The organism is Pseudomonas sp. GW822-FHT01E03 (assembly GCF_058802985.1).
In genome coordinates, this window is record NZ_JBXAOQ010000010.1 from 169,709 (window position 1) to 227,379 (window position 57,671).

General features: G+C 60.5%; 51 protein-coding genes and 1 pseudogene (2 of these 52 running past the window's edge). 15 read left to right on the top strand and 37 right to left on the bottom strand.

The annotated features are described in order from the left end of the window. The 7 genes and pseudogenes from AC1RP7_RS20655 to mtnA all read right to left on the bottom strand — a co-directional run. Positions 1-982, bottom strand: the 5' end (the start) of a protein-coding gene (locus AC1RP7_RS20655; protein ID WP_493181316.1) for a bifunctional prephenate dehydrogenase/3-phosphoshikimate 1-carboxyvinyltransferase. 1,226 nt of this gene lie to the left of the window's left edge; the window shows 982 of its 2,208 coding nt (coding positions 1-982); its start codon is at positions 980-982; its stop codon lies off the left edge, out of view. 28 nt (positions 983-1,010) lie between these two features. Then, positions 1,011-2,123: a histidinol-phosphate transaminase gene (gene hisC, locus AC1RP7_RS20660; protein WP_090457149.1), complete on the bottom strand. Its 1,113-nt coding sequence runs from the start codon at positions 2,121-2,123 to the stop codon at positions 1,011-1,013. Between the two features lie 13 nt (positions 2,124-2,136). Then, positions 2,137-3,231, bottom strand: coding sequence for a prephenate dehydratase (gene pheA, locus AC1RP7_RS20665; protein WP_007939916.1), 1,095 nt, complete (start codon positions 3,229-3,231; stop codon positions 2,137-2,139). Then, entirely contained in the window at positions 3,231-4,316 is a 1,086-nt protein-coding gene (gene serC / locus AC1RP7_RS20670; RefSeq protein WP_057713770.1) for a 3-phosphoserine/phosphohydroxythreonine transaminase, read from the bottom strand. Before serC ends, pheA begins: the two co-directional genes overlap by 1 nt. A gap of 28 nt (positions 4,317-4,344) precedes the next feature. After that, positions 4,345-4,458 (bottom strand): annotated as a pseudogene (locus tag AC1RP7_RS20675) (outer membrane lipoprotein carrier protein LolA); the annotation flags it as partial. Positions 4,459-4,517: 59 nt separating this feature from the next. Continuing rightward, positions 4,518-7,172 carry a DNA gyrase subunit A gene (gyrA, locus tag AC1RP7_RS20680; RefSeq protein ID WP_057713769.1) on the bottom strand — a complete coding sequence of 885 codons (2,655 nt, stop codon included), beginning with the start codon at positions 7,170-7,172 and terminating at the stop codon, positions 4,518-4,520. 425 nt (positions 7,173-7,597) lie between these two features. Continuing rightward, positions 7,598-8,674 carry an S-methyl-5-thioribose-1-phosphate isomerase gene (gene mtnA, locus AC1RP7_RS20685; protein WP_493181057.1) on the bottom strand — a complete coding sequence of 359 codons (1,077 nt, stop codon included), beginning with the start codon at positions 8,672-8,674 and terminating at the stop codon, positions 7,598-7,600. Positions 8,675-8,782: 108 nt separating this feature from the next. Here mtnA and AC1RP7_RS20690 point away from each other — a divergent pair, with 108 nt between their 5' ends. The 5 genes from AC1RP7_RS20690 (at position 8,783) to AC1RP7_RS20710 (ending at position 13,765) form a co-directional block, all read left to right on the top strand. Beyond that, positions 8,783-10,117 carry a TRZ/ATZ family hydrolase gene (locus tag AC1RP7_RS20690; RefSeq protein ID WP_090457151.1) on the top strand — a complete coding sequence of 445 codons (1,335 nt, stop codon included), beginning with the start codon at positions 8,783-8,785 and terminating at the stop codon, positions 10,115-10,117. A gap of 58 nt (positions 10,118-10,175) precedes the next feature. Beyond that, positions 10,176-10,874: a bifunctional 2-polyprenyl-6-hydroxyphenol methylase/3-demethylubiquinol 3-O-methyltransferase UbiG gene (gene ubiG / locus AC1RP7_RS20695; RefSeq protein ID WP_057713766.1), complete on the top strand. Its 699-nt coding sequence runs from the start codon at positions 10,176-10,178 to the stop codon at positions 10,872-10,874. A gap of 4 nt (positions 10,875-10,878) precedes the next feature. Continuing rightward, positions 10,879-11,550: an N-acetylmuramic acid 6-phosphate phosphatase MupP gene (mupP, locus tag AC1RP7_RS20700; RefSeq protein ID WP_057713765.1), complete on the top strand. Its 672-nt coding sequence runs from the start codon at positions 10,879-10,881 to the stop codon at positions 11,548-11,550. A 170-nt stretch (positions 11,551-11,720) separates the two neighbouring features. After that, on the top strand, positions 11,721-12,461 hold the full coding sequence (locus AC1RP7_RS20705; protein ID WP_007999919.1) for a YciK family oxidoreductase: 741 nt from the start codon (positions 11,721-11,723) through the stop codon (positions 12,459-12,461). A 377-nt stretch (positions 12,462-12,838) separates the two neighbouring features. After that, positions 12,839-13,765, top strand: a complete 927-nt coding sequence (locus AC1RP7_RS20710) for a GGDEF domain-containing protein (protein WP_057713764.1) — start codon at positions 12,839-12,841, stop codon at positions 13,763-13,765. A gap of 138 nt (positions 13,766-13,903) precedes the next feature. On the opposite strand, the gene AC1RP7_RS20715 is transcribed toward AC1RP7_RS20710, so the two are convergent. The 7 genes from AC1RP7_RS20715 to AC1RP7_RS20745 all read right to left on the bottom strand — a co-directional run bounded on the left by AC1RP7_RS20715 (position 13,904) and on the right by AC1RP7_RS20745 (position 21,718). Next, the gene (locus tag AC1RP7_RS20715) at positions 13,904-14,665 is read right to left on the bottom strand and encodes an iron-containing redox enzyme family protein (protein WP_219733187.1); all 762 of its coding nucleotides are present in this window, start codon (positions 14,663-14,665) and stop codon (positions 13,904-13,906) included. 76 nt (positions 14,666-14,741) lie between these two features. Further along, positions 14,742-17,201, bottom strand: a complete 2,460-nt coding sequence (locus tag AC1RP7_RS20720) for an EAL domain-containing protein (RefSeq protein WP_090457153.1) — start codon at positions 17,199-17,201, stop codon at positions 14,742-14,744. A 187-nt stretch (positions 17,202-17,388) separates the two neighbouring features. After that, positions 17,389-19,206, bottom strand: a complete 1,818-nt coding sequence (locus tag AC1RP7_RS20725; RefSeq protein WP_493181058.1) for an ABC transporter ATP-binding protein — start codon at positions 19,204-19,206, stop codon at positions 17,389-17,391. Further along, the gene (locus AC1RP7_RS20730) at positions 19,199-19,834 is read right to left on the bottom strand and encodes a DsbA family protein (protein WP_057713760.1); all 636 of its coding nucleotides are present in this window, start codon (positions 19,832-19,834) and stop codon (positions 19,199-19,201) included. Before AC1RP7_RS20730 ends, AC1RP7_RS20725 begins: the two co-directional genes overlap by 8 nt. Before the next feature lie 3 nt (positions 19,835-19,837). Then, complete coding sequence (gene trhO, locus AC1RP7_RS20735; protein WP_223502423.1) at positions 19,838-20,779, bottom strand: oxygen-dependent tRNA uridine(34) hydroxylase TrhO; 942 nt, start codon at positions 20,777-20,779, stop codon at positions 19,838-19,840. Between the two features lie 102 nt (positions 20,780-20,881). Beyond that, positions 20,882-21,181 (bottom strand): BolA family protein, encoded by a 300-nt coding sequence (locus AC1RP7_RS20740; RefSeq protein WP_102702334.1) that lies wholly within the window; start codon positions 21,179-21,181, stop codon positions 20,882-20,884. A gap of 12 nt (positions 21,182-21,193) precedes the next feature. After that, positions 21,194-21,718, bottom strand: coding sequence for a DUF2059 domain-containing protein (locus AC1RP7_RS20745; protein WP_007997268.1), 525 nt, complete (start codon positions 21,716-21,718; stop codon positions 21,194-21,196). Between the two features lie 191 nt (positions 21,719-21,909). On the opposite strand from AC1RP7_RS20745, the gene AC1RP7_RS20750 reads away from it, so the two are divergent. Next, on the top strand, positions 21,910-23,304 hold the full coding sequence (locus AC1RP7_RS20750; RefSeq protein WP_057713757.1) for a class II fumarate hydratase: 1,395 nt from the start codon (positions 21,910-21,912) through the stop codon (positions 23,302-23,304). A 130-nt stretch (positions 23,305-23,434) separates the two neighbouring features. On the opposite strand, the gene AC1RP7_RS20755 is transcribed toward AC1RP7_RS20750, so the two are convergent. From AC1RP7_RS20755 to pap, 3 genes are all read right to left on the bottom strand, one after another. Next, positions 23,435-24,394 (bottom strand): DMT family transporter, encoded by a 960-nt coding sequence (locus tag AC1RP7_RS20755; RefSeq protein ID WP_057713756.1) that lies wholly within the window; start codon positions 24,392-24,394, stop codon positions 23,435-23,437. 262 nt (positions 24,395-24,656) lie between these two features. Further along, positions 24,657-25,841 (bottom strand): thiolase family protein, encoded by a 1,185-nt coding sequence (locus AC1RP7_RS20760; protein WP_493181059.1) that lies wholly within the window; start codon positions 25,839-25,841, stop codon positions 24,657-24,659. A 102-nt stretch (positions 25,842-25,943) separates the two neighbouring features. Then, entirely contained in the window at positions 25,944-27,464 is a 1,521-nt protein-coding gene (gene pap / locus AC1RP7_RS20765; RefSeq protein WP_154863392.1) for a polyphosphate:AMP phosphotransferase, read from the bottom strand. 329 nt (positions 27,465-27,793) lie between these two features. Between pap and mnmC the strand changes: the two genes are divergently transcribed. The 5 genes from mnmC to AC1RP7_RS20790 all read left to right on the top strand — a co-directional run bounded on the left by mnmC (position 27,794) and on the right by AC1RP7_RS20790 (position 35,243). Continuing rightward, positions 27,794-29,773, top strand: coding sequence for a bifunctional tRNA (5-methylaminomethyl-2-thiouridine)(34)-methyltransferase MnmC2/FAD-dependent 5-carboxymethylaminomethyl-2-thiouridine(34) oxidoreductase MnmC1 (gene mnmC, locus AC1RP7_RS20770; RefSeq protein WP_493181060.1), 1,980 nt, complete (start codon positions 27,794-27,796; stop codon positions 29,771-29,773). A gap of 170 nt (positions 29,774-29,943) precedes the next feature. After that, a complete protein-coding gene (locus AC1RP7_RS20775) occupies positions 29,944-31,716 on the top strand; it encodes an N-acetylglutaminylglutamine amidotransferase (protein ID WP_493181061.1) in 1,773 nt (590 codons plus the stop codon). A gap of 3 nt (positions 31,717-31,719) precedes the next feature. Beyond that, on the top strand, positions 31,720-33,468 hold the full coding sequence (gene ngg, locus AC1RP7_RS20780) for an N-acetylglutaminylglutamine synthetase (protein WP_429520563.1): 1,749 nt from the start codon (positions 31,720-31,722) through the stop codon (positions 33,466-33,468). Positions 33,469-33,624: 156 nt separating this feature from the next. After that, positions 33,625-34,815, top strand: coding sequence for an osmoprotectant NAGGN system M42 family peptidase (locus AC1RP7_RS20785; RefSeq protein WP_057713750.1), 1,191 nt, complete (start codon positions 33,625-33,627; stop codon positions 34,813-34,815). Between the two features lie 200 nt (positions 34,816-35,015). Further along, a complete protein-coding gene (locus tag AC1RP7_RS20790; protein ID WP_056727184.1) occupies positions 35,016-35,243 on the top strand; it encodes a YheU family protein in 228 nt (75 codons plus the stop codon). A 5-nt stretch (positions 35,244-35,248) separates the two neighbouring features. Here the strand turns inward: AC1RP7_RS20790 and csrA are convergent, their stop codons facing one another. From csrA to AC1RP7_RS20805, 3 genes are all read right to left on the bottom strand, one after another. Next, the gene (csrA, locus tag AC1RP7_RS20795) at positions 35,249-35,434 is read right to left on the bottom strand and encodes a carbon storage regulator CsrA (protein ID WP_057713749.1); all 186 of its coding nucleotides are present in this window, start codon (positions 35,432-35,434) and stop codon (positions 35,249-35,251) included. 154 nt (positions 35,435-35,588) lie between these two features. Beyond that, on the bottom strand, positions 35,589-35,921 hold the full coding sequence (locus tag AC1RP7_RS20800) for a YnfA family protein (RefSeq protein ID WP_057713748.1): 333 nt from the start codon (positions 35,919-35,921) through the stop codon (positions 35,589-35,591). A gap of 64 nt (positions 35,922-35,985) precedes the next feature. Continuing rightward, positions 35,986-36,801, bottom strand: coding sequence for an SDR family oxidoreductase (locus AC1RP7_RS20805; protein WP_057713747.1), 816 nt, complete (start codon positions 36,799-36,801; stop codon positions 35,986-35,988). Between the two features lie 277 nt (positions 36,802-37,078). Between AC1RP7_RS20805 and AC1RP7_RS20810 the strand changes: the two genes are divergently transcribed. Continuing rightward, positions 37,079-37,237 (top strand): DUF3309 family protein, encoded by a 159-nt coding sequence (locus AC1RP7_RS20810; protein WP_172435350.1) that lies wholly within the window; start codon positions 37,079-37,081, stop codon positions 37,235-37,237. Positions 37,238-37,294: 57 nt separating this feature from the next. Here AC1RP7_RS20810 and AC1RP7_RS20815 read toward each other — a convergent pair whose 3' ends face one another. From AC1RP7_RS20815 to AC1RP7_RS20860, 10 genes are all read right to left on the bottom strand, one after another. Further along, positions 37,295-39,388, bottom strand: coding sequence for an LTA synthase family protein (locus AC1RP7_RS20815; RefSeq protein ID WP_150812229.1), 2,094 nt, complete (start codon positions 39,386-39,388; stop codon positions 37,295-37,297). A gap of 337 nt (positions 39,389-39,725) precedes the next feature. Then, entirely contained in the window at positions 39,726-40,331 is a 606-nt protein-coding gene (locus AC1RP7_RS20820; RefSeq protein ID WP_057713745.1) for an START domain-containing protein, read from the bottom strand. Between the two features lie 41 nt (positions 40,332-40,372). After that, positions 40,373-40,627: a YkgJ family cysteine cluster protein gene (locus AC1RP7_RS20825; protein WP_046037440.1), complete on the bottom strand. Its 255-nt coding sequence runs from the start codon at positions 40,625-40,627 to the stop codon at positions 40,373-40,375. Positions 40,628-40,793: 166 nt separating this feature from the next. Further along, complete coding sequence (locus AC1RP7_RS20830) at positions 40,794-41,273, bottom strand: translation initiation factor 2 (RefSeq protein ID WP_150812227.1); 480 nt, start codon at positions 41,271-41,273, stop codon at positions 40,794-40,796. 80 nt (positions 41,274-41,353) lie between these two features. Continuing rightward, entirely contained in the window at positions 41,354-42,793 is a 1,440-nt protein-coding gene (locus tag AC1RP7_RS20835) for an aminotransferase-like domain-containing protein (protein ID WP_007973699.1), read from the bottom strand. A gap of 201 nt (positions 42,794-42,994) precedes the next feature. Further along, positions 42,995-43,807, bottom strand: coding sequence for an OmpA family protein (locus AC1RP7_RS20840; protein ID WP_057713742.1), 813 nt, complete (start codon positions 43,805-43,807; stop codon positions 42,995-42,997). Next, positions 43,804-44,160: a DUF4398 domain-containing protein gene (locus AC1RP7_RS20845; RefSeq protein WP_056727192.1), complete on the bottom strand. Its 357-nt coding sequence runs from the start codon at positions 44,158-44,160 to the stop codon at positions 43,804-43,806. The genes AC1RP7_RS20840 and AC1RP7_RS20845 overlap by 4 nt, the downstream gene beginning before the upstream one ends. A gap of 9 nt (positions 44,161-44,169) precedes the next feature. Continuing rightward, the gene (locus AC1RP7_RS20850) at positions 44,170-45,009 is read right to left on the bottom strand and encodes a substrate-binding periplasmic protein (protein ID WP_057713741.1); all 840 of its coding nucleotides are present in this window, start codon (positions 45,007-45,009) and stop codon (positions 44,170-44,172) included. A 201-nt stretch (positions 45,010-45,210) separates the two neighbouring features. Further along, positions 45,211-46,140: an electron transfer flavoprotein subunit alpha/FixB family protein gene (locus AC1RP7_RS20855; protein ID WP_057713740.1), complete on the bottom strand. Its 930-nt coding sequence runs from the start codon at positions 46,138-46,140 to the stop codon at positions 45,211-45,213. A 2-nt stretch (positions 46,141-46,142) separates the two neighbouring features. Next, positions 46,143-46,892 carry an electron transfer flavoprotein subunit beta/FixA family protein gene (locus AC1RP7_RS20860; RefSeq protein ID WP_493181062.1) on the bottom strand — a complete coding sequence of 250 codons (750 nt, stop codon included), beginning with the start codon at positions 46,890-46,892 and terminating at the stop codon, positions 46,143-46,145. 548 nt (positions 46,893-47,440) lie between these two features. Between AC1RP7_RS20860 and AC1RP7_RS20865 the strand changes: the two genes are divergently transcribed. After that, positions 47,441-49,105: an electron transfer flavoprotein-ubiquinone oxidoreductase gene (locus AC1RP7_RS20865; protein WP_493181063.1), complete on the top strand. Its 1,665-nt coding sequence runs from the start codon at positions 47,441-47,443 to the stop codon at positions 49,103-49,105. Between the two features lie 97 nt (positions 49,106-49,202). Here the strand turns inward: AC1RP7_RS20865 and AC1RP7_RS20870 are convergent, their stop codons facing one another. Continuing rightward, entirely contained in the window at positions 49,203-50,093 is an 891-nt protein-coding gene (locus AC1RP7_RS20870; protein WP_057713738.1) for an AraC family transcriptional regulator, read from the bottom strand. Between the two features lie 191 nt (positions 50,094-50,284). Here AC1RP7_RS20870 and AC1RP7_RS20875 point away from each other — a divergent pair, with 191 nt between their 5' ends. Further along, positions 50,285-51,337 carry an NAD(P)-dependent alcohol dehydrogenase gene (locus AC1RP7_RS20875; RefSeq protein WP_057713737.1) on the top strand — a complete coding sequence of 351 codons (1,053 nt, stop codon included), beginning with the start codon at positions 50,285-50,287 and terminating at the stop codon, positions 51,335-51,337. Here the strand turns inward: AC1RP7_RS20875 and AC1RP7_RS20880 are convergent. The 6 genes from AC1RP7_RS20880 to AC1RP7_RS20905 form a co-directional block, all read right to left on the bottom strand. Beyond that, a complete protein-coding gene (locus AC1RP7_RS20880; protein ID WP_150812222.1) occupies positions 51,334-52,137 on the bottom strand; it encodes an IclR family transcriptional regulator in 804 nt (267 codons plus the stop codon). The genes AC1RP7_RS20875 and AC1RP7_RS20880 overlap by 4 nt on opposite strands. Positions 52,138-52,197: 60 nt before the next feature. After that, entirely contained in the window at positions 52,198-53,508 is a 1,311-nt protein-coding gene (locus tag AC1RP7_RS20885) for an MFS transporter (protein WP_493181065.1), read from the bottom strand. 171 nt (positions 53,509-53,679) lie between these two features. Then, positions 53,680-54,828, bottom strand: a complete 1,149-nt coding sequence (gene dgoD / locus AC1RP7_RS20890) for a galactonate dehydratase (RefSeq protein WP_008047041.1) — start codon at positions 54,826-54,828, stop codon at positions 53,680-53,682. Positions 54,829-54,876: 48 nt separating this feature from the next. Beyond that, the gene (locus AC1RP7_RS20895) at positions 54,877-55,497 is read right to left on the bottom strand and encodes a 2-dehydro-3-deoxy-6-phosphogalactonate aldolase (RefSeq protein WP_057713734.1); all 621 of its coding nucleotides are present in this window, start codon (positions 55,495-55,497) and stop codon (positions 54,877-54,879) included. Positions 55,498-55,516: 19 nt separating this feature from the next. Continuing rightward, on the bottom strand, positions 55,517-56,509 hold the full coding sequence (locus tag AC1RP7_RS20900) for a 2-dehydro-3-deoxygalactonokinase (RefSeq protein WP_493181067.1): 993 nt from the start codon (positions 56,507-56,509) through the stop codon (positions 55,517-55,519). A gap of 145 nt (positions 56,510-56,654) precedes the next feature. Beyond that, positions 56,655-57,137 (bottom strand): GNAT family N-acetyltransferase, encoded by a 483-nt coding sequence (locus AC1RP7_RS20905; protein WP_057713732.1) that lies wholly within the window; start codon positions 57,135-57,137, stop codon positions 56,655-56,657. A gap of 289 nt (positions 57,138-57,426) precedes the next feature. Here AC1RP7_RS20905 and AC1RP7_RS20910 point away from each other — a divergent pair, with 289 nt between their 5' ends. Beyond that, positions 57,427-57,671: the 5' end (the start) of an MFS transporter gene (locus AC1RP7_RS20910; RefSeq protein ID WP_493181068.1), read on the top strand. The gene runs 961 nt beyond the window's last position; only the first 245 of its 1,206 coding nucleotides appear in the window; its start codon is at positions 57,427-57,429; its stop codon lies beyond the right edge, outside the window.

Sequence of the window (57,671 nt, forward strand, 5' to 3'; positions counted from 1 at the left end):
TCGAACGGTGGGAAATCGATTTGTCACCCGGTACGCGAATCCGACCGGACAGGCGGCCACCAGGTTGAGCCAGGAAAATCAGATCGTTGGAATTCATAGCGTCCACATAGGCCCTGCGGGCCAGGATTTTACTGAAATGCTCGCGGGCAACCCGGGCGCGAGTGAAAACGCCCAACAATTGGTGCCCATCCCCTGCATCGACCGCGTCGCGCAAGGCGTCGAGATCGCTGCGAAATGTATCGAGTGTGCGCAGGACAGCTTCGCGGTTGGCGAGGAAGATGTCGTGCCACATGACCGGGTCGCTTCCGGCGATTCTTGTGAAATCGCGGAAACCGCCCGCAGCGTAACGGAAGATCTCAAGATTTTCATTGCGCTTGGCCAACGAATCGACCAGGCCGAACGCCAACAAGTGCGGCAGATGGCTGGTCGCGGCCAGTACTTCGTCGTGACGCTCGACCTGCATGTGCTCGACATCGGCGCCCAACTCGCGCCACAAACGGTCGACTACCGCCAGGGCTGCCGGATCGGTTTGCTCCAGCGGCGTCAGGATCACCTTGTGGCGACGGAACAGTTCAGCGTTGGAGGCTTCCACCCCACTCTGCTCTGAACCGGCAATCGGGTGCCCCGGCACAAAGCATGACGGCATCTTGCCAAATGCTTCGGTGGCCGCGCGCACCACATTGCCCTTGGCACTGCCGACATCGGTCAGGATCGCCAGCCCCAGATCCATGCCCGCCAGACGCGCAAGCACTTTCTCCATGGCCAGGATCGGCACCGCCAGCTGGATGACGTCGGCGCCCTGACAAGCAACGCCCAGGTCTTCCTCGCAGCGATCCACCACACCCAACTCGACCGCGAGCTTGCGCGATTGCGGATCGAGATCGACTCCGACCACTTCGCGGCACAGACCGCTTTCACGCAAGCCCTTGGCAAACGAACCGCCGATCAACCCGAGACCGACCACCACCAGGCGACCGATCATAGGCTCAGCAGATTGCAGCGCAGTGACATCAACCACGAGCCAGAACCTTGGTCAGCGCCTCAAGGAAGCGGCTGTTCTCTGCCGGCAGGCCAATGGTGATGCGCAGGTGGTTTGGCATGCCGTAGTTGGCCACCGGACGCACGATCACGCCTTCACGAAGCAAGCCCTGGAACACCGGGGCCGCAACCTGACCGAGATCGACGCAAATGAAATTGCCTTTGGATGGTATCCAGCTCAGCCCCAGCTCACGGAAACCGGCCTCCAGCTGCTGCATGCCGGACTCGTTCAACTGACGGCTTTGCGCCAGATACTCTTCGTCCTTCAACGCTGCACAGGCCGCGGCCAGGGCCAGGCTGTTGACGTTGAACGGCTGGCGTACACGGTTCAGCACGTCTGCGACCACCGCCGTGGACAAGCCATAACCCACGCGCAGCGCCGCCAGGCCATAGGCCTTGGAGAAGGTGCGGGAAACCAGCAGGTTCGGATAAGCCGCCAGGAAGTCCAGGCCATCCGGCAGATCGCTGCCTTCGGCGTATTCGATGTAAGCCTCGTCCAGTACGACCAGCACATGCTCCGGCACATCCTGCAGGAATTCGTCCAGCGCCTCGGCGTCGAACCAGGTCCCGGTCGGGTTGTTCGGGTTGGCGATGAACACCACGCGGGTGTTGGCATCGATCGCCGCCAGCATGGCAGGCAGGTCATGCCCCCAATCCTTGGCCGGAACCACTTTGGCCTGTGCGCCGACCGCCTGGGTGGCAATCGGGTAGACAGCGAACGCATGCTCGCTGAACACGGCGTTCAGGCCCGGCGCCAGATAAGCACGCGCAACCAGTTCCAGGATGTCGTTGGAACCGTTACCCAACGTGACCTGGTCGAGTTCGACGCGGCACTGCTCGGCCAGCAGGCTCTTGAGGGCAAAACCGTTGCCGTCCGGATAACGGGTCAGCTCGGCCAGCGCATCGCGGATCGCCGCCAGCGCCTTGGGGCCAGCGCCCAGCGGGTTTTCGTTGCTCGCCAGCTTGACGATACTGGCTGGATCGAGGTCCAGCTCACGCGCCAGTTCGTCCACGGGTTTGCCCGGAACGTAAGGCGAAAGTTGTTGCACGCCCGGCTGTGCCAGAGCGAGGAAATTGCCACTCATTTGCTACCGCCCCTTAGAGAACTGCTTTCGGGTAGGAACCCAGCACCTTGAGTGCCACTGCTTCCTGACTGATCTTTTCCAGCACACCTTTGACCAAGGGGTCGCGGTGGTGGCCGACGAAGTCGATGAAGAACACATAGGTCCATTTACCGCTGCGCGACGGACGAGTCTCGATTCGCGTCAGGTCGATGCCATTGTCGTGGAACGGCACCAGCAACTCGTGAAGCGCACCCGGCTTGTTGCTCATCGAAACGATGATCGATGTCTTGTCGTCGCCGGTCGGTGGCACTTCCTGGTTGCCGATCATGAGGAAGCGCGTGGAGTTATCCGGACGGTCCTCGATTTTTTCGGCCAAACGGGTCAAGCCGTACAGCCCGGCCGCCATATCGCCGGCAATCGCCGCCGAGTTCCACTCACCCTTGACCCGCTTGGCCGCTTCGGCGTTGCTGGACACCGCCACGCGCTCGACATTCGGGTAATGGGCGTCCAGCCACTTGCGGCACTGGGCCAGTGACTGGGCGTGGGAGTAGATGCGGCTGATGCTGTCGGTCTTGGTGTTTTCACCGACCAACAGGTGATGGTGGATACGCAGCTCGACTTCACCGCAGATCACCATGTCATGTTCGAGGAAGCTGTCGAGGGTGTGGTTGACCGCGCCTTCGGTGGAGTTCTCCACCGGCACCACACCAAAATTCACCGCCCCCGCCGCCACTTCACGGAACACTTCGTCGATCGCCGCCATCGGCTTGCTGATCACGGCGTGGCCGAAGTGCTTCATGGCCGCCGCCTGAGTGAAGGTGCCTTCAGGGCCGAGATAAGCCACTTTCAGCGGCTGTTCGAGCGCCAGGCACGAAGACATGATTTCACGGAACAACCGCGCCATCTCTTCGTTGCCCAGCGGCCCCTGGTTGCGCTCCATGACACGCTTGAGCACCTGAGCTTCGCGCTCAGGACGATAGAACACCGGCACTTCGCCTTCGGCCAGCGAGGCCATCTTTACTCGCGCGACTTCCTGGGCGCAGCGCGCGCGCTCACTGATCAGCTCCAGGACCTTTTCGTCCAGGGCATCAATGCGCAGGCGCAGTGCCTTGAGTTCTTGCTCAGACATTAGCCGTGTTCCTTCTCGAACTCTGCCATGTACGAAATCAGCGCATTGACGGCGTTGATGTCGACGGCGTTATAGATGGAGGCGCGCATGCCACCCACGGAACGGTGGCCCTTGAGGTTCAACAGGCCACGCTCGTCGGCACCGGCCAGGAACGGCTTGTCCAGGCGATCATCAGCCAGGCGGAACGGCACGTTCATCCACGAGCGGTCCGACTTGTTGATCGGGTTGCTATACAGGCCGCTGGCATCGATGAAGCTGTACAGCGTGCGCTGCTTGACTTCGTTGAGCTTGCCGATGGCCTCGACGCCCCCCTGCTCCTTGAGCCACTCGAACACCAGGCCGGACAGGTACCAGGCCAGCGTCGGCGGGGTGTTGTACATCGAACCGTTATCGGCCGCGACCTTGTAGTCGAGCATGGTCGGACACAGGGAACGGGCCTTGCCCAGCAGGTCTTCGCGTACGATGTTGACGACGATACCGCTCGGGCCGATGTTTTTCTGGGCACCGGCGTAGATCATGCCGAAACGCGACACATCCACCGGGCGCGACAGGATGTCCGAGGACATGTCGGCCACCAGCGGAACATCGCCGGTTTCCGGGATCCACTGAAACTCCAGGCCGCCGATGGTTTCGTTCGGCGCGTAGTGAACGTAGGCCGCGTCTTTCGACAGCTTCCACTCGTTCTGGCCGGGAATGGCGAAATAATCGTAAGGCTTGGCGGTGGCGGCAACGTTGACGTGGCCGAAGCGCGAAGCTTCTTCGATGGCCTTCTGCGACCAGATACCGGTGTCGATATAGTCGGCCGAGCCGTTTTCCGGCAACAGGTTCAGAGGAATCTGAGCAAATTGCTGGCTGGCGCCGCCTTGCAGAAACAGCACTTTATAGTTCGAGGGGATATTCAGCAGATCACGCAGATCCTGCTCGGCCTTGGTGGCGATGGACACGAACTCATCACTGCGATGGCTCATTTCCATGACCGACAGACCCTTGCCGTGCCAGTCGAGGAGTTCACCCTGGGCGCGCTGCAGGACAGCTTCGGGAAGCGCCGCAGGACCGGCACAGAAGTTATAGGCTCTCTTGCTCACATCCAATCTCGCTCTGATTTGGTGGTATCACTGTAGGAGCGAGCTTGCTCGCGAAAAACCTGAGAGCGCAAGGGTGCACCAGACGCCCTGCGTTATCGTTGACGACCATCGCGAGCAAGCTCGCTCCTACAGGGGATTTCATTATTTCAAAAGGGACAAACAACAAGGGGGCGAATTTTCATCCGCCCCCTGCTTGCCCACTTATTCCTGTGGTTCTTCGTCAGCGGCGGCGTCGAGTTGCTGGTCTTCGGCAACGTCGTCGATCACGACTTCACCGACAAACCCTTCACCCTCTTCACCTTCCAGCTCTTCACCCTCGACTTCCGACGGCTCTTGAACCCGCTCCAGCCCGACCAGTGTTTCGTCGTTGGCCAGCTTGATCAGGGTCACGCCCTGAGTGTTACGACCCAGGCTGGACACTTCGTCGACACGGGTACGCACCAGGGTGCCCTGGTCGGAAATCAGCATGATTTCCTCGCCGTCGAGTACCTGGACCGCACCGACCAGACGGCCGTTACGTTCGTTGCTGACCATGGCGATAACGCCCTGACCGCCACGCTTGTATTCAGGGAACTCGGTGATCGCCGTGCGCTTGCCGTAGCCACGCGCCGAAGCGGTGAGGATCTGGCTGCCTTCTTCCGGAATCAGCATGGAAATCAGCTTCTGACCTTCCGGTAGACGCATGCCGCGCACACCGCGGGCGGTACGACCCATGGCGCGAACGTCGGATTCCTTGAAGCGCGTCACTTTGCCGCCGTCGGAGAACAGCATGACTTCACGCTCGCCATCGGTGATGGCAGCAGAAATCAGCACGTCGCCTTCGTCCAGTTCCAGTGCGATCAGGCCGACGCTACGTTGACGGCTGAAGGATTCCAGCGGGGTCTTCTTCACGGTGCCGTTGGCGGTGGCCATGAAGATGTAGTGACCTTCGGTGTATTCCTCGACCGGCAGCATGGTGGTGATGTACTCACCGTCGTCCAGCGGCAGCAGGTTGACCAGCGGACGACCACGGGCAGCGCGGGACGCTTCAGGGATTTCGTAGGTTTTCAGCCAGTACACCTTGCCCTTGCTGGAGAACAGCAGCAGCGTGGTGTGGCTGTTGGCAACCAGCAGGTGAGCGATGTAGTCCTCATCCTTGACGCCGGTCGCCGACTTGCCTTTACCGCCACGACGCTGGGCCTGGTACGCAGCCAGCGGCTGGGTCTTGGCGTAGCCACCGTGGGAAATGGTCACGACGCGCTCTTCTTCCGGGATCATGTCACCCAGGGTCAGGTCGAGACGGGCATCGAGGATTTCGGTACGACGCACGTCGCCGTACTCGGCGCGAATCACTTCCAGCTCTTCGCGAATCACTTCCATCAGGCGCGTGGCGCTGTTGAGGATGCGGATCAGCTCGCCGATCTGGTTGAGGATCTCTTGATACTCGGCCAGCAGCTTTTCGTGTTCCAGGCCGGTCAGGCGGTGCAGACGCAGTTCCAGAATGGCTTGCGCCTGCTCTGGCGACAGGAAGTACTTGCCGTCGCGCAGACCGTATTGCGGATCGAGGTTTTCCGGACGGCACGAATCAGCGCCGGCACGTTCAACCATTGCCACCACAGCAGAGGATTCCCAAGGGGTGCTGACCAGCGCTTCCTTGGCTTCCGACGGCGTTGGCGATGCCTTGATCAGGGCGATGACCGGGTCGATGTTCGACAGGGCAACCGCTTGACCTTCAAGGATGTGACCACGCTCGCGCGCCTTGCGCAGTTCGAACACGGTACGACGGGTCACCACTTCGCGACGGTGGCGGACGAAGGCTTCCAGCAGATCCTTGAGGTTCAGGATCCGCGGACGGCCGTCGATCAGCGCGACGATGTTGATACCGAACACCGCTTGCAGTTGGGTCTGGGCGTAGAGGTTGTTGAGGATGACCTCAGGTACTTCGCCGCGACGCAACTCGATCACGACGCGCATACCGTCCTTGTCGGACTCGTCGCGCAGCTCGGTGATGCCTTCGAGCTTCTTCTCTTTTACCAGCTCGGCGATCTTCTCGATCAGGCGGGCCTTGTTCAGCTGGTAAGGCAGTTCGGTGATGACGATCTGCTGGCGACCACCGACCTTGTCGATGTCTTCGATCATCGAGCGGGCGCGCATGTAAATGCGCCCGCGACCGGTGCGGTAGGCTTCGATGATGCCGGCACGACCGTTGATGATCGCGGCGGTCGGGAAGTCCGGACCGGGGATGTATTGCATCAGCTCGTCGACAGTCAGCTCTGGATTGTCGATGAGCGCCAGGCAACCGTCGATGACTTCACCGAGGTTGTGCGGCGGAATGTTGGTCGCCATGCCCACGGCGATACCGCTGGAGCCGTTGACCAGCAGGTTGGGAATACGGGTCGGCATGACCGCCGGGATCATTTCGGTGCCGTCGTAGTTCGGCACCCAGTCCACGGTTTCTTTATGCAGGTCAGCCAGCAGCTCGTGCGCCAGCTTGGTCATGCGCACTTCGGTGTATCGCATGGCCGCGGCGTTGTCGCCGTCCACCGAGCCGAAGTTGCCCTGGCCGTCTACCAGCAGGTAGCGCAGGGAGAATGGCTGCGCCATCCGAACGATGGTGTCGTACACCGCGGTATCACCGTGCGGGTGATACTTACCGATCACGTCACCGACAACACGGGCAGATTTCTTGTACGGCTTGTTGAAGTCGTTGCCCAGCTCGCTCATCGCGAACAGCACGCGCCGGTGCACGGGCTTCAAGCCATCGCGCGCATCCGGCAGTGCCCGCCCGACAATTACGCTCATCGCGTAGTCGAGGTAGGACTGCTTCAGCTCGTCTTCGATATTGACCGGGAGGATTTCTTTGGCCAGTTCGCCCATGAGAAGCCTGATTCCTTTTTCTGGTGAAACTTCGTCACATCCATATGGGACCAACGAAGCTCGCCGATACAGGCTGAGTGCCATGCACCGACTTACGACAAATCAACGAGTTATGCCATGGATCTGCGCAGTACGGGTCGCCACTTCGGGCAACCCTGGAAACCGCCGGATGTTATCACAAGAGCCGCCACGCACCTATCCCCCAGATGCGCATGGAGAGTAGTTAGTTGACCGGTGACAGGCTTGAAGGGGACGAGAGGGGCTTAGAGCCGTGTTGAATGGAGAATTTGTGGCTGATTCGGGTTGGTTCATTGGGTTTGACGACCCCATCGCGAGCAAGCTCGCTCCCACAGGTTTTGTGTACACCGAAAACACTGTGGGAGCGAGCTTGCTCGCGATGGCTATCTTTCAGACGCCAGAAGCTATTAATGCAGGCGCTTACGGCACATCAACTGCGCCATCTTCGCCGTATCCGGGCGCTCGACGATGCCTTTTTCGGTGACGATCGCATCGATCAGGTCCGCCGGAGTCACATCGAACACCGGATTGAACGCTTCGACATCCGCACCCACCCGCTTGCCACCGACCTCCAGCAACTCGCGGCCATCACGCTCCTCAATCGGAATGTCATCGCCGCTGGCCAGGTGCATGTCGATGGTCGAACTCGGCGCCACCACCATGAAGCGCACGCCGTGGTGCATGGCGTTGACGGCCAGTTGATAGGTGCCGATCTTGTTGGCCACGTCGCCATTGGCGGTGATCCGGTCAGCACCGACGATGACCCAGGTAGGGCCTTTGGTCTTCATGATATGCGCGGCGGCGGAATCGACATTGAGGGTCACGGGAATGCCTTCATTGGCCAGTTCCCACGCGGTCAGCCGCGAGCCCTGCAGCCATGGGCGGGTTTCGTCGACATACACCCGCTCGACCATGCCCTCGATGAAAGCCCCACGAATCACCCCCAGCGCCGTGCCAAAGCCGCCCGTGGCCAGTGCGCCGGTGTTGCAGTGGGTCAGGATCGCCTGGGCGTTGCCCTGATGCTTGCGGATCAGGTCCACACCCAGTTGCGCCATGGTCAGGTTGGCTTCGCGATCACTTTCGTGAATGGCGATGGCCTCTGCCTCCAGCACCTCCAGCGGATCGGCATTGTCTTTCAGGCGATCAAGCCGGTCGTGCATGCGGCCCAGCGCCCAGAACAGGTTGACCGCAGTGGGACGGGAATCGGCCAGCAGCGCGAAATCCTCTTCCAGCGCCGCGTACCAGTCGCCACCTTCAGCAATCCGGGCACGGGCCGCGAGCACGATGCCATAAGCGGCACTGATACCAATCGCCGGCGCACCGCGCACCACCATCGAGCGAATGGCCTCGGCCACACCGGCTGCACTGGTGTAGGCGATCCAGGATTCCTCGAACGGCAAAATGCGCTGATCCAGCAGATGGAGAGCGCCATCACGCCAATCGATGGCCTTTACCTTTTCCGCAGCCAACAGTCGATCGCGCATCCCTCACCCCGCACTCATGAACAAAAGCCGCCGATTATAGCGATCCCCCCGCGAAGACGCTCGGGTATACTTCGCCATCCTTTACAAAAGCACTGGAACCGACCCTCGATGCCGAACACTGCCGCTGCGCTCGACCTGTTATTGCTGCCGACCTGGCTGGTACCCGTCGAACCTGCTGGTGTTGTCCTCAAGGAACATGGCGTGGGCATCCGTGATGGACGCATCGTGTTTATCGGCCCACGTTCCGCCGCACTGAAGCTTAACGCAACCGAAACCCGCGAGTTGCCCGACATGTTGCTCAGCCCCGGCCTGATCAATGCCCACGGGCACGCGGCGATGACGCTGTTCCGTGGCCTGGCCGATGACCTGCCATTGATGACCTGGCTGGAGAACCACATCTGGCCCGCCGAAGCCAAGTGGGTCGACGAGGACTTCGTGCGCGACGGCACGGATCTGGCCATCGCCGAGCAAATCAAAGGTGGCATCACTTGTTTCTCTGACATGTACTTCTTCCCGAAGGTTGCCAGCGAGCGCGTGCACAACAGCGGCATTCGCGCGCAGATCGCGATTCCGATCCTCGACTTCCCCATTCCGGGCGCCGCTACAGCGGACGAAGCCATTCGTCAGGGCGTCGAGTTGTTTGGCGATCTCAAGCACCACGAGCGCATCAAAATCACCTTTGGCCCCCATGCACCCTACACCGTGGGCGACGAAAACCTGGAAAAAATCCGGGTGATCGCCGAAGAACTGGATGCCTCGATCCACATGCACGTGCATGAAACGGCGTTTGAAGTGCAGCAATCGGTCGAGCAGCGCGGCGAACGACCGCTGGCCCGACTGGCGCGCCTGGGCTTGCTGGGGCCACGCTTCCAGGCGGTTCACATGACCCAGATCAGCGAAGAAGACATGACGCTGCTGGTAGAAAGCAACAGCAATGTGATTCATTGCCCGGAATCGAACCTGAAGCTGGCCAGCGGGTTCTGCCCGGTAGAGCGCTTGTGGCAGGCCGGGGTCAATGTCGCGGTCGGCACCGATGGCGCGGCCAGCAACAACGACCTGGACCTGCTCGGCGAAACCCGCACCGCGGCCCTGCTGGCCAAGGCTGTCGCCGGCTCGGCCACCGCGCTGGATGCCCATCGAGCCTTGCGCATGGCCACCCTCAACGGTGCCCGGGCACTGGGTATCGAGGCCGAAGTCGGCTCGCTGGAAATCGGCAAGGCCGCGGACATGGTGGCTTTCGATCTCTCCGGGCTGGCCCAGCAGCCGGTCTACGACCCGGTTTCGCAGCTTATATACGCCACCGGCCGGGACTGCGTGAAACACCTTTGGGTTGCCGGCAAGCAGTTGCTCGACGACCGTCGCCTGACACGCCTGGATGAACAACAGCTAAGTACTGTCGCGAAGGCCTGGGGCCGGCGCATCAGTGGCCGCACCGAATCGTAAGCACCCTGGAGCACAATCCGGGGCAACAGGATTTTTCAAGTTTTAGAGGACTTAAACCATGAGCAACGTCGACTACGCCGAAATCGCCAAATTCGAGGCCCTGGCCCATCGCTGGTGGGACCGCGAAAGCGAATTCAAACCGCTGCACGACATCAACCCGCTGCGGGTCAACTGGATTGATGAACGCGTCCACCTGGCCGGCAAGAAGGTCCTCGACGTCGGTTGCGGCGGCGGCATCCTCAGCGAGGCCATGGCTCAGCGCGGCGCGACCGTGATGGGTATCGACATGGGCGAAGCGCCGTTGGCGGTTGCCCAGCTTCATCAGCTGGAGTCGGGCGTGAGCGTCGAATACCGGCAGATCACCGCCGAAGCCCTGGCCGAGGAAATGCCCGAGCAGTTCGACGTGGTCACCTGCCTGGAAATGCTTGAGCACGTGCCAGACCCGTCGTCGGTCATCCGTGCCTGCTTCCGCATGGTCAAGCCCGGCGGCCAGGTGTTCTTCTCGACCATCAACCGCAATCCGAAGGCGTACCTGTTCGCCATCGTCGGCGCCGAATACATCATGAAGTTGCTGCCGCGCGGCACCCACGATTTCAAGAAATTCATTCGCCCTTCCGAACTTGGCGCCTGGAGCCGCATGGCCGGCCTGTCCGTCAAGGACATCATCGGCCTGACCTACAACCCGCTGACCAAGCACTACAAACTGGCCTCCGACGTGGACGTCAACTACATGATCCAGACCCTGCGCGAGGAATAAGCCGATGCCAATCAGAGCAGTTCTTTTCGACATGGACGGCACCCTGCTCGACACCGCGCCGGACTTCATTGCGATCTGCCAGGCGATGCGTGCCGACCGTGGCTTGCCACCGATGAACGACAAACACATTCGCGACGAGATTTCCGGCGGCGCCAAGGCGATGGTCGCAGTGACCTTCTCCATGGACCCGGAATCGCCGGGATTCGAGGAGTTGCGCCTGGAGTTCCTGGAGCGCTACCTCGTCGGTTGTGCCGTCCATAGCAAGCTGTTCGACGGCATGGGCGAACTGCTGGCGGACATCGAGAAGGCCAACCTGATCTGGGGCGTGGTCACCAACAAGCCGCTGCGCTTCGCCGAGCCGATCATGCAACAGCTGGGACTGGCCGAGCGTTCGGCGCTGCTGATCTGCCCGGATCATGTGAAAAACAGCAAACCGGATCCCGAGCCGCTGATCCTCGCCTGCAAGATGCTCGACCTGGACCCGGCCAGCGTGCTGTTCGTCGGCGATGACCTGCGCGACATCGAATCAGGCCGCGATGCCGGCACCAAGACTGCTGCGGTGACCTTCGGCTACATCCACCCGGATGACAACCCGCGGCATTGGGGGGCTGATGTGGTGGTTGATCATCCGTTGGAGCTGCGCAAGGTTTTGGATAGCGCCCTCTGTAGCTGCTGAGACTGTCGTTGACCTCTGTAGGAGCGAGCTTGCTCGCGAAGAACCTGAGAGCGCCACGCAGTGCCAGACTTGTCGCGTCATCGTTTACGCCCATCGTCGGAACGCCGCCCGGAGCAAGCTCGCTCCTACAGGGATAGCGCTTGACCTGAAGAATTTTGTAGAGGTTTTTTATGTTTGATTATTCCGCCCGCCCCGAACTGCTCAAGGATCGGGTCATTCTGGTCACCGGCGCAGGACGCGGTATCGGTGCCGCAGCGGCAAAAACCTACGCGGCACACGGCGCAACCGTGCTGCTGCTGGGCAAGACCGAAGCCAACCTGACCCAGGTCTACGACGAAATCGAAGCCGCCGGCCATCCACAACCGGCAGTCATCCCCTTCAACCTCGAAACCGCCCTGCCCCATCAATACGATGAGCTGGCAGCGATGATCGAAAGCGAATTCGGGCATCTCGACGGTCTCCTGCACAATGCCTCGATCATCGGCCCGCGCACGCCGATCGAGCAGCTTTCCGGCGAAAACTTCATGCGGGTCATGCAAGTCAACGTCAATGCCATGTTCATGCTCACCAGCACCCTGCTGCCGCTGCTCAAGTTGTCGCAGGATGCCTCGGTGGTGTTCACTTCCAGCAGCGTCGGCCGCAAGGGGCGTGCATATTGGGGCGCTTACGGCGTCTCCAAATTCGCCACTGAAGGCTTGATGCAAACCCTGGCTGACGAAGTCGATACCGTGGCCCCGGTGCGCTCCAACAGCATCAACCCGGGCGCCACCCGCACCAGCATGCGCGCCCAGGCTTACCCGGGTGAAAACCCACTGAACAACCCGACGCCCGAGGAGATCATGCCGGTCTACCTTTACCTGATGGGCCCGGACAGCACCGGTATCAATGGCCAGGCGTTCAACGCCCAGTAACGACCGTACGTCGCTTTTTAGTGCCGCGCCAGCTTCCTGTCGCGGCACTTGAAGGCTCTCGGGTTCGAGCCAGGCACCTGTCAAACAAACGTCACACGCCGCACTACACAGGCAGCAGACAACCAACAACCCATTGATTTAATAGAGTTTTTATTCGGATGAACCGAATGGCACGACTTTCGCTCTAAGTTTGCTCAGACACGTAAAGTGAAAGCAGACGGGGGTGAAGCTTGAGCGCAGAGATTACTCATCTTCTACAAAGCGGATTAAACTTGTACGAAATGTCCTACGGGACTGACGGACCAGTACGACGCGCAGCCCTAAGCCGCTCTCACCCTGCTTGTAAGACAGCCTTACTGCTTAGGGGCGCATGCCTTATGAAACCACCTTCCCAGACCAACGCAATTGACTTCGATAGCGCCAAATTGCAGCGCCTGGGCTTTGGTCAGCAGCCGCCTCTCCTGGAAAGACCTGTCAGTCTTGCGCAATTGCGCCAGCAACTGAGCCTGCAGTTGCAAACCAGTCTGGAGCCGCAACGCATTCTTGGGACGTTCTATCGCGAGATTCAGCGGTTGGTGCCGTTGGACGCCTTGTGCTACCAGCACAAGAGCAGTGACCTGCGCCTGGAGTTCGGCCAACGCGGCCACCACTCCATCAGTTACAGCCTCAGCCACGAAGGCGAACACCTGGGTGAGCTGATCTTCCGTCGCAATCAGCGTTTCAGCGAACAGGATCAGGGCAATCTCGAATCACTGCTGGCCGCACTGCTTTTCCCGATGCGCAATGCGCTGCTGTACCGTACCGCCACCCAAAGCGCACTGCGCGACCCGCTGACGGGTGCCGGTAACCGCATCGCCATGGACCAGACGCTGCAAAGGGAAATCGAACTGTCCCGGCGCCATCTGCAACCATTGTCAGTACTGATGCTGGACATCGATCATTTCAAGCTAGTCAATGATACCCATGGCCACAGCACAGGTGATGACGTGCTCAAGGCGGTCGCCGCCACGATCAAAAACCAGCTGCGCAACGTGGACATGGTGTTCCGCTATGGCGGCGAGGAGTTCCTGATCCTGCTGTCGAATACCTGTCGCGAGGCCGCGGCCATGGTCGGTGAGCGGCTGCGGTTTGCAGCCCAGTCTGAAGAGTACCTGGCCGATGGTCACAGGATCCTGCTGACGGTCAGCCTCGGCTGTTCGACCCTGTTGCCCGGCGAGTCTGCCGAAAGTCTGTTGCGACGGGCAGACAGCGCGTTGTATGTGGCCAAGCGCGAAGGTCGTAACCGGCTGGAGATGGCGGGCTGATTTTTCAGCCACGACACAAACCAAAGTGGGAGCGGGCTTGCTCGCGAATGGGATCTGACTTTCAACGATGATGTTGACTGACAGTCCGTATTCGCGAACAGGCTCGCTCCCACAGTTGTTTTTCAAGCAGCGATTGAATCAGCCTTCGGCCAATGCCATCCGCTCACGCACGACCGGTACCCACTCTGCGTGCTCCATTTGCATGCAACGTTCGAGAAACAGGTACATATAGTCGTAGCTCTTGCAAACGGCCTGACGCAACTCCACCTGCAGGGATTTGCCGGGGTTGGTGCCCGCCAATGTGCAGATGATCTCAAGGGCTTCCCATGGATGGGCATCGTCGTACTGGGCATGCATCTTCAGCCACTTCATCGCCCGCTTACGATCTTCCTCGGGGAACGAGGCGGCGTAGATACCGTTGGAACACACTACCGCCGACCATTCCCCGGTCGCTCCTTCGATGGCGTAGTTGGTAGCGGCAATCGCAACGATCAGCGAGTCGGCTGAACTGGTGTGCCAGCACCAATGGCTCAGGGCGTGAAGCTCGGGGGGAACCTGCTGAGCCTGCAGCTCTTCCAGGCTGACACCGTGCGCGCGACTCCAGTTCACCCAGTAATCGGCGTGGTTCAGTTCGACGCGGATGTTACGCATCAGCCAGCGACGGGCCATGTCTTCGCCGGGATGACGGGCAAAGCGGGTCTTGGTCAGGTTTTGTGCCATATACAACGCGAACTGTTCGACCACCGGCCAGCCACCGATCAGGTACTGGCGCATGGTCTTCGCACTGAGTTTGTTGTCTCGCATGCGTTGGTACAGTTCGTGTTCGACAACCCGGCGCTTGCTCTCGCTGCAATCCTGGATCAGGCGCTGGGCCCAGGCAGGGTAACTTGCAGCTTCCATGAGCGGTCCGGTTCGGTTGAATGTATCGATCACTGTCGAGCTCCTTTTGATTGTGATTGTAAGACCGGCAGGAGTCTCAACGGAACGTGCCAGGCGCTTTGAACAACAGCGGTTGCGGCCTGGCGGGACGACTTAACAGACTATCACTGGTAAACAACTGCGGGCGTTCAATCACATACCCTTGAGCGTAATCCACCCCGATCTCCAGCAATGCCTGCTCGATCTGGGGCGTTTCGACAAACTCGGCAATCGTGCGCTTACCCATCACATGGCCAATGTGATTGATCACTTCGACCATGGCGCGGTTAATCGGGTCGTCCAGCATATCCTTTACGAAACTCCCGTCGATCTTCAGGAAGTCTACAGGCAAATGTTTCAGGTACGCGAATGAGGACATTCCGGCGCAAAAGTCATCCAGCGAAAAATGGCAGCCTAAGCCTTTGAGTTCATTAATGAATCGAATGGCGCTGCCAAGATTTGAAATGGCACTGGTTTCAGTAATTTCAAAACAAATCATTTCAGGCGGAATCGAATACGTCACAAACTGTTCGCGCAAGAAGTCCAGAAACGCCTCATCCCCAATCGTCGTGCCTGACAGATTGATCGCACACATGGCCAGCGGTCCGTGGCCTTGCTCGGCCCGGCATTGGGCGATGATCTTGAACACGTTCTGCACCACCCAACGATCAAGCGAGCTCATCAGGCCATAGCGTTCAGCTGCCGGAATGAAGCTGTCGGGCAAGATCATCCGCCCGGCTTCATCATGTAATCGCAGCAGGATTTCAATGTGCCCGCCGTCCTGATCGACATGACCCAAGGGGGCAATTTCCTGGGCGTACAGGCAGAAGCGGTCTTCCTCCAGCGCCATGTGCAAACGCTGCACCCAGGCCATCTCGCCGAAGCGCAGGGACAATTCCGAGTCATCCGGATGATAGACCTGGACCCGGTTCCGACCCTTTTCCTTGGCCATGTAGCACGCCATGTCGGCAGCACGCAGCGAGGCTTCGAGCGTCGTCGGGTTCTGCGCGACATGGACCAGCCCGATACTGACAGTGGTCACGAAAGGCCGGCCTTTCCAGACAAAATGCAGATTCTGCACCGTCTGGCGCAGGCTTTCGGCAATTTTCTCCGCCGCTTCCGGTGCGCAGTTTTCCAGCAGGATGCCGAACTCGTCGCCGCCAAGGCGCGCCAGGGTGTCGCCTTCGCGCAGCCCCGATTGCAACAGCGCGCAGATGTGCCGCAGCAGTTCGTCCCCCGCCGCGTGGCCGCAGGTGTCGTTGACCAGCTTGAACTGGTCCAGATCGAGGAACATCAGGGCATGGCGACCCGAATGGCGGGTCAGGTTGTGCAGCGCCTGTTCCAGGCGATATTCGAACTCGCGACGGTTGGCAAGGCCGGTCAAGGCATCGTGGGTCGCCTGCCACGACAGATTGGCGATGTACTGCCGCTCCTGGGTCATGTCATGCAGCACCAGCACCGTCCCGCTGACTTTTCCGGCATTGCGGATGGGCGCGCCCACCAGCGTGACCGACACCGTGCTGCCGTCCAGGCGTTGAATCAACTTGGAGTGTTCACTGCCGCCACTGAGCTGGCCGCTCAGAATATGCTCGATCAGGGTGAAACCATCGGTCTGGGCATTTTCGTCCAACAGGTTGAACAGCGCCGCCAGCGGCAATCCCGTCGCCTGCTCGGCCTTCCAGTGGGTCATCGCCTCGGCCGCCGGATTCATGTAGGCGATTGCACCGGAAACATCCGTGGTGATCACCCCATCACCAATTGATTGCAGGGTGATCTGCGCCCGTTCTTTTTCCAGTTGCAGCGCATCGGCGAACGCATGGCGCTGCTTGAGCAGTTTATGGGTGCGCATCAGCGCCAGCGCAATCAATCCAAGAGCAGTGGCGAGGTTAGTCAGCAGCAGCAAACGAAGAATGACCCGCGAACCTTCACCCAAGGCATCGCTGAACGCCTTTGCCGCCGGCGTCACACCGTCGTTGATGGCGAAAATCTGCTCCTTCCAGCGCTGTACGTCCGCGCCGGAGGCCGGGCCGGCAGTGATGTGCTGATGCATGTCCCGCGCAACGTCATCGAGCTGGACCAGATAGGCATCCCCCACGGTCCAAAGGTTGATGGCTTTTTCGAGATAACTGAAGTGACGAAAGTTGAGGTACAGCCAGATCAGGCTGGAAACGTCTTCCGGGTGGTTGCCACCCTTGAGAATCGCCACACGTGCCGCCTCTATATTCGGCGGTTGATGATCCAGCGCCACGCGCAACTCATGCCCGCCCTGAGGCACGGAAATGGCGTGCTGGTATTTACGAAAAATCGCTTCGTCGCCGCTGTCGGCATAGAGGTTGAGGTAATAGATTGCGTCCTTCTGGCCCTTGGACCAGAGGCTTTCCCCAGCAACATAGCCGCGAACCGCCGACAGTACGTAAAGGCTAACGCCGCCCAACAAGGCTTGAAACACTACAACGGCGATAAATGGCCAGACGATGCCCAACAGCCGTGGCGTTCCGAGAGTCCGCGTTTGATTCATGAGGTCCCTTGCATTAGCACCGCTTGCTCGTCTTCCGGACGAAATCGCTATAGCTAGACTAGGTTGCGATTCCGATCCCGGCAAGCGACAAGCTATGCCCGGAGGGAATATCGCGGCCACTGAATTCGGCCGCGATGATGTTTTTTATAGTATTGAAGTGGCGCCCTGCAACCTTGATATCATTTCACTACAACCGCTGCAAATGCCCATACAGCTTGGCGTACAGGCCACCGTCGGCAATCAGTTGCTGATGATCGCCATCCTCGGCAATTTGCCCGCCGTCGAACACCAGCACACGGTCGGCCTGTTTTACTGCCGAAAGGCGGTGGGCAATGATCAACGTGGTGCGGTTGCTCAGAAACCGCGCCAAGGCTTGGTGCAGGTTGTATTCGGTGGCGGCATCCAGCGCAGAGGTGGCTTCGTCGAGGATCACCACCTTGGGCTCGGCCAGTACCATCCGGGCGATGGCCAGGCGTTGACGTTGCCCGCCGGACAACCGCACCCCGGAGCGCCCGACGATGCTGTCCAGGCCCTTGGGCAAATCCCGGACCGTACCGTGTAATTGGGCGATTTCCAGCGCCTGCCAGCAGGCCTCGTCACTGCGCTCGCGACCCATGGTCAGGTTGGCCCGGATGGTATCGTTGAACAGCGCCGGATGTTGCAGGACCACGGCAACATTTTCCCGCACGGTTTCCAGGCCGATCTCCTGCTGGGTCGAACCGCCGAAGCGAATGGTTCCGGCCAACGGCGTGTACAAGCCCAACAGCAGTTGCACCAGCGTGCTCTTGCCGCCACCACTGGCGCCGACGATCGCGACCTTTTCGCCAGGGGCGATGGACAGGTTCATCTGGTTCAGGACCAGTTCATCACCGTAACCGAAGCTCAACCCTTGTACTTCCAGCCCGACCGTCTCGCGACCGACGAAAGGGTCGATGCCGCCCGGGTATTGGGGCTCATCGGCTCGGGACAGCAACTCGTTGATCCGCGACAGCGCACCGCCGGCAGCGTAGTAGGCATATTGCAGGTTCAGCAACTGTTCGACCGGGCCGATCATGAACCACAGGTAGCTGAACACCGCGAGCATCTGGCCGATTGAAAGGTCGGAAAACAGCACGGTGAGCATCGCCGCGGCCCGGAAAATATCGATGCCGAACTGGAACAGCAAACCGCTGGCCCGGTTCGATGCATCGGTTTTCCATTGCGAATTCACCGCATAGTCGCGCACGTCCCGGGCGCGCTGGCCCAAGCGACCGAGGAAAAACCCCTGGCGGTTGCCGGCGCGAACTTCCTGGATGGCATCCAGCGTTTCGGTCAGCGCCTGGGTAAAGCGCGAAGTGCTGTCGTTCTCGAGTTTCTTCAGGTGCTTGACCCGCTTACCCAACTGCACCGTGGCATAGATCACCAGCGGGTTGAACAGCAGAATCAGCAAAGCCAGTTTCCAGTGCATCCACATCAGAATGCCCGCCGTGCCGACCAGGGTCAGCATGGCCACGAGGAAACGGCTGAGGGTTTCGCCGACGAATTTGTCCAGCGTGTCCAGGTCGGTGACCAGGTGCGTAGTCACCGTTCCGCTGCCCAGGCTTTCGTATTCGCCCAGGGAGATACCCTTGAGACGCTCGATCAAGCGTATGCGAATGCGGTAGACGATGTCCTTGGCCAACCCGGCGAACAATTTCGCCTGCACCACGTTGAACAGCAGAGCCGTGCAACGCAGGGTCAAGGTCACCACCAGCATCAGGCCGATGTAGCCAGCGGCCTTCTGCCAGCCTTCGGGCAGCACGTGGTTCATGATCTTCAGCGCGGCATCACCATGCCCCAGCAACACCTCGTCCACCAGCAACGGCAGGAGCAAGGGAATCGGCACGCTGCACAAGGTCGCCAGCACGGCTACGCCGTTGGCGATCCACAGGGATTTCTTGTGATGCAGGGCCAGGCGGCGGATTTCCGCCCAGCTCAGACGGTCGACACATTTAGCGGGTGCGACATCATCAGGCAGGTCATGCACAGGCAGCACGCTCCAGCCAGCGGCCGAGCAGCGGGGACAACTCGCTCAACGGCTGATAGCCATTGGTCAACAACGCCAGTTGGCCGTTACGCTCGGCCAGCAGGGTGGGGAAACCGGCAATGCCCAGGTCCTGGACCCAGGTGAAATCGGCTTCAGTCGCAGTGTGCATGTCGGCACGGTCGAAAGCGGCGGCGAACTCGATGCGCGGCACGCCGGCCTGCTCGGCCAGTTCCACCAGCACGCTGGCGCGGGTGACGTCCCGACCTTCGACATAAAACGCATGCTGAATCAGCCCGAGCAGCTTCCAGGCACAATCCGGCGCCAGTCCGCGCGCCGTCACCAGTGCCCGGCAGGCAGGCTCGGTGTCGTAGACAAAGCCATCGGGTAACGCGCCCTCAAACTTGAAGGGCTGGCCGGTGGCCTCGGTGACCGCCTGCCAGTGCTCAAGAATGTAGCGTCGGGTGGTCGGCTCCAGCGCCGCACCGCTACCGGTGCGCAAACCACCCACGATCAAGTGCACATCCACACCCGCGGCTTGCGCCTGCTCGACCAGTGACTTGGCCACGGGGGCAAACCCCCAGCACCAGGAACACATCGGGTCCATCACATAGAGCAGGCGCGCAGACATGGTTCAGGCCTCGGTAGATGCTTGCTTGTAGTTAAAGCCGATCGGGTGAGGCTGGTTACGAGCCTTGGCCAGTTCGATCTGCTTCTGCCGGTCGATCGCACTGCGACGGGTCTTCTCGCTCAGCTTATCCCAGCAATGCGGGCAACTGATGCCGGCCACGTAATGCTCGGACGCGCGGTCTTCCACACTCACAGGCGTGCGGCAGGCATGACATTGATCGTAGTCGCCCTCGCTCAGGTCGTGACGAACGGTCACGCGGTTGTCGAACACGAAGCAATCGCCCTGCCACTTGGTTTCTTCCTGCGGCACCTCCTCGAGGTACTTCAGGATGCCACCCTTGAGGTGAAAGACCTCACCGTAGCCCTCGCTGAGCATGTAGCTCGAGGCCTTCTCGCAGCGGATGCCGCCAGTGCAGAACATCGCGACCTTCTTGTGCACGGCCGGGTCGAAGTTGGCTTTGATGTAATCGGGAAATTCGCGAAAACTGGTGGTTTTCGGGTCGATGGCGCCTTCGAAGGTACCGATCGAGACTTCGTAGTCGTTACGGGTGTCGATCAACAACACTTCCGGGTCGCTGATCAGCGCGTTCCAGTCCTGTGGATCGACGTAGGTGCCGACCTTTTTGTTCGGGTCCACGCCTTCCACGCCGAGGGTGACGATTTCTTTCTTGAGTTTGACCTTGGTGCGGTAGAACGGCTGCTCGTCGCAGTACGACTCTTTGTGGTCGATGTCGTCCATGCGCGGGTCGTTCTTGAGCCAGGCCATCAGCCCGTCGATGCCTTCGCGGCTGCCGGACACGGTGCCGTTGATGCCTTCTTCGGCAATCAGCAGCGTGCCTTTGATGCCGTTGTCGACCATCGCTTGCAGCAGGGGCTCGCGCAGGGCGACGTAATCTTCCAGGGTGACGAACTTATACAGTGCCGCCACGACAATCTGTTGTGTCATGGGTAAATCTCCAGGTGGCTACCCTCGTAAGGGGTGAACCGGATGCGAAAAAAAACGCGCCGGGTTAGCGGCGCGTTGGGCATTCTAACAAAAAACCGGAGTTTAGTGCTTGCTGCCGCCGGCACAGGTCGGCGAGGCCGGAGCTGCGTCAATCTGTGCCCATTCTTCTGGCGTGTAGGTATGCAGCGCCAACGCATGGAACTCTCCCATCAGCTCGCCGAGCGTGCCGTAGACCTTCTGGTGGCGCTTGACCCGGTTCAGGCCTTCGAACTGCGTACTGACCACCACAGCCTTGAAATGGGTTTGCAGCCCACGGCTGTGCATGTGGCTTTCATCCAGCACTTGCAGATGCTCGGGCTGAAGCAGGGCCAGCGTCGATTCGATGCGTTGTTGCATGGTCATACCGAACTCCGCTTAAGGCTTTTTCTTGGCTGGGGCGGCTGCGTCTTTCGGCGTCAGCTCGGCGGTCATGTCAGCCAGCAGCTTGTTGACCACCGGCACTGCGCTTTCCAGCTTGGCCTGGGTCATCTGGGCCGACTGCTGGGTCAGCTGAGGCATTTTTTCCAGGACTTTCTTGCCCAGTGGCGACTGGTAGAACGCAACCAGGTCCTTGAGCTCGGATTCGGTGAAGTTGGTGGTGTAGAGCTTGACCATGTCCGGTTTCAGCTTGTTCCAGCCAATGGCCTGGTCCAGAGCGGCGTTGGCCTTGGCCTGGTAGGTTTCCAGCACAGCCTTTTTCGACTCAGGGGCTTTGGTCTGTTCGAAACGCTGGGCAAACATCTGCTGTACTTGCATGTACACCGGGGTGCCCAGTTTGTCAGCGTGCGCCATGGTCAGGAAAGCCTCGGCACTGGCGTTATGGCTGGCGGTGTCGGCAAGAACCTGGCCGCTGGCGCAGACCAAAGCAACGGCGGTACAGATGGCACGAAGACGAGTCATCGAGTTTCCTTTTCTAGCTGGCGAGGTAAGACCCCAAGGGCGTCCATTCTGCGCCTAAAAAAGTGTGTCGCTCAACCCCAAGCCTTGTCGCACCTGATTTAGAGGGGTTGAATGGTCAAATTCAGACTGATGGAACCACGGCCGTCGATCACGGCCTAAACTGCGCAATCGGACCTACAGGAGTGAGCAAGATGAGCCGTATCGAAACCGACAGCCTCGGCCAGGTTGAAGTCCCGGATGAAGCCTATTGGGGCGCTCAGACGCAACGCTCGCTGATCAACTTCGCCATCGGCAACGAACGCATGCCGCTGGCCGTGTTGCATGCCCTGGCGCTGATCAAGAAAGCCGCGGCACGGGTCAATGATCGCAATGGCGACGTGCCCGCCGATATCGCCCGCCTGATCGAGCAGGCGGCCGACGAGGTGCTCGCCGGCGACCACGACGACCAGTTTCCGCTGGTGGTCTGGCAAACCGGCAGCGGTACCCAGAGCAACATGAACGTCAATGAAGTGATCGCCGGTCGCGCCAACGAGCTGGCCGGCAACCCCCGTGGCGGCAAGTCCCCGGTGCACCCCAACGATCACGTCAATCGCTCCCAGAGCTCCAACGACTGCTTCCCCACCGCCATGCATATCGCGGCCGTCCAGGCGGTGCAACAGCACTTGCTGCCGGCGATCAGCGAACTGTCTGGCGGGCTGGCCGAACTGGCCGCACGCCACATGAAACTGGTCAAGACCGGCCGCACCCACATGATGGATGCGACACCGATCAGCTTCGGTCAGGAAATCTCGGCCTTCATCGCGCAACTCGATTACGCCGAGCGGGCGATCCGCAGCGCACTACCCTCGGTCTGCGAACTGGCCCAAGGTGGAACGGCCGTCGGCACCGGGCTCAATTCACCCCACGGCTTCGGTGAGGCCATCGCCGCAGAATTGGCCGCCCTCTCCGGTTTGCCGTTTATCACCGCGCCGAACAAGTTTGCCGCGCTGGCCGGTCATGAGCCGCTGACCACGCTGTCCGGCGCGCTGAAAACCCTCGCCGTGACACTGATGAAAATCGCCAACGATCTGCGCCTGCTGGGTTCCGGCCCACGCGCCGGCTTCGCCGAAGTCAGGCTGCCGGCCAATGAACCGGGCAGTTCGATCATGCCGGGCAAGGTCAACCCGACCCAATGCGAAGCGCTGTCGATGCTGGCCTGCCAGGTATTGGGCAACGATGTCGCCATTGGCTTTGCCGCCAGTCAGGGCCACTTGCAGCTCAACGTGTTCAAACCGGTGATCATCCACAACCTGCTGCAATCGATCCGTTTACTGGCGGATGGCTGCAGCAACTTCCAGCAGCACTGCGTGGCCGGTCTGGAGCCGGATGCGGAAAAAATGGCTGAGCACCTGGAGCGTGGCTTGATGCTGGTGACGGCACTCAACCCGCACATCGGCTATGACAAATCGGCGGAGATCGCCAAGAAAGCCTACAGCGAAGGCCTGACCTTGCGCGAGGCGGCGTTGCAGCTCGGGTATCTGACAGACGAAGAGTTTGATGCGTGGGTGAGGCCGGAGAACATGCTGGAGGCTGGGGCCAAGGGCTGAATCTGTAGCGCCTGATCGTCCGTCATCGCGGGCAAGCCACGCTCCCACAGGTGCTGAGTCGTTCATTGATATTGTGGACGACGCAAACTCTGTGGGAGCGAGGCTTGCCCGCGATGAACGATAACGCGGTCTAACTGGCTGCCATCCGTACCTTCCGCGCCTTCAGCCCGGCAATCAACGAGGGCCCCAACGCCACCAGCGCCGACCCCAGCACCACCAGCACCGCACCGCCATATCCCAGGCCATTGATCGTCTCGGCATGCACATAGTCGGGCCACAGCCACGCAGCCATGGCAACCGCGGCAAAGGTCACCAACGGCGTGATGGCCAGCGTCGCGCTGACCCGGGAGGCTTCCCAATGGGCCAGGGCCTCGGCAAACGCGCCATAGGCAATCAGGGTGTTGAGGCAGCACGCCAGCAGCAACCAACCCTGCAAGGGGCTTAATTGCAACGCTTCGAGCGGATGCACCCACGGCGTCAACAGCGCCGCGCAGAACAGGTAGATCACCATCATCACCTGCAGCGAATTCCACACCGTCAGCAATTGCTTCTGCCCCAGGGCATAGAAGGTCCAGACCGTGGACGCCAGCAACACAAGCAGCACACCGGCGGTGTAGTCGGTCAGAGACGTGAGCAACTCACTCAAGCGCTGGTTGAAAAACAGCGCAAAGCCGATCAGCAGTACCAGCAGGCCAATCCCCTGCCCCAGGCTGAAACGCTCCTTGAACACAAACAGACTGGCGATCAGCAGCATGATCGGTCCCATCTGCACTACCAGTTGCGCCGTACCGGGGCTGAGCAGGTTCAGGCCCATCAGATACAACACATAGTTACCGACCAGGCCGAGCACCGCCATCAGCACCAACCAGCCACCACGAGGACCGAGCACCTTGCGGCTGGGCAGACGCCTGGTGGCCGCCAGGTAAATGAACAGGCAGCCGCCGGATACCATCAGGCGAAACCAGGTCACCGTCACCGGGTCCATTACCAGCAACACTTGTTTGAGCTTGATCGGCAGGATTCCCCACAACAACGCGGTCAACAAGGCCAGGAACAGACCGTAACCCCAGCGACCCGATGAAATGTGCATGTGAACCCCAACGCCAACTGACAGGAGTCGACATTCTAGGCCCGCTGCGATGGCGTACACAGGCACAGTTTCGGTCTGGCCGCGAATGAAACTGTGCGGGTCGTAATCTTCAGGTGATTTTTTTGACCGTGGCGCACCCATCGCGAGCAAGCTCGCTCCCACAGGTTTTGCGACGTACACAACATTTGTGATCGCCGCTGAACACTGTGGGAGCGAGCTTGCTCGCGATGACTATCGAACTGACAACGAGAAATATCGAGGCTTACCGCACCGCTTCAAACAGCCCGGTTGCCCCCATCCCGCCACCCACGCACATGGTGACGATGCCGTACCGCAGATTGCGTCGCTGCAATTCACGAACCAGATGCCCGACCTGGCGCGAGCCGGTCATGCCGAACGGGTGACCGATGGAAATCGAGCCGCCGTTGACGTTGTACCGGGCGTTGTCGATTACCAGGCGATTGCGGCTGTACAGGCACTGCGAGGCGAACGCTTCGTTGAGTTCCCACAGGTCGATGTCGTCAATCCGCAAGCCTTTGGCCTTGAGCAGTTTCGGTACCGAAAATACCGGGCCGATGCCCATCTCGTCCGGCGCGCAACCGGCCACGGTAAAGCCGCGGAAGAACGCTTTCGGCTTGAGCCCCAGTTCCAGCGCTTTCTCCAGGCTCATCACAAGAGTCATGGACGCGCCGTCAGACAGTTGCGAAGAGTTGCCCGCCGTGACCGAGCCATCTTCGGCAAACACCGGTTTCAACCCGGCCAGGCTTTCCAGGGTGGTGTCCGGGCGGTTGCAGTCATCGCGGTCGACAATGCCGTCGAGGATCTGTGCCTGACCTGTGGCCTTGTCTTCGACGCGATACTTCACCGACATCGGCACGATTTCATCAGTGAACAGCCCGGCGGCCTGAGCCTCTGCGGTGCGCTGCTGGCTTTGCAACGCATACAGGTCCTGCTCTTGGCGGCTAACGTTGTACCGACGCGCGACGATTTCAGCAGTCTGGCCCATCGGGAAGTAGATGCCCGGCACCTGTTCCTTGAGCAGCGGGTTGATCAGGTTGTCGGTGTTGACGCTCTTCATGGTCAGGCTGATGGACTCGACGCCGCCGGCGACGATGATGTCGCTGCAACCCGAAGCGATCTGGTTGGCGGCAATGGCGATCGCCTGCAGGCCCGAGGAACAGAACCGGTTGAGGGTCATGCCGGCCGTGCCGATGCCCAGGCGCGAGAGCACCGCGACATTGCGACCGATATTGAAACCCTGGGCGCCTTCGTTGGAGCCGGCGCCAACGATGCAGTCCTCGACGCTCGCCGGATCGATACCGGTGCGCGCCAACAGTGCATCGACACAGTGTGCCGCCATGTCGTCCGGGCGGGTCATGTTGAATTTACCGCGAAAGGATTTGGCCAGGCCGGTCCGCACGCTGTCGACGATCACCACTTCACGCATGACATACCTCATTGTTGTTATCGGTTGAGAGTGGACCGAGCATAAGTCCAGCTCTTCACCCGCCGCGACGATCATTCATCCCGCGTATGCGTAACCATGGCCTCAATCCTTGTCCTTACGCTTGCGTTCATGCTTGGCGGATTTTTCGAAAGCCTCCTCCAGTGCCCGGTTGATGGTGCGCAAGACTTTGACCCGCGCCCAGCGTTTGTCGTTGGCTTCCACCAGGGTCCATGGCGCAATCTCGGTGCTGGTCCGATCGACCATGTCGCCGACCGCCGCGCGATAGTCGTCCCATTTATCACGGTTGCGCCAGTCGTCCTCAGTGATCTTGAAGCGTTTGAAGGGGATCTTTTCGCGCTCTTCGAAGCGCTCCAGTTGCGTCTGTTTGTCGATGGACAGCCAGAACTTGACCACGATTACACCGGCGTCGGTGAGCTGTTCTTCGAAATCGTTGATTTCACCGTAGGCACGCAGCCAGTCTGCCGGGCTGCAAAAACCTTCGATGCGCTCCACCAACACCCGGCCATACCAGGAGCGGTCGAACACGGTGAACTTGCCCCGGGCCGGCAGGTGCCGCCAGAAGCGCCACAGATACGGTTGCGCCCGTTCTTCCTCGGTGGGCGCGGCAATCGGCACGATGCTGTACTGGCGCGGATCAAGCGCTGCCGCTACCCGGCGGATCGCCCCGCCCTTGCCGGCCGCGTCGTTGCCTTCGAACACCGCCACCAGCGCGTGGCGGCGCATGCGTTTGTCACGCATCAACCCGGAAAACCGCGCCTGCTCGGTGATCAGTTGTTCTTCGTAATCTTCTTTGTCCAACTGCAGGGTCAGGTCCAGGCTGTCGATCAGGTTCACTTGATCGACACTGGGGAACACTGGCGCGGCGCTGACCTTTTCCGGATGGATCTTCGGTCGCTTCAATGCGCCCTGCAGGCCCGCCAGCAGAATCCGCCCCACGGCCAGGCTGCGATAATGGGCATCCGCCCCGGCGATCACATGCCAGGGTGCATAAACGCGGCTGGTGCGGCGCAACGCCCGTTCACCATACTTCACGAACCTGTCGTAGGTTTGCGACTGCTGCCAGTCCAGCGGGCTGATGCGCCAGCTGTGCAGCGGGTCGTCGGCCAGTGCCTTGAGGCGTGCCTTCATTTGCTTCTTTGAAAGGTGAAACCAGAACTTGAAGATCAGCGCACCTTCATCGCAGAGCATCTTTTCCAGGCGCTCGGCGGCATTGATCGCCTGATCCAGGCGCGGATCCTTGAACTCGCCATGGACCCGCCCCTGCAGCATCTGGCTGTACCAGTTGCCGAAGAAAATCCCCATGCGCCCCTTGGCCGGGAGCATCCGCCAGTACCGCCAGGCCGGTGGCCGCGCCAGTTCTTCGTCGGTTTGCTGATCGAACGTGCGGACCTCGATCAGGCGCGGGTCCATCCACTCGTTGAGCACCTTGATCGTCTCACCCTTGCCGGCACCTTCGATGCCATTGATCAAAATGATCACCGGGAAGCGGCGTTGCTGCTGCAATTCGAATTGCGCTTCGAGCAACGCTTCGCGCAGGGCCGGGATTTCGGCGTCGTAGGTTTCTTTGTCGATGGCGTGATCGATTTCGGCGGATTCAAACATGGGCGGCTCCCTTCCAGATGTGAGCAAGACTAGCGGATGGACCTGAAGGTCAGTGGAGATTTTCCGGATGGTTGCGGATTCCTGTGGCGAGGGGGCTTGCCCCCGTTGGGTTGCGAAGCAGCCCTGAATCAACCAACCGGGCCTGTCAGGTAAATCCGGTTGGCTGGTTTTACGACTGCTTCGCAGCCGAACGGGGGCAAGCCCCCTCGCCACAGGGCTTTGTGCAGGTTGATGATTTTCCCGGTTTCAGCCCGTTCATACCTTGCCACGGATCAAGCACCACACCTTCAATCGGCTAGAATGGCCGCCTTGCCGCTGCAGAGCCTGCCATGAAACCTGTATTGCCCCATGCCCAGCTCGACTGGGACGACCAAGGTCGCCCGTATTCGCGAGTGTTCGACGATGTGTACTTCTCCGACAAGTCAGGGCTGGATGAAACCCGCTATGTATTCATCGAGCAGAATCGACTGGCCGAACGCTTTGCCGCCTTGCCCGAGGGTGGGCGGCTGGTCATCGGTGAGACGGGGTTCGGCACCGGGCTGAATTTTTTGTGCGCCTGGCAGGTGTTCGAGCAACACGCAGCGGCCGGAGCGCGGCTGCATTTTGTCAGCGTAGAGAAATACCCGTTGAGCCCGGCCGACCTGCAACGGGCCCTGGCACTGTGGCCGGAACTCAAGGTATTTGCCGATCAACTGCTTGAGCAATACGTGGCCATCCATCAGGGTTTTCAGCGCCTGACGCTGGACCACGGCCGCGTCACCCTGACGCTGCTGATCGGTGATGCACTGGAGCAACTGCCGCAACTCGATGCCCGAATCGACGCCTGGTTCCTCGACGGTTTCGCCCCGGCGAAAAACCCCGACATGTGGACCGCCGAACTGTTTGCCGAGCTGGCTCGCCTGGCCGCTCCCGGTGCATCCATCAGCACCTTCACCAGCACCGGCTGGGTGCGGCGCCTGCTCAACGCCGCCGGCTTCAAGATGAAACGCACCCCCGGCATCGGCCACAAATGGGAGATCCTGCGCGGCGAGTTCCTCGGCTGGCCCCTGGAAACGCCGGCCCCGGCCCTGGATAAACCCTGGTTCGCCCGCCCGGCCCCGCTGACCGGCGAGCGCCAGGCACTGGTGATCGGTGCCGGCCTGGCCGGTTGTGCCAGCGCCGCCAGCCTCGCCGCGCGGGGCTGGCAAGTGACATTGCTGGAGCGCCACGACGCCATCGCCCGGGAAGCCTCGGGCAACCCGCAGGGTGTGCTCTACCTGAAGTTATCCGCCCATGGCACGGCGCTGTCGCAAATGATCGTCAGTGGATTCGGCTACACCCGACGTCTGCTCGAACACTTGCAACGGGGCCGCGACTGGGACGATTGCGGCGTATTGCAACTGGCCTTCAATGCCAAGGAAGCCGAACGCCAGGCGCAATTGGCCGCGGCGTTTCCAGCGGACTTGCTGCACCTGCTGGATCAACCCGAAGCACAGGCCGTGGCCGGTATCGGGCTGGCACAGGGGGGCCTGTTCTATCCCGAAGGCGGCTGGGTCCACCCACCGGCGCTGTGCCAGTGGCAGGCTGCGCATCCACTGATTCAATTGCTCACCCATCACGATGCGCTGGAACTGCGCAAGGTTGAAGGTCGTTGGCAAGCCTGGGACGGCGAGCGGTTGCTTGCCGATGCTCCCGTGGTGGTGCTCGCCGGGGCCGCCGAAATCCAGCGTTTCCCCGAGAGCGCCGAGCTGCCGCTCAAGCGCATTCGCGGGCAAATCACCCGCTTGGCGCAAACCCCGCAAAGCCAGGCCCTGAGCACCGTGGTGTGTGCCGAAGGCTATGTCGCCCCCGCCCGTTTGGGCGAACACACCCTGGGGGCCAGTTTCGATTTCAAGAGCGATGACCTGACACCGACCACGGCAGAACACCTGGGCAACCTGGCCATGCTCGAAGAGATTTCCCATGATCTGGTCGAGCGTTTACAGGCCGATAAACTTGCGCCTGAAAGTCTCCAGGGGCGCGCCGCTTTTCGCTGCACCAGCCCCGACTACTTGCCAATCGTCGGCCCCTTGGCCGACACCCAGGCGTTCACTCAGGCGTATGCGGCGCTGGGCAAGGATGCCCGGCAGGTGCCGGACGTCGAATGCCCATGGCTTGACGGTTTGTACGTCAACAGCGGTCACGGCTCGCGCGGCCTGATCACCGCGCCGCTGTCCGCAGAACTGCTGGCAGCCTGGCTGGACAACGAACCCCTGCCGTTGCCCAGAAGCGTGGCCGAAGCCTGTCACCCCAACCGATTTGCCCTGCGACGCCTGATCCGGGGCAAGTAGTCGATACAGCAGCCGAAGTCGCCCTCACGGGGCGATTCGGCCGTGGTCAGTCGCGCATATAACTCATCGATCTAAAACTCCCCTTACCGAGGAGGGTCACTTTCTGAGTACCCGCCGTTTCGGCGCGGTATCGATCGACCCTCCCCAACGGAAAAACCGGTAAGGAATTTATGTGCGGATTAGCTGGCGAGTTACGTTTTGATCATCAACCTGCAGACCTTGCAGCCATTGAACGAATCACCCATCACCTGGCCCCCCGCGGCCCCGACGCCTGGGGATTTCATAGCCAGGGGCCGGTTGCCCTGGGCCATCGGCGCCTGAAGATCATGGACCTGTCGGACGGCTCGGCGCAGCCGATGATCGACCCGCAACTGGGCTTGTCCCTGGCCTTCAACGGGGCGATCTACAACTTTCCGGAACTGCGCGCGGAACTTGAAAGCCTGGGTTACGCCTTCTATTCCGGTGGCGACACCGAAGTGTTGCTCAAGGGTTATCACGCCTGGGGCGAAGCCTTGCTGCCAAAACTCAACGGCATGTTTGCCTTTGCCGTTTGGGAGCGCGATGCCCAACGCCTGTTCATCGCCCGCGACCGTCTCGGCGTGAAACCGCTGTACCTGTCGCGCACCGGCCAGCGCCTGCGCTTCGCCTCGGCGCTGCCGGCATTGCTCAAGGGCGGCGACATCAACCCGATCCTCGATCCCGTGGCGCTCAATCACTATCTGAATTTCCACTCCGTGGTCCCGGCACCGCGCACTTTGCTGGCGGGCATTGAAAAACTGCCGCCGGCCACCTGGATGCGCATCGAAGCCGATGGCCGCACCGAGCAGAAAACCTGGTGGACCCTGCCCTACGGCCCTCACGCCGATGAGACGAATCTGACCCTCGAGGACTGGCGCGACCGTGTGCTCGACAGCACTCGCGAAGCGGTAGCGATTCGTCAGCGTGCGGCGGTGGATGTCGGCGTGCTGCTGTCCGGCGGTGTCGATTCAAGCCTGCTGGTGGGGCTGTTGCGGGAAGTCGGCGTGGACAATCTGTCGACCTTCTCCATCGGCTTCCAGGATGCCGGCGGCGAGCGTGGAGACGAGTTCCAGTATTCGGACCTGATCGCCCGACACTACGGCACGCAGCACCACCAACTGCGCATCGACGAAAAGGAAATCATCGAACAACTGCCCGCCGCGTTCCGCTCCATGAGCGAGCCGATGGTCAGCCATGACTGCATCGCCTTCTACCTGTTGTCACGAGAGGTAGCCAAACACTGCAAAGTCGTTCAGAGCGGCCAGGGCGCCGATGAACTGTTCGCCGGTTACCACTGGTATCCGCAAGTGGACGGCGCGAGTGATCCGTATGCCGCGTACCGCGAAGCGTTTTTCGACCGCAGTTACGACGACTACGCCGCCACCGTGCAACCGAAATGGCTGACCGCGAATGACGCTGCCGGTGACTTCGTCAAAGCGCATTTCGCCCAGCCCGGTGCCGATGCGGCGGTGGACAAGGCCTTGCGTCTGGACAGCACGATGATGCTGGTGGACGACCCGGTCAAACGGGTCGACAACATGACCATGGCCTGGGGCCTGGAAGCGCGCACGCCGTTTCTCGATTACCGCCTGGTGGAGCTGTCGGCACGGATTCCGGGACGTTTCAAACTGCCGGACGGCGGCAAGCAAGTCTTGAAAGAAGCCGCGCGACAAGTGATTCCCAGTGAAGTGATCGACCGCAAGAAAGGTTACTTCCCGGTGCCGGGCCTCAAGCATTTGCAGGGCGATACGCTGGAATGGGTGCGCGAGCTGCTGCTCGATCCCAGCCAGGATCGCGGCCTGTTCAACCCCGCGATGCTCGACCGTCTGCTGACTGATCCACAGGGGCAATTGACACCGTTGCGCGGCTCGAAGCTGTGGCAACTGGCGGCCCTCAACCTGTGGCTCAGCGAACAAGGAATCTGACCGATGAAACCTCACGCCACGGCTTTCAGCCAACGCCTGTTGCGCGGCCAGTCGCCCTCCTACGAACGCTTGCAAGCACGTCTGGCCGAGGATGGCAGTGAACTCGGCGGGGCGCCGATTGCCGTGCATTGCGGCTGGGGGCGCTTGCTGATCGGCCACACCTTTGCCGATGCCGCGAGCCTGGCCGGGGAGTTGCTCAACGAGCAGCCCGGCGAGCGGGACATTGCCCTATACGTCGCCGCGCCCCAGCAAGTGCTGGGGCTGGAGCCGACGCAGCTGTTCCTCGACCCGTCCGATACCTTGCGTCTGTGGTTCAGCGACTACCGTCAGGCGACCCGGGTGTTTCGCGGTTTCCGCATTCGACGCGCGCAAAGCGATGCCGACTGGCAGGCGATCAATCAGCTGTATCAGGCCCGCGGCATGTTGCCGATCGATGCCACCCTGCTGACGCCGCGCCATCTGGGCGGCCCGGTGTACTGGCTGGCCGAAGACGAGGACAGCGGCGCGGTCATCGGCAGCGTCATGGGCCTCAACCACCACAAGGCCTTCAACGACCCGGAAAACGGCAGCAGCCTGTGGTGCCTGGCGGTCGACCCGCATTGTGCGCGGCCGGGTGTCGGTGAAGTGTTGGTGCGGCATTTGATCGAACACTTCATGAGTCGCGGGCTCGCCTGCCTCGACCTGTCGGTGCTGCACGACAACCGCCAGGCGAAAAACCTTTACGCCAAGCTCGGTTTTCGCAACCTGACGACCTTCGCCATCAAGCGCAAGAACGGCATCAATCAGCCGCTGTTTCTCGGGCCCGGCCCGGAAGCCGCGTTCAACCCCTACGCGCGGATCATTGTCGAAGAAGCACACCGTCGTGGCATCGATGTACACGTCGATGACGCCGACGCCGGGATGTTCACCCTCAGCCATGGCGGGCGCCGGGTACGCTGCCGTGAATCCCTGAGCGACCTGACCAGCGCCGTCAGCATGACCCTGTGCCAGGACAAAAGCCTGACCCACAAAGTGCTAAAGGCAGCAGGGTTGAATCTGCCAGCGCAGCAACTGGCGGGTAACGCCGATGACAATCTGGCCTTCCTCGATGAACACCAGCGCGTGGTGGTCAAGCCACTGGATGGTGAACAGGGCCAAGGGGTGGCGGTGGATTTGCGCACCATAGAGGAAGTGCAACAAGCCATAGAAGCCGCTCGCCACTTCGACAGCCGCGTGCTGCTGGAAAGTTTCCACGAGGGCCTGGACCTGCGCATTGTGGTGATCGGTTTTGAAGTGGTCGCCGCCGCCATTCGCCGGCCAGCCGAAGTGGTCGGCGACGGCCAACACTCCATCGGTGCATTGATCGAAGCCCAGAGCCGACGGCGACAGGCGGCCACGGGCGGCGAAAGCAAGATCCCGCAGGACCAGGAAACCCTGCGCACCTTGCGTGCCGCCGGATACGACTACAACAGCATTCTGCCGGCCGGTGAGCACCTGTTCGTACGGCGCACGGCGAATCTTCATACCGGCGGCGTGCTTGAGGATGTCACGGCGATCCTGCACCCGACGCTGGTGGACGCCGCCGCCCGCGCGGCTCGGGCGCTGGACATTCCCATGGTCGGCCTCGACTTGATGGTGTCCGCCGCTGACCAGCCGGACTATGTGTTTATCGAAGCCAACGAACGGGCCGGGCTGGCCAACCACGAACCGCAGCCGACGGCGGAGCGGTTTGTGGATCTGTTGTTTCCGTACAGTCAGCCGGTGGTCTCTTAGCCATGTGTTGGCTGGGCTGATGCCATCGCGAGCAAGCTCGCTCCCACCTTTGATCGCATTTCCCTGTGGGAGCGAGCTTGCTCGCGATGGCGGCCTGACAGGCAAAACAAATCCCTCATCGAAACCATCGATGCGCTCAACTCATCAGGAGTTTCCATGACCAGCAAAATCCCCGAACCGGACCTCGGCTATCTGCAAAAAGTGCTGCTGGAAATGCTCGCCATTCCCAGCCCCACCGGGTTCACCGACACCATCGTGCGCTACGTCGCCGAACGTCTTGAAGAACTGGGCATTCCCTTCGAGCTGACCCGTCGCGGCACCATCCGCGCCACGCTCAAGGGCAAGAAGAACAGCCCCGACCGCGCCGTTTCCGCCCATCTGGACACCATCGGCGCGGCGGTGCGTGCAGTAAAGGACAACGGCCGTCTGACCCTCGCGCCCGTCGGCTGCTGGTCCAGCCGCTTTGCCGAGGGCAGCCGGGTCAGCCTGTTTACCGACAATGGCGTGATCCGCGGCAGCGTCTTGCCGCTGATGGCTTCCGGGCACGCATTCAATACCGCCGTGGATGAGATGCCGATCAGTTGGGATCACATCGAATTGCGTCTGGACGCCTACTGCGCCACCCGTGCCGACTGCGAGTCGCTGGGCATTAGCGTCGGCGATTTCGTCGCCTTCGACCCGCTGCCGGAGTTCACCGAAAGCGGCCACATCAGCGCCCGTCACCTCGACGACAAGGCCGGGGTGGCCGCACTGCTGGCGGCGCTCAAGGCCATTGTCGACAGTGGTGAAGAGCTGATGATCGACTGCCATCCGCTGTTCACCATCACCGAAGAAACCGGCAGCGGCGCGGCGGCGGCGTTGCCCTGGGACGTCAGTGAGTTCGTCGGCATCGACATCGCACCGGTCGCGCCTGGCCAACATTCCAGCGAGCACGCAGTGAGCATCGCGATGCAGGATTCCGGCGGGCCGTATGACTATCACCTGTCGCGCCACCTCCTGCGCCTGGCCAGCGACAACGACTTGCCGGCACGCCGGGACCTGTTCCGCTACTACTTCAGCGACGCCCATTCAGCGGTGACCGCCGGCCACGACATTCGCACCGCCCTGCTCGCCTTCGGCTGCGATGCCACCCACGGTTACGAGCGCACCCACATCGACAGCCTCGCCGCCCTGAGCCGCCTGCTCGGTGCGTACATCCTCAGCCCGCCCGTGTTTGCCAGCGATGCACAACCGGCCAAAGGCTCACTGGACCGCTTCAGCCATCAGCTTGAACATGACACACAGATGGAAAGCGATACACGGGTGCCGTCGGTGGACAGCCTGGTGGGGCAGCGGTCGGAGAGCTGATCCAGGATCTTCATTGCCTGGTAAACCGCTATCGCGAGCAAGCTCGCTCCGACACTCGACCGCATTCCCATGAAAGAACCCGGTCCCCTGTGGGAGTGAGCTTGCTCGCGATGGCGTCAGAGCAGACGACATCAAACCCCAGGCTAGCCGATACCGGTCATTCGCCGTAGCATCGCGCCATTGATCCAACCGAGGTGCCTATGCTGATCCCCCACGACCAACTTCAAGTCGACACCCTCACCCGCCTGATCGAGGATTTCGTGACCCGCGACGGCACGGACAATGGTGACGACACTCCCCTGGAAACCCGCGTACTGCGCGTGCGCCAGGCCTTGACCAAGGGTCAGGCACTGATTGTCTTCGACCCGGAAAGCGAGCAGTGCCAACTGATGCTCAAGCACGATGTGCCCAAGCACCTGTTTGACTGAGGTCTTCAGCGTCCCTTGGTTTTCGCCAGTTTGTTCTGGATGCGTTCGTAGATTTCACAGCGGTGCACATTGACGTCCTGAGGCGCTTCAACGCCAAAGCGGATGTTGCTTCCGTTGATCGCGAGAACGCGCACGGAAATGTTTTCACCGATGGAAATGGTTTCGCCCACAACGCGAGTGAGTACGAGCATGAGGAGTGTCCTTCAGGGGTTTCTGGCCCTTGAAGATGCCCGGCCCGCGGTACGCCTACAATGCTCCGACAGCAAACCAGACCGGACTGACAGCCCTTGACGCACACCACTTACGGAAAGGTCTGACAGACCGGTTGATTGTAGGACCGATCTGTCAGGACGCGGAGAATCGCGGCCCGAACAGAATGATGCTCGCGCCGATCACACACAGCGCCACGCCGAGCCAGTCCGAACCCAGCGGACGAATCCGCTCGACCACGGCCAGCCAGCCGATTGAGGCAATGATGTAGATGCCGCCGTAAGCGGCGTAGGCGCGGCCGGCGTAGGTGGCTTCGATCCGGGTCAGCAGCAGGGCGAACAGGGTCAGGCTCAGGAGCGCCGGCACCACCCACCACATGCTTTTCCCCTGGCGCAGCCACATCCAGAAAGCAAAGCAACCGGCAATTTCGAACAGCGCGGCGACGAAAAACCACAGGTAATTAAGCATGCAAGCGTCTCGCGAGGATGGCCGATGGCGGCCACCCTAACTACAGCGTTGCCTGCGGGCAAGATCAGCTTGCGGATTGCCTGGCCTTGGCGCGCATTTTGTCGGCCATGGCGGTCATTTCGTTGTAGAGCAATTGCGGGTTCTTCTGCTTGATCGCCCAGGCCATGCGGCCCTGTTCGTGGGGCAGGATCATGAACTCGCCGGCGGCGACCTGCTGATAGATGTAGTCGGCGATGTCGGCGGCGCTGATGGGCGAGCTTTCCAGCAACTTGCCGACCTGGGCTTTCATGGCCGGGGTCGGGCCACGGAAGGAGTCCAGCAGGTTGGTCTGGAAGAACGACGGACACACCACATGCACGCCGACTTCCTGATGCGCCAGCTCGATCAGCAGGCTTTCGGACAACGCCACCACGCCCGCCTTGGCCACGTTGTAGTTGCTCATCGCCGGGCCTTGCATCAGCGCGGCCATGGACGCGATGTTGATGATCTTGCCTTTGCTTTTTTCCAGCAGTGGCAGGAAAGCCTTGCAGCCCTTGACCACGCCCATCAGGTTGATCGCGATCTGCCAGTCCCAGTCCTCCAGGGACAACTCACTGAAGAACCCGCCAGACGCTACACCCGCGTTATTGACGATGACATCGATGCCGCCGAGTTTGACCTCGCAGGCCTGGGCGAACGCTGTCAACTGGCTGTAATCGCGTACGTCGCAGCGCTGGATGAAACCGTCGCCGCCCGCTTCGCGGACCAGCTTGAGGGTTTCCTGCAAGCCGGGCTCGCTGACGTCCGACAAAGCCAGTTGCCAGCCTTCACGCGCCCAGCGCAGCGCGATTTCGCGACCCAGGCCAGAGCCTGCACCAGTGATCATCATGCGATTTTGCATAGCAGACAGCCTTGTTGTTCTTGGAAGATGCACCGAGTGTAGCGAAGGAAATTGCCCGACCCACGCTCCATCAGATTGCTGAATGGCCCGAGCAAACTGCGGGAGCGTCTGACGCAATCAAGGCGACTACAAAAAATAAGAACCCGTGCGAAATACTTCAAAAAAACTTGGAATTTTCCTGCAAACGCAATAGTCCGAATTTTTAAGCAGCTCGAATTTACTTCATTCCCGCTGACCTTGATTGGCATGGTCAATCCACTGCATTTTCGACAAGGAAATAGACATGGGCACAATACTGATCATCATTCTGATCCTGTTACTGATCGGTGGTTTACCGGTCTTCCCGCACTCCAGAAGTTGGGGTTACGGCCCGTCCGGTATCATCGGCGTCGTATTGGTGGTGCTGTTGATCCTGCTCTTGCTTGGCCGAATATAAGTATCCGCCAGGCAAAAAAAAGAGGCCCTTGAAGGGCCTCTTTTTTTGCGTCACAACTTAGTCCGGCTTGCCATCAACAACACCGGCGGTGTTGTCCAGCAGACTCTTGGTCGCTGTTTGCAGGAACGCTTCGAGCTTGAGTTTCAACTCGGCGGTACGCGGCGCATCAGCAATGACTTCGGCGCGAGGGTTGGCACCCAATTCATACTGATACAACTTCGGCGCCATGTCCTTGTCCTTCGGCAGGACCAGAATCTGGTCCGCGGTGAGGACGGCCGTGGTCTGCTCACTGCCCGACGGCTTGATCACACCAATACCGGCGTCGCCTTCCGGCAGGTTGAGCAGGTCGCGTCCCCAGCACTGATGACGTACTTCGCCACCGATGCGGCCCATGATGGTCGGCACGATGTCGATCTGAGTGCCCACGGTGTGGTCACGTTGGCCGAATTTTTCCTGGATGCCCGGCGCGATCATCAGCATCGGCACGTTGAAGCGGCCCAGGTCCATTTCGGTGATCTGCCGTTCGTTACCAAAACCGTGGTCACCGACGACGACAAACAGGGTTTCCTTGAAGTACGGCTCCTTGCGGGCCTTTTCAAAGAACTGGCCCAGTGCCCAGTCCGAGTAACGCATGGCGGTCAGGTGTTCGTTCAGGTTGCCACGATCGGTCACGCGCTCGACCGGCAATGGCGTCGGCAAGGCGTAAGGCGTGTGGTTGGACAGGGTTTGCAGCAAGGCATAGAACGGCTTGCCGTTTTCCCGCGCCTTGAGCTCGACCAGGCCACGGTCGAACATGTCCTGGTCGGACACGCCCCAGGTCGGATCAGAGAACACCGGATTCACGAAATCGTTACGGCCGATGAAGTTGGTCATGCCCTGGTTGCTGAAGAAACCCGACTGGTTGTCCCAGGCGAAATCGCCGTTGTAGACATACACGTCGTCGAAGTCACGGGCGCTGAGCAACTGCGGCAGACCGGACAGCTTGTGGCTGCCTTCCGGGGTCTGCATCAGGTATTCGAAGCCCGGCAGGTTCGGGAAACAGGCCATGGTGGCGAACATGCCCTGGTGGGTATGGGTACCGTTGGAGAAGAAGCGGTCGAACAGCAAGCCTTCCTTCGACAGTTTGTCGAGGTACGGCGTGATGTTGCCTGGCCCACCCAGCGCACCCACCGAGTGACCGGCCATGCTTTCCATCAGGATCACGACGACGTTCTTGATCGGCAAGGTCTTGTCGGCTGGCGGGGTGTAATCGCGACGTACCGCCGCGGTCTCGCCATCCACCAGTTTGTCATCCGCCATCACCAGCATGTCACGCACCACTTGCTGGGCTTGTGGCTGTGGCAGCGTGGCTTTCCAGATATTGTCGCGATCCTCGGACATCCGGCTCTTGGCGGCGGCGACCAGAGAAAGCGTACCGTTGAGACCCAACTGGTTGGCGAAATTGGAATCTGTGGTGTAGACATCACCCCAGCGCATCGGCGGGCCTTGGCGCAAGGTGCCACGGGCCGCGACGACACAGATCAGCAGGCAAACCACGAACACGCCAATGCGTGCATACCACGGCGCGACCTTGCGTGTGCCGATGCTGCCGCCACTGAACGGGCCACGAGGGCGGGTCGCACGGTCGGCGCCCTTGAATGCCATGCTCAGGATCACGGTACCCAGAGCCCACGCCAGCAGATAGCGGACCACCGGAAAACCATACCAGAGCATGCTGGCCACGGTTTTCGGGTCTTCCTTGACGTACTGGAAGACCAGGCCGTTGAGGCGCTGGTGGAATTCACGATAGAAGTCCATCTCCATCAGGCCCAGGAACAGCGCGATGCTGGAGACCACTGTCAGCCAGAGTCGGAACAGCCCGCGTGCCGCCATGGCCCGGGCGCTGAACAAGGCCAGCAGCAACGGAATACTGAGATAGACCACCAGGCGCAGGTCGAAACGCAGACCGTTGGCGAATGCCTCGAGGAAGGTCGAAGCCGGTGTGTCGAGGATCATTGAGCTGTTGTAAGCCAGCAGCGCGACGCGCAGCAGACTGAACATGACCATCATGACCAGGGCACACAACAGCGTGTAGGCCAGATGCGATTTGACGGTCGGTTGCAGCAGGCGACTAGAAGCTCGCTGCTGACTCAGGGCGTCCGGGATTGCCATGTCGTTTTAGGACCCATTGGAAGTTGAAGTTTCAAAAATACAGCTGCGCCTTGCCCTCTTTTCGGCCCGTACCAGGCCTGGGGGTTTGCGCGGTGCGCAAATGTTGCACGATCAACGGCAGCATTGCCATTGATAACTACCCTCATCCCGAGTCTTTCATCCTGCATTCAGCCATACGCTGCGCGTTACGGGAGAGCCGGCGAATTGTCTTGGAGAGTGGGTGAAAATTTCGTGCAACGCATATCCGGTAACAAATTAAAACCTGAGCAGCGTTCAAAAAAGCAAACGCCCCGATCGAGTCGGGGCGTCACGAAGTCACCTCAAAAGAGTGACACAATTACTTCTCGGCGCGTTCCTTGAGGGCTTTCAAGGTATTGAACGGGGCATCCACCACGAACTTGTTGGCCACCATCGACGGCACGCTGCCGCCCGGCTCGGTGTGCACCTGATAGGTCACTTCGATCTGGTCGCCCTTGGGTACGAACTTCCAGAAACCGTCGACCTTGGTGACCCGGACGAAGCCTTTTTCTTCAGGAATGTATTTCGGCACGCCTTCGAGCTTGCGGGTCAGGCTGCCATCGGCCCCTTCGATGGTGGTGATGTGCAACACCGAATCACGGGGAGTAACCGGCCACGGGGTGTTGAACTGAGTGTAGGTCCAGCTCTGCTCACCTTCGTGCTTGAGCAGCTTCTGGGTTTTGCATTCGTGAATCCAGGCGCAGGCTCCGGACACGTCGTCCTGCAACGCACGCAGCTTGGCCATGGTGGTCTTCATCAGCGTGACGCCCTGGTAGGCCTTGTAGTCGGAGCCGGCCACTTCACTCAGGGAGATCTTGATGCCGTCTTCGTCTTTCTTGACCTTCCAGTCTTCGGCCTGGGCCGTCGAGGTAGCCAGCACAACCGTCAAACCACACAGCACAGCCATACGATGCAGCGAACCCATAGTCTTATTCCTTATTGTTGAAGTTCCGTTCGTAGAACACATCACGCCGCCGTCATTTGCTCCCACCAGCCGATCAACCGGATGGCTTCTTCGCTGCTGCTTCCGCAAACCTCGGGATCGGCCTCGAAGGCAGAACACACCGCCGGCCGTTCCGGCTGGCCGAAAATACTGCACAGGTTATCGGAGGAAAGTTGCAGGCAACGCTGCCCCGCGGCCTTGCCATTGGGCATACCGGGAATCGGTGAACTGATGGAAGGGGCAATGCAACAAGCGCCACAGCCCTCACGGCATTTCATGACGACAAGCTCCTCGCGACGAGCAATGTGTTAATGGACGGGGCACAGAGTACCCGTTAAAACAGTTGTTTTAAATTACCTGCGGGCGGGTTTTTCAACGCAAACGAGCATGACCGGCCAGTCTCCGACAAAGCGTCTGGCCTGCGGTTCGCGGATCCTGACGGGGTTACTGCTTGAACTCGAAATCCAGTGCCGCGCCTTCGACCTCGTGGCGTTCTTCATTTCGCAGTTGCAGCTGCATTTCGTTGCTGAGCAGGCGGCCGTTGAGCTGGAACTCGCTGTTGCCGCTTTTGTCACCGAACATCTGGGGTAACAACGGTTCGCGCCTGACCAACGGCACCGTTCCGACCGGCTTGAGCTCTTGAACCATATCCTTGGGCAAGCTCAGATCCAGTTTGGTAGATGGAAGCTCAGTCTTTGCCACCTCGCTGGCCGGTTTCGATTTGGAGGCAATGGGCGGACGCTTTTTCACGGGCGTCGCCTGCTTACCGGCCACCGAGGCTTTTTTGACAGGTGCGGCTTCTATCGGTGCGACGTGGAAACTGCCGGTAGTCTGATCCTGCTCGGTAGCAGCCACGACGGATGCCGGCTGAATACTCGCAATCAGGCAGAGCAAAAGCCAGGCGGCAGGAAAAGTCGGTTTCATGTATCCAACGGTGGGTGCAAACGGCAGAGATGCATATGCTCGCCTGTTGCAGCCCACAAGACAAGCGCAGTCGCAGCCTGTTACAAACCGCCAGCCATCTCCTGGCAGAGTTGGGTGGCCAGCATGCCCAGGGTCATCAATGCACGCTCGGCCTCGCGGTTCCACGGGGTGCCGCAATTGAGCCGGATGCAGTGATTGAATTGCTCGGTATTACTGAAGATCAGTCCCGGCGCGATACTGATGCCCTGCTGCAATGCCCGCACGTGCAACTCTTGCGTGTTGACCCGCCCCGGCAGACTGACCCACAGAATGAAGCCGCCGGTAGGTCGGGTCATCTGCGTGCCTTCAGGGAAATACTGTTGCACGGCCAATTGGAAGGCACTGAGGTTTTTCCGGTACTCCTGACGGATGAAGCGCAAATGCCGGTCGTACCCGCCATTTTCCAGGTACGCGGCAATGCCCATCTGGGTGACGCTGCACGCGGAATGCGTACTGAAGGTCTGCAAGCGCTGGATTTCCTGCTGATACTTGCCGGCGATCATCCAGCCGATCCGCACGCCAGGCGACAGGGTCTTGGAGAAACTCGAGCAATAGATCACCCGATCCAGCCGATCATAGGCCTTGAGAGACTTGGTGCGCCCCTGCTCGAACATCAGCTCACCGTAGATATCGTCTTCGACAATCTGGATATCGAAGTCCGACGCCAGGCGCAGCAATTGTTTCTGCCGCTCCTCCGGCATGGTGCCGCCCAACGGATTGCTCAGGCGGGTGGTCAGCACCAACGCCTTGATCGACCATTGGTTGGCCGCCAGTTGCAGGGCTTCCAGGCTCATGCCCGTGGCTGGATCACTGGGGATCTCGATGACCTTGAGCCCCAACAGGTCGGCCAGTTGCAGCAACCCGTAATAGGTCGGCGACTCGGCCGCGATCAGATCGCCCGGACGGGTCAGCACACGCAAGGACATCTGCAGCGCATCGACGCAACCGTGGGTGATCACCACCTCCGACGGATCGACCACCACGCCGGCATCGCGCATGCGGATCGCCACTTGTCGGCGCAACGGCTCGAAACCAGGGCTGAACATGTAGCTGAAGGCCCGCGGGCTATGGAAACGGGTGACTTTGGCCAATTGCTGATGCAGTGCCCGCACCGGCAAATAGTCGACACTCGGCACCGCAGCGCCCAGCGGGAAGACACCTTCACGACGGGACTCGACCAGGACTTGCTGAATGATGCTGCTGCGGGTGACCAGCCCGGGGCGCTCGACCCGGGCGATGTCCGGCGTCGGCGCGGTGAGTGCCGGCGTCTGGTGCACGTAGTAACCCGACTGCGGCCGGGCGCGGATCAGCCCCTGATCCTCGAGATTAGCATACGCCTGCAACACCGTCGCATGGCTGACATTGAGCTGCGAGCTCATCTTGCGCACCGAAGGCACGCGCTCCCCAGGCTGATAGACCCCACGGCGGATGTCTTCGGCCAGTTGTTGAGCAATACGTTGATAGAGCAAAAGATTGGTCATGACGCAGCACTCGATTTCACGGGCATTTTATTCTTGTGTGAAACAATACCGGAACAGTTTAGAAGTGTACGGGGACAGTTGCCACAATAGTCGACCGTACAGTGCAGTGTCAGCAAAATCTGTACTGTTTTGTGCGGTAATCGGCAGGCATAAAAAAACCCGGCACTGCATGGCAGGCCGGGCTTTCCAGCGACGCAACCCTTAGCGGGCAGCGCCGAGCTGGCCCTTTTCGTCGGAAAACACAATTTCCACCCGACGATTCTGCGCCCGGCCCCGTTCCGACGCGTTCGCGTCCACCGGATACTCGTCGCCATAACCCTCGACCTGGATGCGCTTGTCGTCGATACCCAGGTCCATCAGCACGTCAGCCACCGATTGCGCCCGGTCGCGGGACAGCTTGAGGTTTTCCTGCTTGCCCCCGGTACTGTCCGTATAACCTTCGATCCGCACCACTCGCTTGGGGTTGAGTTGCAGGAACTGCACGATCTTCAACACCACACGGTTGGCCGACGGTTTCAATTCCGCTTCACCAGTGTCGAACAGCATGTCGCCCAAGGTCATCACCAGCCCGCGGTCGGTCTGGCTGGTCGTCAATGCCAGGATCTGCTCCTCGAGCCATTTGCCTTGCTGCTGCACGCTGAACAGTTTGGATTCACGCAATGCCAGTTGCAGACGCTGCCGTTCCAGTTCGAGTTTTGCCGCTTGCTCTTCGTTGAGCACCTGATTGGTGTGCTCCCGGGCAATGGCGCTGTAGCGCTGGCTCAGGTAGGCGTAATGCACCACGTCCGAACCGCTGCCCCAATAGCTGGACAGGCGATCGGCACGGGCCAGGGACTCACCGGCGCGAATCACGTCCTTGGGGGCGATTCGCAGCACATTGGAGTCTTCCTTGACCTTCTGAAAGTCGGCACCGGCCTGCTGCAACGCAGACTCGCTGTGCTGGCTGGCGCAGCCAAAGAGGCTCGCGCAGCCTGCCAGGATCAAACCGCCGAGGGCTTTGCTCTTGAGGCTCATTGGGCATCTCCCAGTTGCTTGCGCAGGCGGGCGATGCGGGTGTTGAGCACGTTCAACTGTTCCTCGCTCTTGGCCGTCAACACCTTGGCTTCAGCCAGGCGCGCATCGAGTTCGGCCTGTTCGGCCCGCATGCGTGCGTTTTTGAAGGATTGATCGGTCATGTTGCCCTTGGCGCGGTTGAACTTGTCTTCGGCCAGTTTCATTTCCGGCACATCGTCGGCGGTGGCGCCTACGGCCTTGGCCTGTTCGAGTGCCTGTTCGGTCAGGCGAATCTGTTCATTCGGCGCAGGATCGGTTGCACAACCCGCCAGGGCGGCAAAGGCCACGGCAGCGAAAAGAGGTCGAATACTCACTGAAAATCCTTACTGTTTTGGGGTACTGACGGGTTGTTGCGGGGGGCTTGGCTGTGGTTGTGAGCGTTGCGCTTTCCATCGCTCGATATTGCGCATCAGCACGGCCTCCGTCAGTCCGGACGCGGGCAATTCTGTCATCTTTTTGGCCAACTGTCCGCGCAACCACGGATCGTTGCACGCCGAGTCATGGGAAATCGCCAGGTACAGGCCAGGTTTGTCGACCGGTTGCGCGCGCGCGACCAGGTCAGCGGCCATGCCCAGTGTCTGTGCGGTCGCCATGCCCGAGTAACGCCCTGCCAGTACAAACTCGACCTCGCCCAACAGCAGTTTCTGAAAGGCCTGGGTCAGGTTGGACGTGCGCGTGAGGGTCAGTTGCTGTCCAGCAAAGGTGCTGAATTGCGGGGTCATTCGGGCCTTTTCCGACACGGCACCGGGATGGCCGTGCAGGTCCTGTGCTTCGTTGTAGACCAGTGTCGAGTCCTTGCGAGTCCAGACCAGGTAGTCGTTTTCCAGCAAGGCTGGATGGATGTAGTCCAGGGTCTCCAGCTCGCTGACGGTCAACGTCGCGTCCGCCAGCATGTCCATGCGCCCGCTGCGCACTTCGTCCAGGGCCTGGGCGCGTTTTCCGGCATAAAGCAGTTCGACCTTGAGCCCCAACTCCCCCGCCACTTGCTGCAGCAAATCGGCGCTGGCACCGATCAGGTATTTGGGATTGTGCGGGTCTTGCCACAGGTACGGCGGTGCATCCGGGCTGCCGGTGACCACCAGCCGCTCGCATTTACCCGCGGCGACAGACAGCGCCGGCAATAGCGTCAATCCCAGCAAGCTCCACACACAGCGCAGATCCATGGCTTCACACTCCACTCATACCTTGTTATGCCCCCCCCTGTAGGAGCGAGCTTGCTCGCGATGGATTCAAAGGCACCGCGTTTATCCAGGATCGACGCGTCATCGTTAACGTCCATCGCGAGCAAGCTCGCTCCTACAGAATGAAGAGCAAAAAAAAAGCCCGACCAAAAGGCCGGGCTCTTTATAAGTGAAGCAGCCGGATTAGACCAGCTTCTCCAACTCAGGGATGGCTTCGAACAGGTCCGCCACCAGGCCGTAATCGGCCACCTGGAAGATCGGCGCTTCTTCGTCCTTGTTGATCGCAACGATCACTTTGGAGTCTTTCATGCCGGCCAGGTGCTGGATCGCGCCGGAGATACCGACGGCGATGTACAGCTGTGGAGCAACGATCTTGCCGGTCTGACCGACCTGCATGTCGTTCGGAACAAAACCTGCGTCGACCGCGGCGCGCGATGCACCGACGGCAGCGCCCAGCTTGTCGGCCAGGGCGTACAGGTGTTTGAAGTTGTCGCCGTTCTGCATGCCGCGACCGCCGGAAACGACGATCTTGGCAGCGGTCAGTTCCGGACGATCGGACTTGGCCAGTTCTTCGCCAACGAAGCTGGAGATGCCAGCGTCGTGGGCAGCGCCAACAGCTTCAACGGCAGCGGAGCCACCTTCAGCTGCAACCGGGTCGAAACCGGTGGCACGCACGGTGATCACCTTGACCGCAGCGTTCGACTGAACGGTAGCGATGGCGTTACCGGCGTAGATCGGACGCTTGAAGGTGTCGGCGCTTTCAACCGAGATGATCTCGGAGATCTGGTCAACGTCCAGTGCAGCGGCAACGCGCGGCAGGATGTTTTTGCCGTTGGAAGTGGCGGCAGCCAGGATGTGGCTGTAGCCCTTGCCCAGCTCTGCAACCAGAGGAGCGACGTTTTCCGGCAGCTGGTGCGCGTAGGCAGCATTGTCAGCTACCAATACTTTGCTCACGCCAGCGATTTTCGCAGCGGCTTCAGCCACGGCACCAACACCCTGGCCAGCGACCAGAACGTGGATGTCGCCACCGATTTTGGCGGCAGCAGCAACGGTGTTCAGGGTGGCAGGAGCCACAACCTTGTTGTCGTGCTCAGCGATTACCAAGATAGTCATGATTAGATTACCTTCGCTTCGTTTTTCAGTTTCTCGACCAGTTCAGCCACCGACTTGACCTTGATACCCGCGCTGCGTGCAGCCGGCGCTTCGACTTTCAAAGTCTTGTTGGTGGAGGCGGTGGAAACGCCCAAAGCATCCGGAATCAGCACTTCGAGAGGCTTCTTCTTGGCTTTCATGATGTTTGGCAGAGACGCATAGCGCGGCTCGTTCAAACGCAGGTCGGTGGTGACGATCGCCGGCAGTTTCAGGGAAACCGTCTGCGCGCCGCCGTCGATTTCACGGGTCACAGCTACGCTGTCGCCGCTGATTTCGACTTTCGAAGCGAACGTGCCCTGACCGTAGCCACTCAATGCAGCGAGCATCTGGCCAGTCTGGTTGTTGTCGCTGTCGATGGCCTGTTTGCCAAGGATCACCAGCTGAGGCTGTTCCTTGTCGACAACAGCTTTCAACAGTTTGGCAACAGCCAGGGAAGTCAGGTCTTCGGCGGACTCGACGAGGATGGCGCGGTCGGCACCCAGAGCCAGCGCGGTGCGCAGTTGCTCTTGAGCGGTGGACGGGCCTACGGAGACGACGACGATTTCAGTCGCAACACCCTTCTCTTTCAGGCGTACGGCTTCTTCCACGGCGATTTCGCAGAACGGGTTCATCGACATCTTGACGTTGGCAAGATCGACGCCGGAATTGTCCGCCTTGACGCGAACCTTGACGTTGTAATCCACAACGCGTTTGACAGCTACAAGAACCTTCATGGATTCCTCGTTACTCTCCGGTGAAAAGAAAGTCGCCTAGGCGAACCTGGCGGTTGATGCTCATCGGGCGCAAGGGCACCTCCAAAAACGCCGGCAAAGCTGTCAAGTGACCATCGCTCATGATCTGGATGACCGTTGGTCAGTGGTGACTGACGAGTCATTCAACATCGCGGCGTGTAAACTGCACATCAAACCCGCGCAGCGCATCACTCTCTACTGCCATCGCCCTGTCTTTAGAGGTGCTCTTGAAACCAACAGCCAGCCTACGGCGAGCGCAAAACCGCCCGTATCTTGACCGGAACGCCTATTCCGGTCAATACGCCAAAATGGCCGTTCATAAGGCGCGTGACTTTGATTTCTCTGGCTTTGAGCCAATTCAAACAAACGTTTGTATTGGACGCTGAGAGTGGTGTAGATATAATGCGCCACCAAAAGAGAAAGGTGGTCAATCGATTGTCCTCTTCCGGCGTTGCGCCGGAATTCATGGATGCGACACCCGACTTCCAAATTAGAAAAAAAACTGTTGAGCCTTGAGTAGGAGATAACCTGTGGAACGCGAATACATGGAATTCGACGTGGTCATCGTCGGTGCCGGCCCCGCTGGTCTTTCCGCCGCCTGCCGCTTGAAGCAGAAGGCCGCCGAAGCCGGTAAGGAAATCAGCGTCTGCGTGGTCGAAAAAGGCTCCGAAGTCGGTGCTCACATTCTGTCCGGCGCCGTGTTCGAACCACGGGCCCTGAACGAACTGTTCCCGAACTGGAAAGAACTCGGCGCGCCGCTGAACACGCCCGTCACCCGCGACGACATCTTCGTGCTCAAGAACGCTGAAAGCGCGCAGAAAATTCCAGACTTCTTTGTGCCCAAGACCATGCACAACGAAGGCAACTACATCATCTCCCTGGGCAACCTGTGCCGCTGGCTGGCCCAGCAGGCCGAGAACCTGGGCGTGGAAATCTACCCTGGCTTCGCCGCTCAGGAAGCGCTGATCGACGAAAACGGCGTGGTTCGCGGGATCATCACCGGCGACCTGGGCGTCGACCGCGAAGGCAACCCGAAGGAAGGCTTGTACACTCCTGGCATGGAACTGCGTGGCAAGTACACGCTGTTCGCCGAAGGTTGCCGTGGCCACATCGGCAAGCAACTGATCAAGCGCTTCAACCTGGACACTGACGCTGATGCCCAGCACTACGGCATCGGCCTGAAGGAAATCTGGGAAGTCGACCCGGCCAAGCATCAGCCAGGCCTGGTAGTGCACACCGCCGGTTGGCCGATGGACATCATGGGCACCGAGAACACCGGTGGCTCGTTCCTCTATCACCTGGAAAACAACCAGGTCGTGGTTGGCCTGATCGTCGACCTGTCCTACAGCAACACCTACCTGTCGCCGTTCGACGAGTTCCAGCGTCTCAAGCATCACCCGGTGCTTGCTCAGTACCTGGAAGGCGGCAAGCGCATCAGCTACGGCGCACGTGCCATCTGCAAGGGCGGCCTGAACTCGCTGCCGAAAATGGTGTTCAAGGGCGGCGCGCTGATCGGTTGCGACCTCGGCACCCTGAACTTCGCCAAGATCAAAGGCAGCCACACTGCGATGAAGTCCGGCATGCTCGCCGCTGAATCCGTGGCCGAGGCGCTGTTCGCCGAGAAGGACGGCACCGAAGAGCTGACCACTTACGTCGACTCGTTCAAAAAGAGCTGGCTCTACGAAGAACTGTTCGCCAGCCGCAACTTCGGCCCGGCAATCCACAAGTTCGGCGCCATCGTCGGCGGCGGTTTCAACTGGCTCGACCAGAACATCTTCGGCGGCAAACTGCCGTTCACCCTGCACGACACCAAGCCGGATTACGCTTGCCTCAAGCTCGCGGCCGACTGCAAGAAGATCGACTACCCGAAACCGGACGGCAAGCTCAGCTTCGACAAATTGAGCTCGGTGTTCATCTCCGGTACCAACCACGAAGAAGAACAGCCGTGCCACCTGAAGCTGGCCGACGCGAGCATCCCGATCAGCAAGAACCTGCCGCTGTACGATGAGCCGGCACAGCGTTACTGCCCGGCCGGCGTGTATGAAGTGATCACCAAGGAAGACGGCGAGAAGCGCTTCCAGATCAACGCCCAGAACTGCGTTCACTGCAAGACCTGCGACATCAAGGATCCTGCTCAGAACATCACCTGGGTGGCGCCGGAAGGTGCCGGCGGCCCGACTTACCCGAACATGTAAGCCGAACCGCTGAACATCAAGGCTCCCGAAACGGGGGCCTTTTTGTTGCGTGCGATTCAGGACATAACACCGCCCCCACAGGGGATCTATTACCAACTCAGGCAGCGCGTTCATCCCCGGGATTACGCTCGAAGTACCGCTTGTACTCGCGACTGAACTGCGACGTGCTCTGATACCCCACCCGATGCGCCACCTGCGCCACACCCAGCCCCTCCCCCACCAACAACTGCTGTGCCCGCAGCAGACGCAATCGCTTCAGGTACTGCACCGGTGACAACAAGGTGCTGCGCTTGAAATGCTCGTGAAAGGTCGACGCACTCATGTTGGCGCAACTGGCCAGGGTCTCGACGTTCAACGGTTCGGTGTAATGCGCATGCAGATGACTGAGGGATGCCGCGATCCGGGCGAACTGCCCCTGCTGCTCAACCAGTGCCCGCAATACATCGGCTTGCGGACCGCGCAGGGCGACGAACAGCAACTCACGCAAACGCGCTTGCCCCATGATCTGGCATTCCAGCGGATCGTGCAGGCAACGCAGCAGCCGCTCGACACAACCGCGCATGGCGTCATCGAGCACTGCCGAGGTCATGGACTCCGGTGTTTGCGCCGGAATATGCCGCCCCGGCGCCAGGCCCATCGCCAACACCAACTCGCCCAGCATCACCCGGTCGATCGCGACGGAAACACCCAGCATCGGCCCGCTGGGCGCGGCAAAGGTTTCACACTCGAACGGCACCGGCAGCGCCTGAATCAGGTAATGCCCAGCACCATATTCCAGGGTGCGCGGCCCCAGGTACGCCAGTTTGCTGCCCTGGGCGATGATCACCAGGCTCGGCTCATAGATCTGCGGCCCACGGGCCACGTCGCAACTGGCCCGCAGAACCTGTACGCCCGGCAACGCAGTCGGGACGAAACCGTCGCGAGTGGACAGCGGCTCGATCAGCGAAACCAGGGTGGCATTGGCATCAAGGTAACGGGTCAACAGCATCGGGGCTCTTCACAAAAAAGGTCACGGAATAAGGGACGAAAGCATCATCGCAGGTCTGATTGCCAATGGGCTCGAACAGAGGCGGATGCCGGAGGAATAGGCATGACACCCGGAGGAATCGCCATGGCCGGTACAGGGGACGACGCCCAGAATGCGCCACCTCACCCGTCAGCGCTTTTGCGAGGTTCACCATGTACACCGCCATCGGATACGCCGCCCAGTCGGCCACCACTCCCCTCGCCCCCGTGAAATTCGAACGTCGCAGCCCAAGGCCTGACGACGTTGCCATCGAGATTCTCTACTGCGGCGTCTGCCATTCCGACATCCATCAGGCTCGCAACGAGTGGGGCATTGCCGTTTACCCGCTGATGCCTGGCCACGAAATCGTAGGCAAGGTGACCGCCGTGGGTGCGAGTGTCACCCAGCATAAAGTCGGCGATCTGGTCGGTGTCGGCTGCATGGTCGACTCGTGCCGCAGCTGCGAAGCCTGCCAGGCCAACCTCGAGCAATACTGCCTCGAAGGTCCGACCATGACCTACGCCACCCCGGACCGCGTGGATGGCAGCAACACCATGGGCGGCTACTCCGACAGCATCGTGGTCAGCGAGCACTTTGTGGTGCGTATCCCGGAAAAACTGCCCCTGGCCAGCGCCGCGCCGATCCTGTGCGCCGGCATCACCACCTACTCACCGCTCAAGCACTACGGCGTGAAGGCCGGTGACAAGGTCGGGATTCTCGGCATGGGCGGCCTGGGCCACATGGGCATCAAGTTCGCCAAGGCCATGGGCGCCGAGGTGACCTTGTTCACCCGTTCGGCGAGCAAGGCCGAAGAGGCTCGTCGTCAGGGCGCGGACCATGTGATCGTGTCCACCGATGATGCCCAGATGCAGGCTGCGGCCGGGCACTTCGATTTCCTGCTCGACACCATTCCGGTGCAGCACGACCTCAACCCTTACCTCGATACGCTGCGATTCGACGGCGTACATATCCTGGTGGGGTTGATCGAACCGGTGGAGCCACCGGTACATGCCGCCAAACTGGTGTTGGGGCGTCGCGTGCTCGCCGGCTCGCTGATCGGCGGCATCGCAGAAACCCAGGAAGTGCTGGATTTCTGCGCCGAGCACAACATCACCTGCGACATCGAGATGCTCGACATCCGCCAGATCAACGAGGCTTACGCCCGCATGATCGCCGGTGACGTGAAGTACCGCTTCGTCATCGACATGGCGACCTTGAAAATCTAAACCTTCAAGCCAAGCTCCGCCGACAGCCGGGCCGTGACCCCTTTGATCAGGGGAATCAGCTCGGCCATTTTTTCCAGCGGCATGTAAGGCACGGTACTGGCAATGCTGATGCCGGCGACGATGCGCTTGCTGGCATCACGGATCGGAGCGGCCACACAGCGGATCGACGGTTCGTTGTCTTCCAGGTCGAACGCATAACCGCCGGCCACATACTCGACCATGCGCTGCTGAAACTGCTCCCAGGATTGCTCCGGGTGCTGCGGCCAGAACTGGTTTTTCCCACCCACCGGCAGGCTGACTTCGTACAGGCGCTGCCACTCTTGCGGTGAATCATCGAGCATCAGCGCCTTGCCGATCCCGGTGCGCGCCAACGGCATGCGATGGCCGACCCGCGAACGCATTTCCGGGCCATTGCGCCCCGGATTCTTGTGCAGGTACAGCACTTCGTCGCCTTCACGAATCGCCAGGTGAATGGTGTCGCCGGTCAACGCCGACAACTCATCCAGGTACGGCCCGGCCAGGGTTACCAACGGCAGCTCTTCACGGGCCTGAAAGCCCAGTTCGATCAGTTTCGGCCCCAGCAAATAACCGACTTGCGGCACCACCCGCAGATAACGCTCGTCCACCAGGCAACTGGCCAGGCGATGGGTGGTGCTGCGCGTGGTGCCGATCAGCCGGGCGATTTCCTTGAGATCGCGGGCGCCGCTGGCCACGGCCTGGACCACACCCAACCCGCGAAGCAGGGTCTGGGTGCCGGTCGGCGCGGCGTCCTTGGCGATTTTTGGGGCGTCTTCCTGCATATCCAGCCTTTACCGTTGAGCGAGTGAACGGGCGGCATTATGGTCGCCCGCGTGCCACGACTACAACTTGATACGCTCGACCTTGCCCACCAGCAAGATGTAGGACAGTGCGCCAATCAGTGCAAGCACCGAGATGTAGGTGATCGCCGGGGCAAAAGAATCACCCGTCGCGAGGAAGCCGATCACGATAGGCGTGGCAATCGCCGACAGGTTGCCGATGAAGTTGAACACACCGCCGGTCAGCCCGAGCAAACGCGCCGGAGCCAAGGTCGATACCAGCGACCAGGTAATCGACGCCAGGCCATTGCCGAAGAATGCCAGCGCGAGGAAGGCAATCACTAACGGCGTCGACTCGACAAAGTTGGCGCCGATGATCGAGGTGGAAATCAGCAGGCCACTGATGATCGGCAACTTGCGGGCGAAACCTACCGTGTAATCGCGACGGATCAAAAAGTCCGAGAAGAAACCGGAACACAGCACGCCGATAAACGCGGCGAGAAACGGCAGCGACGCCAACAGGCCGGACTTGATGAAGTCCATGCCGCGATACTTCACCAGGTAGGTCGGGAACCAGGTGAGGAAGAACCACAGTGTCGAGTTGAGGCAGAACTGCCCGAGGTAAATGCCCCAGAGCTTGCGCTTGGTCAGGACAATCCCCAGGTCGGTCCAGCTGAATTTGGCTTTGACCCTGGCCTGTTCGGCCTGGATATCCACCAGCCCGCCGCCCTCGCGGATCAAATCGATTTCCGCGTCATTGGCGCCTTTGAAATCCCGTGGCTCGCGATACACCGCGTACCAGATCACCGCCCACACAATGCCCACCGCGCCGGTGGTGACGAACACCATGTGCCAGCCGAATTCGTGCTGCAGCCAGGCCAGCACCGGCGTCAGGAAGGCCAGACCGACGAATTGCCCGGAGGTATAGAAACCGATGGCCGTGGCACGCTCGCGCTCGGGGAACCAGGTGGTGACCACACGGCTGTTGATCGGGTACGCCGGCGCTTCCAGGGCGCCGACGGCCATGCGCAACACGAACAGCGCGATGAAGCTGCCGGCGAAGCCGAGCATCACCGTGGCCACCGACCACAGCAGCAAGGCAACACTGTAAAGGATGCGCGGTGGCACGCGATCCACCAGCCAGCCGCCGGGGATTTGCATGGCCGCGTAGGTCCAGCCGAACGCAGAGAAGATCAGGCCGACGTGGATCGGGTCGATGCCCAAGTCACTGGTCAATGCCGGGGCAGCGATGGACAGGTTGCTGCGGTCCAGGTAGTTGATCACCACGGTGATGAACAACAGCACCATGATGAAAAAACGCTTGCGGCTGGGCGTCACCAACGACGCCTGCCCGGTGAGGGTTTGCGGTTGCATGGGGGGTGCCTCTTCTTATGGTTATTGAGGTCGATTTGAAACTTCGCGCAGACCCCTTGTAGGAGCGAGCCTGCTCGCGATAGCGGTGTGTCATTCAGCATTGATGTCGACTGACACACCATCGCGAGCAGGCTCGCTCCTACAGGGGATAGGTGGTGGATCAGAGATCACTCACCACTCGGCAAAACTGCCATCGGCATGGCGCCAGATCGGGTTGCGCCAGCGGTGGCCGATGGCGGCGCGTTCGATCACGTATTCCTCGTTGATCTCGATGCCCAGGCCCGGGCCGTTCGGGATCTTCACGAAGCCTTTGTCGTAGTCGAACACCCTTGGGTCTTTGACGTAGTCGAGCAGGTCGTTGCTCTCGTTGTAATGGATGCCCAGGCTCTGTTCCTGGATGAACGCGTTATAGCAAGCCGCGTCCAGTTGTAGGCAGGCCGCCAGGGCAATCGGGCCCAGCGGGCAATGCAGCGCCAGCGCCACGTCGTAGGCTTCGGCCATGTTGGCGATCTTGCGGGTCTCGGTGATGCCACCAGCGTGGGAGGCATCCGGCTGGATGATGTCGACATAACCTTCGCTGAGCACGCGCTTGAAATCCCAGCGCGAGAACAGCCGTTCGCCCAGAGCAATCGGCGTACTGGTCAGCGGCGCCAACTCTTTGAGCGCTTCGTAGTTTTCGCTCAGCACCGGCTCTTCGATGAACATCAGCTTGTACGGATCAAGCTCCTTCATCAGCACCTTGGCCATGGGCTTGTGCACCCGGCCATGGAAGTCCACGCCTATGCCGACGTTCGGGCCGACGGCATCGCGCACGGCAGCGACGTTGGCCAGGGCCTGGTCGACCTTGTCGAAGGTATCGAGGAATTGCAGCTCTTCGGTGCCGTTCATTTTCACCGCGGTAAAACCACGCTCGACCGCTTCTTTCGCCGCACGCGCGGTGTCCGCTGGACGGTCACCGCCGATCCACGAGTACACACGAATCTTGTCCCGCACCTGGCCACCCAGCAGATCGCTGACCGACACGCCCAGCGCCTTGCCCTTGATGTCCCACAAGGCCTGATCGATACCAGCCAGAGCGCTCATGTGGATCGCGCCGCCACGGTAGAAGCCGCCGCGATAGAGCACGGTCCAGATGTCTTCGATGTTGCGCGGGTCTTTACCGATCAGGTAGTCGGACAATTCTTCAACGGCAGCGGCAACGGTGTGGGCGCGGCCTTCGACCACGGGCTCACCCCAACCGGTGACGCCCTCGTCGGTTTCGACCTTGAGGAAGCACCAGCGCGGCGGAACGATGAAGGTGGTCAGTTTGGTGATTTTCATCTTTTGGCTCTCTTATTAGATGCAGCGCGCTCGGCGCTCAATGAAGTCTTAGCGAAGGGCTTTCCAGGCAGCGACGTAGGCCTCGGCATTGGCCGCCACCTGCGTAGGCGTCATGCCCGGTTTGAACAGGCCGGAACCGAGGCCGAAACCTTTGACGCCGGCGTCGATGAACGACTGCATGTTGTCCGGCGTGATCCCGCCAACCGGCGCCAGCAGGGTTCCGGCAGGCAATACGGCGAGCCAGGCTTTGACGACTGCCGGCCCCATCTGCTCGGCCGGAAACAGCTTCAGCACATCCGCGCCTTCAGCCAGTGCCGTGAAGGCTTCGGTCGGCGTGGCGACACCCGGCGACAGGTACAGCCCTGCCGCTTTCGCCGCGCGCAAGACCTTCGGATCGCTATGGGGCATGACGATCACCTGGCCGCCCGCGGCTTTCACTTGCTCGACCTGCTCCGGCGTCAACACCGTACCGGCACCGATCAGGCAATCGGCGGGCAAGGTACTGCGCAGGATGCGGATACTTTCGTACGGTTCAGGGGAATTGAGCGGCACTTCGATGACGCGAAATCCGGCGGCGTACAGGACTTCGCCGATGGCCGCCGCTTCCTGCGGGCGCAGGCCACGCAGGATCGCGATCAGGCCGTTTTGCGCCAGGGCTTGTTTGAGCATGTCAGGACTCCAGTCAGGTTTAACGGGATGCGGTGCACGTGACCAGGCCGGCAGCCAGCGCCAGTTGCCACAACCCGCGTTCGGTGGCCTGATCGGCCAGAGTCACCCGGGCAAAACCGCAGGCGTCGAGCGCACGGCTGTAGCGGGCACAGAGTTGGGTGTTGCCGATGAGGATGATCGAAGGCAGATGCACGCTGTTGCGTCGGCGCCGCTGGACATTGGCCACGGCCGTCAACTCGTGGCCGATCAGCAGGCCGGACAGATAGTCCGCCTGGGCGATTGCGCTCAACTCGCCGGTCAGCCCGAGACTGCGGGCGCTGAACATCGTCGACAGCAGGCCGATTTCACCGTGCGCCGACAACGCGATCTTCACGCCGCGATCAAACGCATCGCCATCGAAAGACGCGCCACATTGTTGGGTGCGTCCGAGAATGCTGTGTTGACTGAGCACTGCGAAGACTTCGCCGGTCATGAAAGTGTCGAAGTGCACGATGCAGCCGTCGGCCACTTCCACCCATTTCGAATGGCTGCCCGGCAGGCCGATCAGCAGATCAGCGCCCGCCTCGCTCGTCAGGTTTTGCAGCACGCCGAGTACCTGGGTTTCTTCGCCGCGCATCACGTTCGGCAAAGGCGAACGCTCGATGACGCCGGGCACGATGTGCACATCGACGCCGCGCCGGCTGCGCACGGTTTGCAAGGACGTACCGAGCGTGGCGACGTTCGCCGGCGTGCCCCGGTAGGCCGCTTCGCTCCAACCCTGGGCGCTGCCGACCATGCCGCAGGCAATCACCGGCAAATCCGGCTGGGCGTCGAGCCAGTCGCCGCAAGCCTCATCGAAGGCCAGTTCGAAACCATCGGCGCATTCCCGGCCGCCAATGATTCGCGGCGCTTTCGGCAGCTGCATGATCCCCGACGACAGCGAACGCTGTTCGAGCACTTGCCCGCCTTCGGCCAGTTTGTAAGCACGTAATGAGGTTGTCCCCCAGTCGAGCGCGATCAATTGCGCCTGCATCGCTTCACCTGTTTTGGTTTTTGGCAGTGAGTGAGCGGGACTATAAACCTGCGAGGGGACAAATCTCAATATATAAATATCAATCCCATATTGTGAGACGAGACAAAAAAATCGCAGCTCGTAGGCTGCGATCTTTTAGAAGCGATCAGTTACCCGCTGCAAAATCCCGCAACACCGCCCCATCCATCCGATAGCGCACCCACTCCTCCTGCGGCTGCGCGCCCAGGGATTTGTAGAAATCGATGGCCGGCGTATTCCATTCCAGCACGCTCCACTCGAAACGGCCGCAGTCGTTGGCGCAGGCGATTTTCGCCAGATGCCGCAACAGGGTCTTGCCCGCGCCACCGCCGCGTTGCTCCGGGGTGATGTAGAGGTCTTCGAGGTACAGGCAGTTGCTGCCAAGCCAGGTGGAATAGCTGAAGAAGAACACCGCGAAACCGATGGGTGCACCCTCGCGCAGGCAGATCAGGCCATGGGCTGTGGCGCCTTCGCTGAACAGACTGCGCTCGATATCGGCAACGCTGGCGATGACTTCATGGCGGGCACGTTCGTAGTCGGCCAGTTCAGTGATGAACGCGAGGATTTGCGGTGCGTCACTGGGGGTCGCCGGGCGGATTTCGATCGTCATGGACGTGCCTTGTCAAAAGTGGAAAACGCCATACTAAGTCGGCGCGGTATTTGTGGCGAGGGAACTGTCCCAACACCTGTAGGAGCTCGCTCGCGATGGTCGTTAACGATAACGCGTGCTTTCTGGATACACGCGGTGTTCTCGGGCTCATCGCGAGCAAGCTCGCTCCTACAAAGGGGGTTTACTCCGGCCGGCACTAACCCTGGAATCGATAACCTCGGATCTAATATTCGGGGTCTGCGTGGTTAGATAGACGCGCTGCTCATTTATCCGGTCAAGGAACCGCGTCATGCCCACCGCAACACCCCCAGTTTCAAACAAGCTGTTCGGCCTTTTTTGCCTCGCCAGTTACCTGTTGTCATTGTCCTACGGCTCGACGTTTCTGCTGTCGTTGCTGATTGGTACTCGCGGCGGTAACGAACACGACGCCGGAAGTGTGATTTCGGCGGCAATGCTCAGCACCTTTGCAGCGGTGATTGTTTCCGGTCATTTGTCCGACCTGCTCGGTGCCGCCCGCTCGGTGGCGCTGTTCGG

Bases quoted from the DNA above. Each gene is read 5' to 3' on its own strand.
- hisC (WP_090457149.1), bottom strand. From the start codon at position 2,123: ATGAGTGGCAATTTCCTCGCTCTGGCACAGCCGGGCGTGCAACAACTT.
- pheA (WP_007939916.1), bottom strand. From the start codon at position 3,231: ATGTCTGAGCAAGAACTCAAGGCACTGCGCCTGCGCATTGATGCCCTG.
- gyrA (WP_057713769.1), bottom strand. From the start codon at position 7,172: ATGGGCGAACTGGCCAAAGAAATCCTCCCGGTCAATATCGAAGACGAG.
- mtnA (WP_493181057.1), bottom strand. From the start codon at position 8,674: ATGCGCGATCGACTGTTGGCTGCGGAAAAGGTAAAGGCCATCGATTGG.
- AC1RP7_RS20690 (WP_090457151.1), top strand. From the start codon at position 8,783: ATGCCGAACACTGCCGCTGCGCTCGACCTGTTATTGCTGCCGACCTGG.
- ubiG (WP_057713766.1), top strand. From the start codon at position 10,176: ATGAGCAACGTCGACTACGCCGAAATCGCCAAATTCGAGGCCCTGGCC.
- mupP (WP_057713765.1), top strand. From the start codon at position 10,879: ATGCCAATCAGAGCAGTTCTTTTCGACATGGACGGCACCCTGCTCGAC.
- AC1RP7_RS20705 (WP_007999919.1), top strand. From the start codon at position 11,721: ATGTTTGATTATTCCGCCCGCCCCGAACTGCTCAAGGATCGGGTCATT.
- AC1RP7_RS20710 (WP_057713764.1), top strand. From the start codon at position 12,839: ATGAAACCACCTTCCCAGACCAACGCAATTGACTTCGATAGCGCCAAA.
- AC1RP7_RS20715 (WP_219733187.1), bottom strand. From the start codon at position 14,665: ATGGAAGCTGCAAGTTACCCTGCCTGGGCCCAGCGCCTGATCCAGGAT.
- AC1RP7_RS20720 (WP_090457153.1), bottom strand. From the start codon at position 17,201: ATGAATCAAACGCGGACTCTCGGAACGCCACGGCTGTTGGGCATCGTC.
- AC1RP7_RS20730 (WP_057713760.1), bottom strand. From the start codon at position 19,834: ATGTCTGCGCGCCTGCTCTATGTGATGGACCCGATGTGTTCCTGGTGC.
- trhO (WP_223502423.1), bottom strand. From the start codon at position 20,779: ATGACACAACAGATTGTCGTGGCGGCACTGTATAAGTTCGTCACCCTG.
- AC1RP7_RS20740 (WP_102702334.1), bottom strand. From the start codon at position 21,181: ATGACCATGCAACAACGCATCGAATCGACGCTGGCCCTGCTTCAGCCC.
- AC1RP7_RS20745 (WP_007997268.1), bottom strand. From the start codon at position 21,718: ATGACTCGTCTTCGTGCCATCTGTACCGCCGTTGCTTTGGTCTGCGCC.
- AC1RP7_RS20750 (WP_057713757.1), top strand. From the start codon at position 21,910: ATGAGCCGTATCGAAACCGACAGCCTCGGCCAGGTTGAAGTCCCGGAT.
- AC1RP7_RS20755 (WP_057713756.1), bottom strand. From the start codon at position 24,394: ATGCACATTTCATCGGGTCGCTGGGGTTACGGTCTGTTCCTGGCCTTG.
- AC1RP7_RS20760 (WP_493181059.1), bottom strand. From the start codon at position 25,841: ATGCGTGAAGTGGTGATCGTCGACAGCGTGCGGACCGGCCTGGCCAAA.
- pap (WP_154863392.1), bottom strand. From the start codon at position 27,464: ATGTTTGAATCCGCCGAAATCGATCACGCCATCGACAAAGAAACCTAC.
- mnmC (WP_493181060.1), top strand. From the start codon at position 27,794: ATGAAACCTGTATTGCCCCATGCCCAGCTCGACTGGGACGACCAAGGT.
- AC1RP7_RS20775 (WP_493181061.1), top strand. From the start codon at position 29,944: ATGTGCGGATTAGCTGGCGAGTTACGTTTTGATCATCAACCTGCAGAC.
- ngg (WP_429520563.1), top strand. From the start codon at position 31,720: ATGAAACCTCACGCCACGGCTTTCAGCCAACGCCTGTTGCGCGGCCAG.
- AC1RP7_RS20785 (WP_057713750.1), top strand. From the start codon at position 33,625: ATGACCAGCAAAATCCCCGAACCGGACCTCGGCTATCTGCAAAAAGTG.
- AC1RP7_RS20790 (WP_056727184.1), top strand. From the start codon at position 35,016: ATGCTGATCCCCCACGACCAACTTCAAGTCGACACCCTCACCCGCCTG.
- csrA (WP_057713749.1), bottom strand. From the start codon at position 35,434: ATGCTCGTACTCACTCGCGTTGTGGGCGAAACCATTTCCATCGGTGAA.
- AC1RP7_RS20800 (WP_057713748.1), bottom strand. From the start codon at position 35,921: ATGCTTAATTACCTGTGGTTTTTCGTCGCCGCGCTGTTCGAAATTGCC.
- AC1RP7_RS20805 (WP_057713747.1), bottom strand. From the start codon at position 36,801: ATGCAAAATCGCATGATGATCACTGGTGCAGGCTCTGGCCTGGGTCGC.
- AC1RP7_RS20815 (WP_150812229.1), bottom strand. From the start codon at position 39,388: ATGGCAATCCCGGACGCCCTGAGTCAGCAGCGAGCTTCTAGTCGCCTG.
- AC1RP7_RS20820 (WP_057713745.1), bottom strand. From the start codon at position 40,331: ATGGGTTCGCTGCATCGTATGGCTGTGCTGTGTGGTTTGACGGTTGTG.
- AC1RP7_RS20825 (WP_046037440.1), bottom strand. From the start codon at position 40,627: ATGAAATGCCGTGAGGGCTGTGGCGCTTGTTGCATTGCCCCTTCCATC.
- AC1RP7_RS20830 (WP_150812227.1), bottom strand. From the start codon at position 41,273: ATGAAACCGACTTTTCCTGCCGCCTGGCTTTTGCTCTGCCTGATTGCG.
- AC1RP7_RS20835 (WP_007973699.1), bottom strand. From the start codon at position 42,793: ATGACCAATCTTTTGCTCTATCAACGTATTGCTCAACAACTGGCCGAA.
- AC1RP7_RS20840 (WP_057713742.1), bottom strand. From the start codon at position 43,807: ATGAGCCTCAAGAGCAAAGCCCTCGGCGGTTTGATCCTGGCAGGCTGC.
- AC1RP7_RS20850 (WP_057713741.1), bottom strand. From the start codon at position 45,009: ATGGATCTGCGCTGTGTGTGGAGCTTGCTGGGATTGACGCTATTGCCG.
- AC1RP7_RS20855 (WP_057713740.1), bottom strand. From the start codon at position 46,140: ATGACTATCTTGGTAATCGCTGAGCACGACAACAAGGTTGTGGCTCCT.
- AC1RP7_RS20860 (WP_493181062.1), bottom strand. From the start codon at position 46,892: ATGAAGGTTCTTGTAGCTGTCAAACGCGTTGTGGATTACAACGTCAAG.
- AC1RP7_RS20870 (WP_057713738.1), bottom strand. From the start codon at position 50,093: ATGCTGTTGACCCGTTACCTTGATGCCAATGCCACCCTGGTTTCGCTG.
- AC1RP7_RS20875 (WP_057713737.1), top strand. From the start codon at position 50,285: ATGTACACCGCCATCGGATACGCCGCCCAGTCGGCCACCACTCCCCTC.
- AC1RP7_RS20880 (WP_150812222.1), bottom strand. From the start codon at position 52,137: ATGCAGGAAGACGCCCCAAAAATCGCCAAGGACGCCGCGCCGACCGGC.
- AC1RP7_RS20885 (WP_493181065.1), bottom strand. From the start codon at position 53,508: ATGCAACCGCAAACCCTCACCGGGCAGGCGTCGTTGGTGACGCCCAGC.
- dgoD (WP_008047041.1), bottom strand. From the start codon at position 54,828: ATGAAAATCACCAAACTGACCACCTTCATCGTTCCGCCGCGCTGGTGC.
- AC1RP7_RS20895 (WP_057713734.1), bottom strand. From the start codon at position 55,497: ATGCTCAAACAAGCCCTGGCGCAAAACGGCCTGATCGCGATCCTGCGT.
- AC1RP7_RS20900 (WP_493181067.1), bottom strand. From the start codon at position 56,509: ATGCAGGCGCAATTGATCGCGCTCGACTGGGGGACAACCTCATTACGT.
- AC1RP7_RS20905 (WP_057713732.1), bottom strand. From the start codon at position 57,137: ATGACGATCGAAATCCGCCCGGCGACCCCCAGTGACGCACCGCAAATC.